Raw genomic sequence first — 57,671 nt, 5'->3', positions numbered from 1 at the left:
CAGCGGGTGTTGGTCGCACCGCCGCAGTCGCGAATCGGGCCGTTGACCGAAACCGAGCGCACGGTGCTGATCGCCGGGTCGCCGTTCAAGGGCCGTTATGACAAGCCGATTGATCGTGAATCCGCCTATGAAGTGTTGATGGGGCGCAAAGGCCTGGCGCCTGAGGCTGAAGCGGCACCGGGTAAACCGGCGCCTGAAGAGCCGAGCTTTACCGACAAGGCCGGGGAATTCCTTGGCACGGCGGCGGGGCAGGCGCTGAAATCGGCAATGCGACAGGCGGCAAATCAATTGGGCCGACAACTGGTGCGCGGGTTGATGGGCTCGCTACTCGGCGGCAGCAAACGCCGCTGAATCGCTGACTGCGCACAATCAATGTAGGAGCGAGGCTTGCCCGCGAAGCTTTTGGCGCCCTCAAGGGCCTCTTCGCGGGCAAGCCTCGCTCCTACAGGGTTCGCTCAGTCTTTGGGTTTGGCGTGCGCCGCCAGGCGTTCCAGCGCCGCCCGCAGATTCGGATCACTGATCCCATCAGCCGTCGCCTGAATCGTCGCGCCCGCATCGCTGGACAAACTGATGGTATGCCCCGCCGCGCCCTGTTGGACGGTCGGTGGTTGCACCTTGAACAGAATCCGGGTCAGGCTGGCGAACTCATCAAACAACTGCAATTGCCGTTGCAGACGCTTTTGTTGATAACGCAGGCGTGTCGCCCAGTGACCGTCGGTGACAATCAGCAACAAACTGCCCTCGCGCCACGAGGCCACATGGCAGTGTTCCCGCGCAGCAGGTTGCAACTGGCTTTCCACCAGACGTTGTAAATGACCCAGGCGTTGAGCATGGCCAAAGATGGCTTTCAGCGGTTTGGCTTCGCGAAGCAGAACGGCGGGTGCTCTGGCCGTGAGAGGGCGAAATGCCATGATCAGACACCTGAAGTAACAGAGCGGCCATGGTAGCAGAAAGCACCCGATGCACCTGACCCATTGCTTTGCGAGCGCTTTACCCATTAAATCAACAAGTAACTTCTGCCGTGAATGGCTTGAAGTTCAGCAAAAAGCCCTTATTTTAAGTGAGCCCCGTAACAGCGCAGTGCATGCATCGTGGAATAACGCCACTTTCCTCACCATCGTTTCCGGGTAGAATGCTCGTTCGCATGCGGCCATGAGGGCTGCACGGGCGACTCACGGGGCCGCCCTCCATCCCTTTAGTGTGGAAGATCCTGCCGATATGTTTGCGCCTTTGTTAAAGAAACTTTTTGGAAGCAAGAATGAGCGTGAAGTCAAACGCATGCTCAAGACGGTGCAACTCGTCAATGCCTTCGAAGAGCAAATGGTGGCCCTTTCGGACGATCAATTGCGTGCCAAGACAGACGAGTTCAAGGCCCGCATCGCCAAAGGGGAAACCCTCGACAAGCTCCTGCCAGAAGCCTTTGCGGTCGCACGCGAAGCCGGCAAGCGTGTCATGGGTATGCGTCACTTTGATGTCCAGCTGATCGGCGGCATGACCTTGCATGAAGGCATGATCGCGGAAATGCGTACCGGTGAAGGCAAGACCCTGGTGGCAACACTGGGTGTTTACCTGAACGCGCTGTCCGGTAAAGGCGTACACGTTGTAACAGTGAACGACTACCTGGCTCGTCGTGACGCCAACTGGATGCGTCCGCTCTACGAATTCCTCGGCATGACGGTCGGCGTGGTGACACCCTTCCAGCCGCCGGAAGAGAAACGCCTGGCTTACGCTGCCGATATCACCTACGGCACCAACAACGAATTCGGTTTCGACTACCTGCGCGACAACATGGCGTTCAGCATGGAAGAAAAATTCCAGCGCGAACTCAATTTTGCCGTGATCGACGAAGTCGACTCCATCCTCATCGACGAAGCCCGTACGCCGCTGATCATTTCCGGTCAGGCCGAAGACAGCTCCAAAATGTATGTCGAGATCAATAAACTGATCCCGCAGCTGGAACTGCACGTCGAAGAAGTCGAAGGCGAAGTCACCAAGGCTGGCCACTACACCGTTGACGAGAAGACCCGTCAGGTCGAGCTCAACGAAGCCGGTCACCAGTTCATCGAAGACATGCTGACCCGCGTCGGCCTGCTGGCTGAAGGCGAGAGCCTGTACTCCTCGCATAACCTGGGCCTGCTGACCCACGTTTATGCCGGTCTGCGTGCGCACAAGCTGTTCCATCGCAACATCGAATACATCGTGCAGGACGGTCAGGTTGTCCTGGTCGACGAACACACCGGTCGTACCATGCCGGGCCGTCGTCTGTCCGAAGGCCTGCACCAGGCCATCGAAGCCAAGGAAAACCTGAACATCCAGGCCGAAAGCCAGACCCTGGCCTCGACCACGTTCCAGAACTACTTCCGTCTGTACAACAAGTTGTCCGGCATGACCGGTACCGCAGATACCGAAGCGTTCGAATTCCACCAGATCTACGGTCTGTCGGTGATGGTTATCCCGCCGAACAAACCGCTGGCGCGTAAAGACTACAACGACCTGGTGTTCCTCACCGCGGACGAGAAATACGCGGCCATCGTGGCCGACATCAAGGAGTGCATGACCCAGGGCCGTCCGGTGCTGGTGGGTACTGCGACCATTGAAACGTCGGAACACATGTCCAGCCTGCTCGTGAAAGAAGGCATCGAACACAAGGTTCTGAACGCCAAGTTCCACGAAAAAGAAGCCGAGATCATTGCCCAGGCCGGTCGCCCAGGCGCACTGACCATCGCCACCAACATGGCCGGTCGTGGTACCGACATCCTGTTGGGCGGTAACTGGGAAGTGGAAGTGGCATCCCTGGAAGACCCGACCCCTGAGCAAATCGCGCAGATCAAGGCTGACTGGCAGAAACGCCACCAGCAAGTGCTGGAGTCCGGTGGTCTGCAGGTTATTGCCTCCGAGCGTCACGAATCGCGCCGTATCGACAACCAGTTGCGTGGTCGTGCCGGTCGTCAGGGTGACGCCGGTTCCAGCCGTTTCTACCTGTCGCTGGAAGACAGCCTGATGCGCATCTTCGCCTCTGACCGGGTGAAGAACTTCATGAAGGCCCTGGGCATGCAGTCCGGTGAAGCGATCGAGCACCGCATGGTGACCAACGCCATCGAAAAGGCTCAGCGCAAGGTTGAAGGCCGCAACTTCGACATTCGCAAGCAACTGCTCGAGTTCGATGACGTCAACAACGAACAGCGTAAAGTGATTTATCACATGCGTAACACGTTGCTGGCCGCCGACAACATTGGCGAAACCATCGCTGACTTCCGTCAGGACGTGCTCAACGCTACCGTCAGCGCACACATTCCACCGCAATCGCTGCCTGAACAGTGGGACGTGGCGGGTCTGGAAGCGGCGTTGCAGAGCGACTTCGGTGTGGCCCTGCCGATCCAGAAATGGCTCGACGAAGACGATCACCTGTACGAAGAAACCCTGCGCGAGAAGCTCATGACCGAGCTGCTGGCGGCGTACAACGAGAAAGAAGAGCAAGCAAGCGCCGAAGCGCTGCGTAGCTTCGAGAAGCAAATCGTTCTGCGCGTACTCGACGACCTGTGGAAAGACCACCTGTCGACCATGGATCACCTGCGTCACGGCATCCACTTGCGTGGTTATGCGCAGAAGAACCCGAAGCAAGAGTACAAGCGCGAGTCGTACACGCTGTTCTCCGAGCTGCTGGATTCGATCAAGCGCGACTCGATCCGTGTGCTGTCCCACGTTCAGGTTCGCCGCGAAGATCCGGAAGCGGAAGAGCAGCGCCTGCGTCAGGAAGCCGAGGCACTGGCCGCCCGCATGCAGTTCCAGCACGACGAAGCGCCGGGTCTTGAGCAACCGGAACTGCTGGGTGAAGAGGTCGATGTCGCCCTCGCCACCGCGCCAGTACGCAACGAACAGAAGCTGGGCCGTAACGAACTGTGCTACTGCGGTTCGGGCAAGAAATTCAAGCATTGCCACGGGCAGATCCAGTAAAACCCGTCTCAATCGCTGAAATACCCGCGCCGCGACCGGCATCAGCCGTCGCGGCGTTTTGCCATTTAAACCACCGTTCTTCCTGAAAGCGGTGCAGACATCATTTATTAAGGAGCGCATTCATGGCTGTTGGTCTTGGTCCTTTGCCAACGTTGCACCCGGTTGCCGGTTTTGAACTCGGTATCGCTTCGGCCGGCATCAAGCGCCCGGGGCGCAAGGATGTCGTGGTCATGCGCTGTGCCGAAGGTTCCACGGTCGCGGGCGTGTTCACCCTGAACGCGTTTTGCGCGGCTCCCGTGATCCTGGCCAAGCAACGCGTGCAAGGCCCGGTGCGTTACCTGCTGACCAACACCGGTAATGCCAACGCCGGCACCGGCGAACCGGGCCTGGCGGCTGCCGAGCGCACCTGCGCGAAACTGGCTGAACTGACCGGCGTCGACGCCAGCCTGGTGCTGCCGTACTCCACCGGTGTAATCGGCGAGCCGCTGCCGGTCGAGAAAATCGAAGGCGCGTTGCAAGCCGCCCTCGACGATCTGTCGGTGAATAACTGGGAAGCTGCCGCTACCGGCATCATGACCACCGACACCTTGCCTAAAGGTGCCAGTCGCCAGTTCCAGCATGACGGCGTGACCATCACTGTCACCGGCATCAGCAAAGGCGCGGGCATGATCCGCCCGAACATGGCGACCATGCTCGGCTACATCGCCACCGACGCCAAAGTTGCCCGGGATGTGCTGCAAAACCTGCTGCTGGACGGCGCCAACAAGTCGTTCAACCGCATCACCATCGACGGCGACACCTCGACCAACGACTGCTGCATGCTGATCGCTACCGGTCAGGCTGCGTTGCCGGAAATTACTACCGCCAGCGGTGAGTTGTTCGCCAAGCTGAAGCAGGCGGTGTTCGAAGTGTGCATGGACGTGGCCCAGGCCATCGTGCGTGACGGCGAAGGCGCGACCAAGTTCGTGACCGTTGAAGTCAACGGTGGCGGTAATCATCAGGAATGCCTGGACGTCGGTTACACCGTGGCCCACTCGCCACTGATCAAGACCGCGCTGTTCGCCTCCGACCCGAACTGGGGCCGCATCCTGGCCGCCGTCGGCCGTGCCGGCGTGCCGGATCTGGATGTGAGCAAAATCGACGTTTTCCTCGGCGAAGTGTGCATCGCCAGCCGTGGCGCGCGCGCTGAGACCTACACCGAAGCCCAGGGCTCGGCGGTGATGCAGCAGGAAGAAATTACCATTCGCATCGAACTGGGTCGCGGCGATTGCAGCGAAACCATCTGGACCACCGATTTGTCCCACGAGTACGTCAAGATCAACGCCGAATACCGGACTTAAGACCGCGTCGACCCCATCGCGAGCAAGCTCGCTCCCACAGGTTTTGTGAACGCCGCAAATCCAATGTGGGAGCGAGCTTGCTCGCGATGACGGACTATCAGACGCCAGAGATTCTGGTCTGACCCCCCTCACCAAAAGGTCCCGAACATGAGCCTCCACCTGATCATCGGCGACAAACTGCTTTCCTCCTGGTCCCTGCGCGGTGCCCTGGCCCTCGACCTGACCGGCGCTCCTTACACCGAAGAGCTGATCAAACTCGGCCAGCCGGACACCCGTGAACGCCTGCTCAAGCATTCGCCCACCGGCAAAGTCCCGCTGCTGAAAACCGAACACGGGGTCATCGCCGACTCGTTGGCGATTGCCGAATACCTGGCCGAGCAGTTCCCCGACGCCGGCCTCTGGCCCAAAGACACCGCCGCCCGCGCCCAGGCTCGTTCGGCTTGCGCGCAGATGCACAGCGGTTTCTTCGCCCTGCGCAGCAACATGTCGTTCGACCTGAGCCGCGACGAAGCGCTGCCCGCGACACCACCTGACGTTCAGGCGGAAATCGAGCGGATGCTGGCGTTGTGGGCTGAATGCCGTGCTGTCGCCAGCGAAACCGGTCCATTCCTGTTTGGCGCTGCAACCCTGGCGGATGCGTACTTCGCACCGATTGCCGTACGTCTGCGCACCTATCGGGTGAAGCTGCCGGCGGTGGCCGAAGCCTACGTCGAAACCATTTACCAATGGCCAGCCTTCAAGGCTTGGCAGAAGGCCGGTCTGGAGGAGGTAGGGCAGTGAAACGAGTACACGTCGCCGCCGCTGTGATCCGTGACAGCGCTGGCAAGATCCTCATCGCCCGCCGTGCCGATACCCAGCATCAGGGCGGTTTGTGGGAGTTTCCCGGTGGCAAGGTCGAAGCCGACGAATCCGTCGAAAGCGCCCTGGCCCGTGAACTTCAGGAAGAGTTGGGGATTGTCGTCGGCGCTGCGCGACCGCTGATCAAGGTTCAACACGACTACCCGGACAAGCAAGTGTTTCTGGATGTCTGGGAAGTCTCGGCATTTACCGGCGAGCCCCACGGCGCCGAAGGCCAGCCGCTGGAGTGGGTCGCGCCCCGGGATCTGCTGAACTATGAATTCCCGGCGGCCAACCAGCCGATCGTCGCGGCCGCGCGCCTGCCGGCAGAGTACCTGATTACCCCCGAAGACCTGGAAACCCCGGCCTTGCTGCGCGGTATCCAGAAAGCCATTGCCGGTGGTATCAAATTGATCGTGCTGCGGGCACCCAACGGCTACGACCCCAAATACCGCGATCTGGCGGTGGACGCGGCGGGGCTGTGTGCCGGCAAGGCGCAGTTGATGATCAAGGGGCCGTTCGAGTGGCTGGGCGACTTCCCGTCCGCCGGTTGGCACATCACCGCCGCACAATTGCGCAAGTACGCGGAGAAGGGCCGACCACTACCGGCATCGCGCTGGTTGGCGGCGTCCTGCCATAACGCTGAAGAACTGGCGTTGGCCGAGCAGATGGACGTGGACTTCGTGACCCTGTCTCCGGTGCAAGTGACCCAGACGCACCCGGATGGCCAGCCGTTGGGTTGGGAACAGGCGAAGGCCTTGATCGAAGGCTTCAGCAAACCGGTGTTCCTGTTGGGCGGCGTTGGCCCGGCGGATCGGCAGAAGGCTTGGGAAATAGGGGCGCAGGGTGTGGCGGGGATTCGGGCGTTTTGGCCTGAGGCGTAACACCTGATCGTTCCCATGCTCCGCGTGGGAACGCCTCCCCGGACGCTCTGCGTCCGCTTTGGGACGCGGAGCGTCCCTTGCTGCATTCCCACGCGGAGCGTGGGAACGATCAATTAACCCTGAGGCTTCGCCGCTGCCTGCCACAAAATCTCGGCAATCCCCTGGCGCTTGGCAATCAACCGCGCCACCACAAACAACAAATCCGACAACCGATTGATATACGCCAGGCCAACCCCGGCCAACGGCTCAACTGCATTCAAATGCTGACACCGCCGCTCCGCACTGCGCGCCAGGCTGCGGCAGACGTGCGCTTGGGCAATCAACACCGAGCCGCCCGGCAAGATGAAATTCTCCAGCGGCCCCAACTCCTCATTCCACACATCAATCGCCGCTTCCAGCCGTTCGATCTCTGCTGTGTTCAGCGCCTGATACACCGGCATCGCCAGTTCACCGCCCAGGTCAAACAACCGGTGCTGACAAGGCGCCAGCACCTCAATGACTTCATTCAGACCCGGATAGGCAGAGCTTTGCGCCTCCAACCCGGCCAGCAGCACACCGACCTGACTGTTCAGCGTATCGACCTCGCCAATCGCCTCGATCCGCGGGTGGTCCTTGGGCACGCGGCGGCCATCGCCCAGGCCGGTTTCGCCTTTGTCGCCGGTGCGGGTGTAAATCTTCGACAGGCGAAAGCCCATGGTTACCTCGATAACTGATTGAGTTCTTGGGAGACGAGCGGGGTGCCCGCCAACGGCAGGCGCAAGGTGAAGCACGTGCCTTGGCCGAGGGTCGATTGCACTTCCATCTGACCCTTGTGATTGTTGGTGATGATGAAATACGAAACCGACAACCCGAGGCCGGTGCCCTGGCCGATTTCCTTGGTGGTGAAGAACGGCTCGAACGTGCGTTTTCGCACGTTTTCGCTCATGCCAATGCCGTTGTCCTCGACCTGGATTTCCGCCCAGGGTGGATTGAGTTTGGTGCGCAGGATGATGCGCCCCGGTTCGCGATCGTCTTCCCGTTGATGAATGGCCTGGGCGGCGTTTTTCAACAGATTGAGCAGCACCTGTTCCAGTTCGTTGGCGGTGCCGGGTACCGGGCCCAGCGCTGGATCGAACTGACGAATGATCGCTTGGCCCTTGAAGTCGAAACCGATGGCCAGGTCAAAGTCGTTACCGGCGATTTCCACCGCTTGATCAATCAGCGCCGGCAGGTCGCACGGCGCCATCTGACGGGTGCTGCGCCGGCTGAAACTGAGCATGTGCGTGACGATCTTCGCCGCCCGCGCCCCGGCTTGCTGAATGCCATCGAGCAACTGCGGGACTTCCCGGGCTTGCAGGTACTGGTTGACTGTTTCCAGCTCGATGCCGACGTGCTCGGCCTGCTCCAGGTTTTTCGGCAGGTCCGGGGACAGCCGTCGGCGGATGTTTTGCACGTTGTGCAGGATCGCGCCCAGCGGGTTGTTGATTTCGTGGGCCATACCGGCGGCGAGGCCACCGACGGAGAGCATTTTTTCCGACTGCACCATCATCTCTTCCAGGGACAGGCGCTGGGTGATGTCGTCGATCCTGATCACCACGCCACGCCCGGCGCCGCCCATCAGCGGATAGAACGTCAAAGCGTAGTGCTTGGCTTCATCGTCCTTGAACCAGGTCACCCGCTCGATCTTGGCCACGGTGTGCTGCTCGACGGTTTGCTTGAGTTGCGGCAGGAATGGCTTGAGTGGTTCGAACGCCAGGAAGATCGGCTGGTTCAGCGCTTCATCCAGGCGCGTGCCGGACAGGGCGCTGGCCTCCTGATTCCACTGGGTCACGTAAAGCTGTTCGTCGAGGGCGATCAGGGCCGACGGCATGGAGTCGATGATGCTGTTGAGGTAATTCTGGAAACCGGTGAGTTTCTTCTCGATTTTGCTCCGTACCTGAACTTCCAGTTCCAGCTTGCGGTTGGTGTGGCGGGTTTCTTCCGCCAGACCCTGGGCCTGATCGTAAGCGGCCTGGGAGTCGTCCCGGGCGCGCTTGAGCTGCTGCTCCCGGGCTTCAATGCGCGAAAGCATGGTGTTGAACGCCTCGGCGAGGCTGCCGATTTCGTCGTGGTTGCCGCGAGAGGCACGCAGGGCGTAGTTCTCTTCCCGGGTGACTTGTCGGGACAGCTCTTCGAGTTCATGAATCGGCCGGGTGATCAGGCGTTTGATCTGCCGGGCGATCACCAGCCACAGCAGCACGCTGAAGATCAGGATGCCCAGGCTCGCGGTCAGGGTGCCGGTGTAGAACGCCACCGGCAGTTCGCTGCTCGCCACCAGCAGCAAGTGACCCGGCTCGGTGCCGGGGCGGGGCAGGGTAATGATTTGATTGCTGCGAAACTCCGTGGCCTGCCACGCTTCGATATGTCGGTAGCGCTCCGGCAGCTTGAGCTTTTCGCCGTGCTGCAACTGCGCCAGGCGCACGCCGTCACCGTCATACAGCGCGGCGGCCCGCAACGGTGAATAGCTGTTGAGTTCGTTGAGCAGGCGCTCGGCGCTTTGCGGCGACTTCAGCGCTTCGGACACCAGGCTCGGGTTGGAAACCAGCCGGCCAATGGTCTGCAGGGCCTGGGGCGCCATGCTTTCCTGGGAAATGTAGTATGCGGCGCTGATAAAGGTCAGGTTGGCGACCAGCAGGACGGTGATCAACAGCACCAGCAGGGCAGCCAGCAGTTTCTGGCCGACAGGGAGGTTTTCGAGGCGCTGGCGCAGTGGCATCAGGTTCATCGCTGCAAAGGAACAAGTGGCCAGCGTAGCCGCTGCTTAGTCGCTGGGCAATCCAAGGCTGTGCAGATGGGCGGTCAACCTGGCCTCAAGCTGATTGAGATGCGGCAGATTCAACTGGTGCCGCGCCGCGACTTTGCAGACATGGCCCAATAGATAGCTGATTTCGGTGCGGCGCTGATTGGCCACGTCCTGGTACATCGAGGAGTAATTGGCGGCGGTGGCCTGGATCACCCGTTCCACTTCCTGTTGCAGATCTTCGGCGGCAGCCGGTTGACCGCAACGCTCCAGCAGTTCCGTCAGTTCGGCGCAGAGGGTGGCCACTTCGCAATGGTGCTGCTGCAAACCACCATTGCGACAGTCGTGCAGTACGGTCAGCGGATTAATCGCACAATTGAGCGCGAGTTTTCGCCACAGACGGGTGAGGATGTCGGTACTCCATTCGTGGGGAATCCCGGCCGCCGCCAAGTCTTCAAGCCAGATGGGGGCTACCGGATGACCGGCATCCCCCAGCCAGGTGTAGCCATGGCCGGCGAACACCACGCGCCAGTCGCCATCGCGAAACGCGCCTTCGGTGCTCGAAGCGCTGATGCAGCGCGCCTGGGGCACCTGTGCGGCGACCGCATCCTGACTGCCGAGGCCGTTCTGCAACAGAATCAGCTCGGCGCCAGGCGCCAGACGCGCTGCCAGTCGGGCCACGGCTTGCACGGCGTCATAGGCTTTGCAGGCGACCAGCAGGCGGTTGATCGGCTCACTGCTGTCAGCGGTCTCGCCGGGAATGTCGTAGGTTTTTGCTTCGCCGTGCTCCACCAGCGTCAGACCACCGGCCGCCCGGTACGCCTGCAAGCGTTGCTCATCGCGCACAATCAAGCGCACTGGAACGCCGGCCCGGGCCAGGCGGGTGGCCCACAACGTGCCAAGGCTTCCGGCGCCCAGAACATGCCAGGTCGTGGACATCAGCTTTTTGCTCGGTTTGAGGCTGGCATGTGAGGCTCGCAGTATCGGTGGGGAAAGACCCGTTATAATGAGCCCGATTTTAACCGCAAGCCAAGCGCGCGCCGTCGTGATCGAGCGCGCCTTTTTATTGGAGAAACTACATGCCGTCGTTCGACGTGGTATCCGAACTGGACAAACACGAAGTCACCAACGCGGTCGAGAACGCCGTCAAGGAACTCGATCGTCGTTATGACCTGAAAGGCAAGGGCACCTTCGAGTTCAAGGAAAAGGACCTGACCGTCAACCTGACCGCTGAAGCCGATTTCCAGCTCGAAGCGATGATCGAGATCCTCAAGCTGTCCCTGGTCAAGCGCAAGATCGATGTGCAGTGCCTGGAAGTCAAAGATGCCTATGCGTCGGGCAAGCTGATGAAGCAGGAAGCCGTCCTCAAGGAAGGCATCGACAAAGAGCTGGCAAAGAAAATCGTCGCTCACGTCAAGGACGCCAAGCTCAAGGTCCAGGCCTCCATTCAGGGCGAGCAAGTGCGCATCACCGGCAAGAAGCGCGACGATTTGCAGGAAGCCATCGCGGCCCTGCGCGCCAAGACGTTCGACATGCCGCTGCAGTTCAACAACTTCCGCGATTGACCTTGCAACGCTGGAACTGTGGGAGCGAGCTTGCTCGCGATGAGGGCGTATCAGTCGACATCATTGTTGAATGACACACCGCAATCGCGAGCAAGCTCGCTCCCACAGGGATTGGGCTCAACTCGACAAACCCTTTATGCCGCTAATGTTTCGCGTGCCGGATGGCCGGAAATCAGGAGAAAGTAGATGGATTTGAATGCTGAAGTAGACAATCTGGTCAAGGCGTCTCAAGCCTGGATCCCGATGATCATGGAGTACGGCAGCCGTGTGCTGCTGGCGGTGATTACCCTGGGCATCGGCTGGTGGCTGATCAATAAGGTCACGCAAAAGCTCGGCGGCTTGCTGGCCTTGCGTAGCGCCGACCTGGCGCTGCAAAGCTTTATCAGTAACGTGGCCAACATCATTCTCAAGGTGTTGCTGATTGTCAGCGTCGCTTCGATGATCGGTATTGAAACCACCTCGTTCGTTGCTGCCATCGCTGCGGCGAGCTTTGCCATTGGTATGGCGTTGCAGGGCAGCCTGACAAACTTCGCCGGCGGTGTGCTGATTCTGCTGTTCCGCCCGTTCCGCATCGGTGACTGGATTGAAGCGCAAGGTGTAGCCGGTACGGTTGACGCCATTCAGATTTTCCACACCGTGCTGCGCACCGGGGACAACAAAACCATCATTGTCCCGAACGGCAGCCTGTCGAACGGCATCATTACCAACACCAACCGTCAGCCAACCCGTAAAGTTGTGTTCGATGTAGGCGTGGACTACGAAGCGGACTTGCAGAAGGCCCGCGAAGTGTTGCTGGAACTGGCCATAGATGAACGCATCCTGGCGGAACCTGCGCCACAAGCCGTGATTTCTACCCTGGGCGACAGTTCGATTACTGTGTCCCTGCGAGTGTGGGTGAAGACTGCAGATTACTGGGATGTGATGTTCATGTTCAATGAACAGTCCCGTGATCGTTTGAAAACTGCCGGTATCGATATTCCGTTCCCGCAGCGAGTTATTCGTGTGGTTCAGGAAGCATCGGTGAATTGAGATGAGTTCTACTAATGCCTGACTTAACGGTCAGGCTAATTGAGTAGCAAGCTAATCATTAAAGTGCTGTGCAATAGTAATAAAAAAAGGCCCATCCGAAGATGGGCCTTTTTTATGCTTACTAACTAACCAACTGCGATTACATGATCGACAGTGGGTAGTCAACGATCAGGCGGAACTCGTCAATGCTGCCTTCGCCTTCGTCAGCATTGGCGCGGTGCCATGCTTGACGGATGCGGAACGACAAGTCTTTGGCCGGGCCAGCTTGAACTACGTATTTGGCTTCCACGTTTGTTTCGTGGTGTTTGCCATCTGCGCCGTACAGGCCAGTGTAGGTGCTGTTCGACGGAGTGTTGGTACCGTCGATGTCCCAACCTTTCACGTAACGGGTCATGAAGCTCAGACCAGGAACGCCGTACTCAGCCATTTTCAGGTCATAACGAACCTGGGCAGACTTCTCGCCAGGGGCGTTGAAGTCAGAGTACTGGATGGAGTTGGCGAGGAAAATCGAGTCGCCGCCGCGGTTGTTTTTACCCACACCGATGTAGTCGAACGGGGTATCGCCGTTAACCTTCTGGAAGGCTACGGTCAGGGTGTGCGCTTTCAGGAACGAGAAAGCAGCAGCCAGGGAGTACGCAGTGTTGCTGATGTCGCCAGCTTTAGCGCTGCCGGTATCAGTAGTACGGTAGATGTTACCGTCCAGGTTAACCGACTGATCGCCACCCATTGGAATGGTGTAGTTCAGGTTGCCGTAGTACTGGTTCCAGACGTCTTCCAGCTTGGCACCGTACAGCGACGCGGACAGGTTTTCGTTGATGCCGTACTTGCCACCGAAGTAGTCGATGGAGTTGGCTTGCACGCCAGCGTAGGTAGCCCACAGGTCGCCGTCACGGGCGTTGCGGTCCTGGCTGGTCGCCGAGTAGAAGTGGCCGGCTTCGAGGTCAAGGTCTTTGACTTCGCTGCTCTGCAACTGAATACCGCTGGCGGTTTGATGAAGGATACGCGAGCCGCCAACAGCGAACACTGGAGAAGTGCTTGGCTGCATATCACCGAGTTTCAGCTCGGTTTTAGAGACGCGGAACTTGACGGCTGCGCCTGCTTTGCCTTGGCTGTCGTCGTTCTCGCCCCGAGAGTTGGTGCTCAGGTTGCCCGAACCGGAGTATTTGTCTTCACCGTCCAGTTTGATCGCCAGTTGACCCCAGGCTTCAACACCGACACCAACAGTACCTTGGGTGTAACCCGAGCTGAACATGCCCTGGATGCCCTGGGTCCAGTCTTTGTCATCGACTGCGCCGTCTTTCTTGTTCCGGTTGTAGTAGTAGTTACGAACCAGCAAGTCCAACTTGGCGTCTTCTACAAAGCCTTTGGCTTCCGACTGGTCGCTTACGAAAGGTGCGGCCGTAGCCAATTGAGTACTGGCTGCTGCTGCAACTGCCAGTGCGATCATGCTCCACTTCATCACGCGCATCGTGATTTGCTCCTTTGGTTTTAGAAGAGTACTGCCGTCCCACCTGTTTTATTATCTGGGCGGCTCTTTCTTTTTGTGTCGGCGCAAACTTATATCACGCCGACAATGTTGGCGATACTTGCGTATCTAACCTTTCAGCTTCTTTACGACCCTGTCGCAAATGGCTTGGTAGATGTCGCAAATTCACTGCCCCAATGCAAGCGGATTGACAACTTTAGCGTTGTTTTCCAAGCTTTGAGCACCGGTAAAAAGAGTCCCTGGTGAAACGTTTGAATCTCCATCGGGCAACCCTGCCGCTGTTTTTATTTGCCTAAAAGCTTCCACTTCCAGCGGACGCTTTGTAGGCGATATGGGTGTGAATGCAACAAGCGTGCTCAAATCAGAATTCTGTAGCTGTTTTTTTCTGAAGGCCCGTTCGCTGCTGTAAAAACCTCATAAAACCGGGGGTTTCAAGCGCGTTTTGTTTGCACTTGACGCCGTTCATTGCATGGTGTTGCGCCGTCATGACAATTGCGCGACCACAAAAAACGTTACCGGTTCACCCCGAAAGTGAGTAATCGGCGGATCCCCGACGATCTCAGCGTAGACGTGATGTGCGGTTTTGGTGCAAAAAATTTTAATCGCTGTGCTGAATTCATACAGCGCGGCGATCAGCAACCTGCGAACAGACGAGTATTTATCGGTCACTTCAGCGTTTTTTGTCATCGCCTCGGTTCTGTATTGGTGCGCTCGAGTGAAAAATGTCTTATGTCGGGGCGCGTTCCCGCTCGGCGGAATAAATCGGGTGGATGGAGACCAAGGTTCGTCGTGAAGCGCGGCGCATTCGCAGGTATGCTGCCGTCCTGTCGCTTGGCGCGCAGCCTCTATTGAGGGGCGCTAAGCTGAAAATGATGAAACCGGCGGGAGTGCGCACAGTGTTCGCTTTAGATTCACGACTTCAACAAGACACGTTACTGATCGGCGATTTCCCTCTCTGCCGGTTGCTCTTGTCCAATGATTCCAACTACCCCTGGTTCATCCTGGTACCGCGCCGCGAAGATATCAGCGAGTTGTTTCAGTTAGATGTCGCCGATCAGCAGCAGCTGTGGCAGGAAACCACCGCCCTGGCGGAAATGCTCAAGGACTCGTTCGACGCCGACAAGCTGAATGTCGCAGCCCTGGGCAACGTCGTCAGCCAGTTGCACATGCATGTGATTGTGCGCAAACGCGAGGACGCTGCCTGGCCGGCACCGGTCTGGGGCAAACACCCAGCCAAGCCCTACAGTGCCGAGCAGGTCGCGGTGATTCGTGAACGGCTGCGACTGGTGTTGACCGATCACTTCACGTTTCTGGAGGGCTGAGCCATGAGCCTGGAAGAACGCGTCAACGATCTGGAAAGCCAACTGGCGTTCCAGGACGACACCATTCAGTCATTGAACGATATTCTGGTGACGCAACAGCGGGTGGTCGAGCGCCTGCAACTGCAAATGGCCGCGCTGCTGCGGCGCCAGGAAGAAATGGTCGGCCAGTTCGAGTCTTCTGAAGAAGAGGCGCCACCGCCGCACTACTGAGTCAAAGGCATTGAGTTCGCCGGCTAAACGCCGGGCAATAAAAAACCGCGAACAGCCAGGCTGTTCGCGGTTTTTTTATCGCTCGGGATCAGCGACGGGGCAATGCGGCAATCACATCTTCGGCTTGCAGGCCTTTGTCGCGATTCATGACGGAGAATTCCACGCGCTGGCCTTCGACCAGGACGCGGTGTCCTTCGCCACGAATGGCCCGGAAGTGCACGAAAATATCATCGCCGGAATCCCGGGAGATAAAGCCGAAGCCTTTGGAAGTGTTGAACCACTTGACGGTGCCAGTATCGCGGTTGCTCATGTCATAGCTTGGCGAAGAGGCGGCCGGTGACGATTTGTAGAAGCTGATGGTCAGGTGCAGAAGGACTGCGACCACGGCAGTCAACAGGCTGAACAGAACGGAAGGTTGGCCGGCAATAAAAGGCATCTTCGCGATCAGTGTCAGGGTTTGCAGGACAACGGCCAGGATCAGCAGGGCGCTGACCAGGTTTTGCAGTTGGTGACGAGGACCTTTGTTCCAGTATGGGATAACCGGAGCGAGGGTCAGGTTGAGCAGGCCGAAAAAGGCCAGGTACAGCGCATCGGGTTGTTGCAGGTAAGGAACAGCTTCGGGTTGCAAGCTAGGGAAGAAGGACAGCAGCAAGGCTGCTGCGCCCATTAGCAGGTGGACGATTTTCAACATTTTGATTGACTCACGTTAAGACGGATCACAAGGAAGAGCTGATTGAGCACGGTCCGCTTCAGAACAATAAGAGGCGGTGGACACGTACCCGCTACCAGCCTATGCGCTGCGCCCGGAAAAATAGGGGCATAGCGACACGCTGCCTATTTAACAGCAAAGCCTGCGGCTACTCAAATCAGGCAGTCCGGCGGTGCCCCCATGGGCGATTTGTCGCAGGTCGACTGGCCATCCAGGGCGGCAGGGTGTGGATAGCCTTGCTACAGTGGTCCTGCACTTGTCGGATGAATTTCATCACCTTTAGGGGGTAAGCATGGCAATCGATATCGGTATCAGTGAAGAGGACCGCAAGTCCATCGTCGACGGGCTGTCGCGTCTGTTGTCGGACACTTATGTGCTGTATTTGAAAACCCATAACTTCCACTGGAACGTCACGGGCCCGATGTTTCGGACCCTGCACTTGATGTTCGAGGAGCAATATAACGAGTTGGCCCTGGCGGTCGATTCGATCGCCGAGCGCATTCGCGCACTGGGTTTTCCGGCGCCCGGCGCCTATTCGGTGTATGCCCGTCTTTCTTCTATTAAGGAGGAAGAGGGCGTACCCAGCGCCGAAGACATGATCAAGCAGCTGGTCGACGGGCAGGAAGCGGTGACCCGGACGGCGCGCGGGATCTTCCCGTTGCTGGACAAGGTCAGCGACGAACCCACGGCGGACTTGTTGACCCAGCGTATGCAGGTCCATGAAAAAACCGCGTGGATGTTGCGTTCGCTTTTGGATCAGTAACCACGCCAGTGTGCGAATAACGCCGGGGGTGTTGTTCGCACGCGGTTTTTCACGCAGAAAAATGCCGTTTCAGTTGAAGAAAATATCCCGGGTTTCGTAGGAAACGGTCCGGCGTAGGACCGGCTCCATGATCCTCACTCAGTTGTTGGCTTATCCTACGCAGATGGTCATAAAGTCATCTGGATATAACTTTGCGCCTGCGTTTTTATAAGGAAAGAGGAGATGGCTCTTATAAAAAATCAAGGCTGACAAAGGAGTGTCAACGCTATGGTTCATGGAGAAAGTCGGAGCGAGTGGAGGCTCGGCGCGCAACAGGCGGTAAAGATTGATCCGTTCGTCAGTGAATTCGATATGGGGCTGGCCAGGCCTTTATCCCGATCGGTGCGCTTGAACGGTTTTGCGACCTGCCTGCGGCTTGAGCAGGTCTACTGGGAAATCCTCAACGAAATGGCCACGCTTAATGGTTGCTCGGTCAGTGCGCTGTTGTCCCACGTGGATCGTGAAGTGCATTTGCGTCACGGCGGGGTGAAGAATTTCACCGGGCTGGTGCGCGTCGTCTGTGTCGTACACAGCCTGAAGTAATGCTTGGCTCGCCTGTTTCGGCCAGGAACGGGTGGTATGTCAGTCTGTGCAGTCTTACGGCTGCACAGGCTGCATTTAATGGATATAATCCCGCTCTTTGCCGCAAAACCCAGCGTAAGCGGTAGCAATCCTGATCGCCGAGACAACCCCATGCCGATGTACGACTATCAATGTGCTTCCTGTGGTCATCAGTTGGAAGCCATTCAAAAGATCAGCGCAGCACCGCTGGTCGACTGCCCTGCGTGCCAGGCACCAGAGCTCAAGAAGATGCTGTCCATGCCAGGTTTCCGCCTCAGCGGCACCGGCTGGTATGAAACCGACTTCAAGACCGGTTCCAAGAAGAATCTGGCCGGCGGCGACAAAGCTGACTAAGGTCTGGAACCTGAGTTGAACGACACGCGTGAGCTCTTGCATCTGCTGCAAGGCCTCCAACCGAATTTCGATTACGAGAAGTGAAACCACTACCATGATGCGCAGCCATTATTGCGGCCAGCTGAACGAAGCCCTGGAAGGCCAGGAAATTACTCTTTGCGGTTGGGTACACCGTCGCCGTGACCACGGCGGGGTGATTTTCCTCGATATCCGTGATCGTGACGGCCTGGCCCAAGTGGTATTCGATCCGGACCGCGCCGAGAGCTTCGCCGCCGCTGATCGCGTGCGCAGCGAATACGTCGTTAAGATCACCGGCAAGGTACGCCTGCGTCCGGCCGGTGCCACCAACGCCAACATGGCGTCAGGCATGATCGAAGTGCTGGGCTACGAGCTTGAAGTACTGAATGAATCGGAAACCCCGCCGTTCCCGCTCAACGAGTTCTCCGACGTCGGCGAAGAAACCCGCCTGCGCTATCGCTTCCTCGACCTGCGTCGCCCGGAAATGCTCGAGAAGCTGCGCCTGCGTTCGCGCATGACCACCAGCATCCGTCGCTTCCTCGACGAGAACGGCTTCCTCGATGTCGAGACGCCGATCCTGACCCGTGCCACGCCAGAAGGCGCTCGCGATTACCTGGTGCCGAGCCGTACTCACGCCGGTTCCTTCTTCGCCTTGCCGCAATCGCCACAGCTGTTCAAGCAACTGCTGATGGTTGCCGGCTTCGACCGTTACTACCAGATCGCCAAGTGCTTCCGTGACGAAGACCTGCGCGCCGACCGTCAGCCGGAATTCACCCAGATCGACATCGAGACCAGCTTCCTCGATGAAAAAGAGATCATGGCCATCACCGAACAAATGATCCGCAACCTGTTCAAGGAAGTGCTGGATCTGGAATTCGGCGATTTCCCGCACATGACCTTCGAAGAAGCCATGCGCCGTTACGGTTCCGACAAGCCGGACCTGCGTAACCCGCTGGAACTGGTTGACGTTGAAGACCAACTCAAAGACGTCGACTTCAAAGTGTTCAGCGGCCCGGCCAACGATCCGAAATGCCGCATTGCTGCCCTGCGTGTTCCGGGCGCGGCGAGCATGCCGCGCAAGCAGATCGACGACTACACCAAGTTCGTCGGCATCTACGGTGCCAAGGGCCTGGCGTACATCAAGGTCAACGAGCGCGCCAAAGGCGTCGAAGGCCTGCAGTCGCCTATCGTCAAGAACATCCCTGAAGCCAACCTCAATGTGATCCTCGATCGCGTTGGCGCGGTTGACGGCGACATCGTGTTCTTCGGTGCCGACAAAGCCAAGATCGTCAGCGAAGCCCTGGGCGCGTTGCGGATCAAGGTCGGCAACGACCTGGACCTGCTGACCTGCAAGTGGGCGCCAATGTGGGTCGTCGACTTCCCGATGTTCGAAGAGAACGACGACGGCAGCTTCACCGCATTGCACCACCCGTTCACCGCGCCGAAGTGCACCCCGGAAGAGCTGGAAGCCAACCCGGCGACCGCACTGTCCCGTGCCTACGACATGGTCCTGAACGGCACCGAACTGGGTGGCGGTTCGATCCGTATCCACCGCAAGGAAATGCAGCAGACCGTGTTCCGTCTGTTGGGTATCAATGAAGCGGAACAGGAAGAGAAATTCGGCTTCCTGCTCGACGCCCTGAAATACGGCGCGCCGCCCCACGGTGGTCTGGCCTTCGGTCTGGACCGTCTGGTGATGCTGATGACCGGCGCCCAGTCGATCCGTGAAGTGATCGCGTTCCCGAAAACCCAGAGCGCGGCTGACGTCATGACTCAGGCACCGGGTGCTGTCGATGCCAAGGCATTGCGCGAATTGCACATTCGTCTGCGCGAAACGCCAAAGGCTGAGTAAGACTGACCCTGAAGGCGCATCCTTATGGGATGCGCCTTTTTTACAGGTCGAGATTTTTTTGTTGCTGGCTGGCGCTCAATGCGCAGCGGGCAATGTTTCAAAGAGAATTCGGAGCGAGATATGGCGGGTCATTCCAAGTGGGCGAACATCAAGCACCGCAAAGAACGTCAGGATGCCAAGAAGGGCAAGATTTTCACCAAGTGGATTCGTGAGCTGACTGTTGCGGCCCGTCAAGGCGGCGGTGATCCAGGTTCCAACCCGCGACTGCGCCTGGCGCTGGACAAGGCCCTTGGTGCGAACATGAGCCGCGACATCATTGATCGCGCAGTCGCCCGCGGTGCTGGCGCTGCCGATACCGACGACATGGTCGAGCTCAGCTATGAAGGCTACGGCCCGGGCGGTGTGGCGGTGATGGTCGAGTGCATGACCGACAACCGTAACCGCACCGCAGCCGCGGTTCGCCATGCGTTCAGCAAGTGCGGCGGCAACCTGGGCACTGATGGTTCGGTGGCCTATCTGTTCGAACGCAAGGGGCAGATTTCCTTCGCGCCGGGCGTCGATGAAGATGCGCTGATGGAAGCGGCGATGGAAGCCGATGCCGATGACGTGGTCACCCACGAAGACGGCTCGATTGACGTGTTCACTTCGTTCGCCGGTTTTTACTCGGTGCGTAACGCCCTGGAAACCGCCGGTTTCAAAGGCGATGACGCCGAAATCGTGATGCTGCCGACGACCAGTGCCGAACTGGACCTGGACGGCGCCGAGAAGGTGCTCAAGCTGATCGACATGCTGGAAGACCTGGATGACGTGCAGAACGTCTACTCCAACGCGGACATTCCGGAGTCGGTTGCTGCACAGCTCAGCTAAGGGCGATCAGGATTCAATGTGGGAGCGAGCCTGCTCGCGAATGCGGATTTTCAGGCAACATCGTTGCTGAATATGAAACCGCTTTCGCGAGCAGGCTCGCTCCCACATTTTATTTGGTGTATTGGATATCTTGCTTTTACTTAACCCGCAGGCGTTATGACTTTAATCCTTGGTATCGACCCCGGTTCGCGCATCACCGGTTATGGCGTGGTACGCGATACCGGGCGTGGCTGCGTCTACGTGGCCTCGGGCTGCATCCGCACCGGCTCCGGCGAGTTGCATGAACGTCTGCAAATTGTCTATCGCGGCGTGCGTGAAGTGATCCAGACCTACGGCCCGACGACCATGGGCATCGAAAAAGTCTTCATGGCCCGCAACGCCGACTCTGCGCTGAAACTGGGCCAGGCACGCGGTGCAGCCATCGTCGCCGGCGCCGAAGAAAGCCTTGAAATCGCCGAATACACCGCGACCCAGGTCAAGCAGGCAGTGACCGGCACCGGCGCGGCGAATAAAGAGCAGGTACAAATGATGGTCATGCATATGCTCAAATTGACCAGCAAGCCGCAAATCGACGCCTCGGATGCCCTGGCCATTGCGATTTGTCATGCTCACACCCGTTCCAGCCTGTTGCCTCATGGCCTGGGGACGGCACGCAGTCGTGGCGGGCGCCTGCGTCTCTGATAGCATCAGCAATCATTTTTACGGGATGAGGGTTTTGCGCCTGTGTTGTCGGCGCAAAACCCTTGCTCTGTCAGTCGCTGGCCTCGGGCTGGCCAACGCTCAAGGATTCGAAACGTGATTGGACGCTTGCGCGGCACCCTGGCTGAGAAACAGCCGCCGCACCTGATTCTGGATGTAAACGGCCTGGGGTATGAGCTGGAAGTCCCCATGACCACGCTGTATCGCTTGCCGTCGGTCGGTGAACCGCTGACCTTGCACACCCATTTAGTCGTACGCGAAGACGCGCAGTTACTCTATGGCTTCTACAGCAAGCGTGAGCGAGACTTTTTTCGCGAGTTGATCCGTCTCAATGGTGTAGGGCCGAAATTGGCCCTGGCCTTGATGTCGAGCCTGGAAGTCGATGAGCTGGTGCGTTGCGTGCAGTCTCAGGACACCTCGGCGCTGACCAAGGTGCCGGGCGTGGGCAAGAAGACTGCCGAGCGCCTGCTGGTGGAACTCAAGGACCGCTTCAAGGCCTGGGAAACCGTGCCGGCGATGTTCGCTCTGGTGCCCAACCAGCCTGGTGGCCCGGAAGCGCCAGCCCCGGCGGTCACCGCCGAGAGTGATGCGATCAGCGCGCTGGTCTCCCTGGGCTACAAGCCGCAGGAAGCCAGCAAGGCGATTACCTCGATCAAGGAGAAAGGCTTGAGCAGTGAAGACCTGATTCGCCGTGCCCTGAAGGGAATGATTTAAGTGATTGAAGCTGATCGTCTGATTGCCGCCACGCCTGGCCCCCGCGACCGCGAGGAAGTCCAGGACCGGGCGATTCGTCCCCTCAGTTTGGCCGAGTACATTGGCCAGCCGACCGTTCGCGAGCAAATGGAGTTGTTCATCCAGGCCGCCCGTGGCCGCAGCGAATCCCTGGACCACACGCTGATCTTCGGTCCGCCGGGCCTGGGTAAAACCACGCTCGCCAATATCATCGCCCAGGAAATGGGCGTATCGATCAAAAGCACCTCGGGCCCGGTCCTTGAGCGTCCGGGTGATCTGGCGGCGCTGCTGACCAATCTTGAGCCCCATGACGTGCTGTTCATCGACGAAATCCATCGGCTGTCGCCGATTGTCGAAGAAGTGCTGTACCCGGCCATGGAAGATTTCCAGCTCGACATCATGATCGGCGAAGGGCCTGCCGCGCGTTCGATCAAGCTGGATCTGCCGCCGTTCACCCTGGTCGGCGCCACCACCCGGGCCGGTATGCTGACCAACCCGTTGCGCGACCGTTTCGGGATTGTCCAGCGCCTGGAGTTCTACAGCACCGCTGACCTGGCGACGATTGTCAGCCGTTCTGCGAGCATTCTCGGCTTGCCGCTGGACCCGGAGGGCGCCTTCGAAATCGCTCGCCGCGCCCGTGGCACCCCGCGGATCGCCAACCGTCTGCTGCGCCGGGTGCGGGATTTCGCCGAAGTGCGTGCCAAGGGCCACATCACCAAACCGATCGCCGACCTGGCCTTGAATCTGCTGGATGTCGACGAGCGTGGCTTCGATCACCAGGACCGGCGTCTGTTGTTGACCATGATCGAGAAGTTCGACGGTGGCCCGGTAGGCGTAGACAGCCTTGCGGCGGCCATCAGCGAAGAACGCCACACCATTGAGGACGTGCTGGAGCCCTACCTCATCCAGCAGGGCTACATCATGCGAACACCGCGGGGGAGGGTAGTGACCCGGCATGCGTACCTGCATTTCGGTTTAAACATTCCGTCACGATTGGGCGATATGCCTGTGGTAGACGAGTTTCTCGATGCAGTAGACGATTAATTAACGTTTGGGGGCTGATCGATTGAGCGTTTGTGTGGTCCTAGGGGCTCACATGACGAATCTTTCACTAGAAAGCCGCAGAACAATGAAAAACAGTTGCCTCGCCGGATTGGCAACCTGAGGAGTAAGCACTAGAGTATGCGCGCGCAAAACGGGCTTGAGCCTTTCGCACATCGTTGTCGCGTTTATTACGAGGACACCGATGCGGGCGGCATCGTGTATTACGTTAATTACCTCAAGTTTATGGAACGGGCTCGAACCGAGCGGCTCCGGGAACTGGGCTTTGCCCAATCCCAGCTGGCAGGGGAGGACCTGTTGTTCGTCGTGCATTCCAGCGAAGCGCGATACCACGCGCCGGCGCGACTGGACGACGAACTGCTGGTAAGCGCTGAAGTAATCGAATTGAACCGTGTCAGCCTGCGCTTTAAACAGCAGGTCAGGCGGGCTACGGATAATGCGCTGCTCTGTGAAGGGCAGTTTTTGGTGGCCTGTGTGCGCACTAACAGTTTGAAACCCCGGGCCATTCCCGAAGCTCTACGTGCGGCCTTTGCCGACGTGAGCGGCGCGGGTACACACTCAAAGCAGGAGATAAAGCGTGGAAGCTAACGTCGTCGACCATTCCTCCATGTGGAGCCTGGTCAGCAATGCCAGCGTCGTGGTGCAGTTGGTAATGCTGATTCTGGTAGCCGCATCGGTGACCTCATGGATCATGATCTTTCAGCGCAGCAACTTGCTGCGCGCCGGTCGACGTGCCCTGGAGAGCTTTGAAGAGCGCTTCTGGTCGGGTATCGACCTGTCCAAACTCTACCGTCAGGCCGGCAGCAACCCTGACCCGGATTCGGGCGTCGAGCAGATCTTCCGTGCCGGCTTCAAGGAATTCTCCCGTCTGCGCCAGCAGCCAGGCGTTGACCCGGAAGCGGTCATGGAAGGCGTGGCCCGTGCCATGCGCGTGGCCATTTCCCGCGAAGAAGAAAAGCTCGAGCAGAGCTTGCCGTTCCTCGCCACTGTCGGTTCCGTCAGCCCGTACATCGGTCTGTTTGGTACAGTCTGGGGCATCATGAACTCCTTCCGTGGCCTGGCAACTGCCCAGCAAGCGACCCTGGCCACCGTGGCCCCGGGCATCGCCGAAGCACTGGTGGCCACCGCCATCGGCCTGTTCGCAGCCATCCCGGCCGTTATCGCTTACAACCGTTTTGCTGCCCGCAGCGAAACCCTGCTGAGCCGTTACTACACCTTCGCCGACGAATTCCAGGCGATCCTGCACCGCAAAGTGCACACCAGCGAAGAATAAGCAGGTAATTTCCAATGGCTTTAATCGCTCGAGCTCGCAAAAAGCGCAAGCCGGTCGCCGAGATGAACGTAGTGCCTTACATCGACGTGATGCTGGTACTGCTGGTCATCTTCATGGTGACCGCGCCGATGCTCAATCAGGGCGTGAAAGTTGATCTGCCCAAGGTTTCCAGCGAAGCCTTGCCGCAGGACAACAACACCCAGGTCCTGACCATTTCGATCAAGTCTGACAAGACCTACTACTGGAACCTTGGCAGCGAAGTCGACACCGACAAGCAGCAAGACAAGGCCATGACCTTGCCGCAGATGACCAGCGCCGTGACCAAAATCATCAGCGCCGGTAACGAAAACGGCAAGCACACCCAAGTCTTCATTCGTGGCGACAAGACCGTCGACTATGGTTCGGTCATGGGCGCCATGGGCGGGTTGCAGAAGGCCGGAGTCGGTAATGTTGGCTTGATTACCGAGGCGCCCTGATGCAGCAACAACGAGAGCCAACAGCCTCGGAAAGCTACTTCTGGCCTAGTGTCTGGGCGATTGGCTTGCACGTGCTGGTTTTCGGCATGCTGTTCGTCAGTTTCGCCATGACGCCTGAGTTGCCGCCGGCCAAGCCGATTGTCCAGGCGACCTTGTACCAGCTGAAATCGAAAAGTCGGGCGACCACCCAGACCAATCAGAAGATTGCGGGTGAAGCGGTGAAGTCTGCTGCGCGCCAGACCGAAGTCGAACAGATGGAACAGAAAAAGGTCGAGCAGGAAGCGGTAAAGGCTGCGGAACAAAAGAAAGAAGAAGCGGCTCAAAAAGCCGAGGAAGCCAAGAAGGCCGACGAGTCCAAGAAGTCTGAGGAAGCGAAAAAGGCTGATGAAGCCAAGAAAGCCGACGAAGCCAAGAAGACCGCCGAAGCCAAAAAGGCCGAAGAGAAACAATTGGCTGATATAGCCAAGAAGAAATCTGAAGAAGAAGCCAAGAAGGCAGCTGAAGAAGAGGCCAAGAAAGCGGCCGCTGAAGAAGCGAAGAAAAAGATCGTCGAAGACGCGAAGAAGAAAGCCGCGGACGACGCCAAGAAGAAAGCTGAAGCTGAAGAGGCGAAGAAGAAAGTCGCCGACGAAGCGAAGAAGAAAGCTGCTGCCGATGCTGCGAAGAAGAAATCGCAGGATGCGGCACGTAAATCGACCGAAGACAAAAAGGCCCAGGCCTTGGCAGATTTGCTTTCCGATAAGCCGGAGCGTCAGCAGGCGTTGGCCGATGAGCAGGGCGATGAAGTCGCCGGCAGTTTCGATGACCTGATTCGTGCTCGTGCAGCGGAAGGCTGGGCTCGTCCACCTTCGGCACGCAAAGGCATGACGGTCGTGTTGCAAATCGGCATGTTGCCGGACGGTACGGTGACTTCGGTCAGCGTTTCCAAGTCCAGTGGCGATGGTCCGTTTGACTCGTCTGCCGTGGCTGCGGTCAAGAATATTGGACGTTTGACAGAAATGCAGGGAATGAAGCCGAGCGATTTCGCTCCGTATCGTTCATTCAAGATGACATTCACACCTGAGGATCTAGCCTTGTGAGAAACCTTCTTCGAGGAATGCTTGTCGTTATCTGCTGCCTGGCAGGGATGGCGGTAGCAGATGAAAAAAACATTCTGGTCACCAGCGGCAGTGATCGGGCTACTCCGATTGCGGTAGTGCCGTTCGGCTTCCAGGGCGGCACTGTCCTGCCGGACGACATGGCCGAAATCATTGGTAACGATTTGCGCAACTCGGGCTACTACTCGCCGATTCCAAAGCAGCAAATGATCAGCCAGCCGAGCCAGGCCAGCGAAATCATTTTCCGTGACTGGAAGGCGATCAGCGCCCAGTACATCATGGTCGGTAGCATTGTTCCGGCGGGCGGTCGCCTGCAGGTTCAGTACGCACTGTTCAACGTCGCCACCGAGCAGCAAGTGCTGACCGGCAGCGTGTCGGGCAGCGTCGATCAACTGCGTGACATGGCGCACTACATCGCTGATCAGTCATTCGAAAAGCTCACCGGTATTAAAGGTGCGTTCTCGACACGCCTGCTGTACGTGACGGCCGAGCGTTTCTCCGAGAAGAACACGCGCTACACGCTGCAACGTTCGGACTATGACGGTGCCCGTGCCGTGACCCTGTTGCAATCGCGCGAGCCAATCCTGTCGCCGCGTTTCGCACCGGATGGCAAGCGCATCGCTTATGTTTCGTTCGAGCAGAAACGCCCGCGCATCTTCATGCAGAACATCGACACCGGTCGCCGTGAGCAGATCACCAACTTCGAAGGCCTGAATGGCGCGCCAGCCTGGTCGCCGGATGGCAATCGCCTGGCGTTCGTGCTGTCGAAAGACGGCAACCCGGATATCTACGTGATGAACCTGGGTTCGCGTCAGATCTCCCGTGTCACCAACGGTCCCGGCATCAACACCGAACCGTTCTGGGGTAAAGATGGTTCGACCATTTACTTCACCTCCGACCGTGGCGGCAAGCCACAAATCTACAAGACCAGCGTCGGTGGTGGCGGTGCGGAACGCGTGACTTTCATCGGTAACTACAACGCCAACCCGAAACTTTCGGCCGATGAAAAGACCCTGGTGATGATTCACCGCCAGGATGGCTTCACTAATTTCAAGGTGGCGGCCCAGGATTTGCAGCGCGGAAGCGTAAAAATCCTCACTGATAGCACTCTGGACGAGTCGCCTACTGTTGCGCCCAACGGCACCATGGTAATCTACGCCACCCGCCAGCAGGGCCGGGGAGTCTTGATGCTCGTGTCCATTAATGGACGCGTAAGGCTCCCGCTTCCTACCGCACAAGGCGAAGTCAGAGAACCTTCCTGGTCCCCTTACCTGAACTGACGCGGCGCTACACGTTTTACTTAACACACTGGGGTTCATTAGGAGTTTCACGATGGAAATGCTGAAGTTTGGTAAATTTGCTGCGCTGGCTCTGGCCATGGCTGTAGCTGTAGGTTGCTCGTCCAAAGGCGGCGACAATGCCGGTGAAGGCGCTGTTGATCCAAACGCTGGTTACGGCGCTAACACTGGTGCAGTTGACGGCTCCCTGAGCGAAGAAGCTGCTCTGCGCGCAATCACCACTTTCTACTTCGAATACGATAGCTCGGACCTGAAGCCAGAAGCCATGCGCGCTCTGGATGTTCACGCTAAAGACCTGAAAGCAAACGGCGCTCGCGTTGTTCTGGAAGGCAACACCGACGAACGTGGTACTCGTGAGTACAACATGGCACTGGGCGAGCGTCGTGCGAAAGCCGTTCAGCGCTACCTGGTACTGCAAGGTGTTTCCCCAGCTCAGCTGGAACTGGTTTCCTACGGCGAAGAGCGTCCAGTTGCTACCGGCAACGACGAGCAGTCCTGGGCTCAAAACCGTCGCGTCGAACTGCGTAAGTAATTCGTCATGCGAACGTGCCGTCGTGCTGTAACTGTTCTGGCTCTCAGTCTCGCACCGCTTGCGGTGTGGGCTGCGGTTCCTGTGGTCGATGACAACTCCGGTTATAACAATAGCGGGAGCAGTTATCCGCCTGCGGGTTACGGTACGAACGGCGCCTATGCCGGGGGAGGGGTTTCGGCCCCTGTCTCGGCACAGGGCGAGCTGTTCAACCAACTGCAATCCATGCAGGAGCAGATCTCACGCCAACAAGGTGTGATCGAAGTTCTGCAAAATGATGTAGCGCGCATGAAGCAAGAAAACCTGGAGCGATACCAGGATCTTGATCGGCGCATAGGAACCGGCGTTGCACCAGCCGCGACTCCTGATAATTCTTCCACCGGTGGCACGTTGAATGCCCCCGGTGCAGCAGCCGCTGCAGGCGCCAGTGCAGGTGCAGGAGCGGCCGCCGCTCAAGCCCCGGCCGCCAGCAGTGAACCGGGTGATCCGGCGAAGGAAAAACTGTATTACGATGCAGCCTTCGACCTGATCAAAGCCAAGGATTTCGACAAGGCCAGCCAGGCTTTCGCCGCTTTCCTGCGCAAGTACCCGAACAGCCAATACGCGGGCAATGCCCAGTACTGGTTGGGCGAAGTCAACTTGGCCAAAGGTGATCTGCAAGGTGCAGGTCAGGCGTTTGCCAAGGTTTCGCAGCTGTACCCCAAGCACGCCAAAGTGCCTGACTCGCTGTACAAGCTGGCTGATGTAGAGCGCCGCCTGGGTCATACCGACAAGGTCAAAGGCATTCTGCAACAGGTCGTGTCCCAATATCCGGGCACTTCCGCTGCTCAGCTGGCCCAACGCGATCTGCAACGCATGTAAGGCTGCTTGATCCGAATTGAAGAAACCCGCGCTTGTCGCGGGTTTTTTCGTTAGAATTCACGCCCTTTTTCTGAAACACGCTTTTTGGGATTCGCGCGTTGGCGGGGTTCCTTGAAGAGCCTGACGGAGGCGGACAGCCTGTTTAGCTGTTACGCCCGTGGCGACTATGCAAGACACATTAAGAATCACCGAAGTTTTCTACTCGTTACAGGGTGAAACGCGGACTGCCGGGCTGCCCACAGTTTTTGTGCGCCTGACCGGTTGCCCATTGCGTTGCCAATACTGTGACAGCGCTTACGCGTTCACCGGCGGCACCATTCGCCCCCTCGACGACATCCTCGAGCAAGTGGCCGGTTTCCGTCCGCGCTATGTTTGTGTCACTGGCGGCGAGCCATTGGCGCAACCCAATGCCATCCCTTTGCTCAAACGGTTGTGTGATGCCGGTTACGAAGTGTCACTGGAAACCAGTGGTGCGCTCGACATCTCGGCGGTAGATTCCCGGGTCAGTCGCGTCGTCGACCTGAAGACTCCGGGGTCGAAAGAAGCGCACCGCAACCGCTATGAGAACATCGAACTGCTGACGCCCAACGACCAGGTGAAGTTTGTCATCTGCTCGCGGGAAGACTACGACTGGGCTGTGTCCAAGTTGATCCAGTACGGTCTCGATCGACGGGCCGGCGAAGTCCTGTTCTCGCCAAGTCACCATGACCTCAATGCACGGGATCTGGCTGACTGGGTGGTGGCAGACAATTTGCCAGTGCGCCTGCAATTGCAGCTGCATAAATATCTTTGGAATGACGAGCCGGGGCGCTGATATGACTGAACAACTGAACACCACCGAAAAACGTGCGGTGATCCTGCTGTCCGGCGGTCTGGACTCGGCAACGGTCGTGGCCATGGCCCGGGCTGAAGGCTACGCCTGCTACACCATGAGCTTCGATTACGGTCAGCGCTCTCACGCTGAATTGCACGCCGCTGCCCGTGTCGCTCGCGACTTGGGTGTAATCGAGCACAAGGTGATCGGTCTGAACCTGGACGGTATGGGCGGCTCGGCACTGACCGACAGCAGCATCGATATTCCGGAAGAGGCGGGTGAAGGTATCCCGGTGACCTATGTGCCAGCGCGCAATACGGTGTTTCTGTCACTGGCCCTGGGCTGGGCTGAAGTGCTCGGCGCACGTGACATCTTTATCGGTGTGAACGCGGTGGACTACTCCGGCTACCCGGATTGCCGTCCAGAGTTCATCGAGTCCTTCGAGCGCATGGCCAACCTGGCGACCAAGGCCGGTGTCGAGGGCAACGGCTTCCGTATCCAGGCGCCGCTGCAGAATCTGAGCAAAGCGCAGATCGTCCAGGCGGGCGTGAAGCTGGGTGTCGATTACGGGCTGACTGTTTCCTGCTATCAGGCCGACGATAAAGGCTATGCGTGCGGCAAATGCGATAGCTGCCGCTTGCGTGCAGAAGGCTTCGCAGCAGCCGGAATCAGCGACCCAACACCTTATTTTTGATTTATTTCAAATTAGGTGTTGAATAGTCCTTAAAAATCAGTATTATACGCGCCACCACACAGCGGGTCGTTAGCTCAGTTGGTAGAGCAGTTGGCTTTTAACCAATTGGTCGTAGGTTCGAATCCCACACGACCCACCATTTTTGTAGCAGTTTTAAAAGTCTGGAAGGCCCACGCAAGTGAGGATTTCCGGATTTTTTTTTGCCCGCGATTTGAGCTCGGCTCAACACGGGGCTACACCGCGTGACGCAGGTCAGAATCATCTTTTGCATCCACGGGATATTCTGTAGCCTTGCCCGGCTCCAACGTTGTGCCTGATGACTACTCACTCTCCCGGCGGTACCCATTAGCGGTCCGGAGCCGGGTGTATACTCGACTTTCGCGCGAAAGCGCCCGCAGGTCTTGCGAACATGACGCAAATTTCCGAACGCCTACTGGTTCAAGCTCACCTCGACGCCAAGCAGCCCAAGCCGCTGACCGCCGAGGAAGAGGCCTATTACCGTTCTGCCATCGCTGCCGAGCTCAAGGCTCAGGACGCGGTGCTGGTTGCTCACTTCTATTGCGATCCGGTGATTCAGGCCCTGGCCGAAGAAACCGGTGGCTGCGTCTCCGACTCCCTGGAAATGGCGCGCTTCGGCAATGCCCATCCGGCCAAGACCGTAGTGGTCGCGGGTGTGAAGTTCATGGGCGAGACTGCGAAGATTCTCAACCCCGAGAAACGCGTACTGATGCCAACCCTGGAAGCGACGTGTTCGCTGGACCTGGGTTGCCCGGTGGACGAGTTCTCGGCGTTCTGCGATCAGCATCCGGAACGCACGGTGGTGGTGTATGCCAACACCTCGGCAGCGGTTAAGGCCCGGGCCGACTGGGTAGTGACTTCAAGCTGCGCGCTGGAGATTGTCGAAAGCCTGATGGATAACGGCGAGACGATCATCTGGGGCCCGGATAAACATTTGGGCACTTACATCCAGCGCAAGACCGGTGCGGACATGTTGCTGTGGGACGGTGCCTGCATCGTTCACGAAGAGTTCAAGTCCAAGCAGCTCGAAGACATGAAGGCGCTGTACCCGGACGCGGCTATTCTGGTGCACCCGGAGTCGCCGACCTCGGTGATCGAACTGGCGGATGCCGTCGGTTCCACCAGTCAGTTGATCGCTGCAGCACAGAGCCTGCCGAACAAGACCCTGATTGTCGCCACCGATCGCGGTATCTTCTACAAGATGCAGCAGCTGTGCCCGGACAAGGTCTTCATCGAAGCCCCAACGGCTGGTAACGGCGCAGCGTGCCGCAGTTGCGCACATTGCCCGTGGATGGCGATGAATACCCTTGAGCGCACGCTCAAGAGCTTGAAGGAAGGGACGAACGAGATCTTTGTCGATCCGGCGTTGATTCCCCAAGCGATTCGGCCGTTGAAGCGGATGCTGGATTTCACCCAGGCGGCGCGGATGAAGTTGGCCGGTAACGCCTGAGTTCTGTCAGATAAGTCACAAAACCTGTGGGAGCGAGCCTGCTCGCGAAGACCGTGTATCAGTCGACATTGATGTTGTCTGACACACCGCTTTCGCGAGCAGGCTCGCTCCCACAGTGATTTTCGTATGACGAATTTATTTGGTCTTCTTCGGAATACGAACGAGCTGCGTATTGGAATACATGTCATGCCAGCTGCGTTTCTGCTTATCAAGCAGCGGCCAGAGAAACCCCAGGCCCACGCATAACCACGACCCGATCGACACCACAAAGCGCAACAACGCCTGCCACAGACTGATGGACGAACCATCGGCATTCTGCACGCGGATTCCCCACACCTGCATACCCAACGTCTGACCGGACCAGGTCCAGAACTTGGCGAAGAACCCGAACAACACGAACAGCAGCACCGTCGACAGCAGTGGATCGCCATCCAATGCCCCGGCTTCGGTCAATGCGCGCATCTTGTCTTCGCCGATGATCGCCATCTGGATCATCTTGTAGATGCCGCTGGTGACGATCAGCAGGGCGGTGCATAACAGGAAGTCATAGAACATCGCTGCCAGGCGACGACCCAAAGTGGCGGCGGGAAAGTCGCCCTGGGGTTTGAGCAGGTGTTTCGACATGGCAGCCTCTGGCGGAAAAAGAAGCCATTTTACGGATTTACGCGCACAAAAAAGCCCCTGATGTCAGCATCAGGGGCTTTTTCGTTACAGAAGGTTAGGCTTCTGCTTGGACTTCGTCAGCCTGCATGCCTTTCTGGCCTTGCACAGCGACGAAAGTCACTTTCTGGCCTTCTTTCAGGCTCTTGAAGCCGTTGCCCTGAATAGCGCGGAAATGCACGAACAGATCCGGACCGCTTTCTGGAGTGATAAAACCAAAACCTTTCTCGTCGTTAAACCACTTGACGGTACCGCTCTGACGTTGGGACATTTCTTATTTCCTTTGACGCAAAAATTAATGACAGTCTCTTTCTCATGAAAGAGTACTGGGGCTGGTTGCAGGAGAGTAAGAAGACGTCGAACGGGATGTAGCTAACTTGTAGGCTACTGCCCAGGTCACGATTCCAAGCGACCCATGCAAACACAGTGAACAAACTCTACGCCAACTAGCCGATAAAAAACAAGCCCCTGTGAGGGGCCCGGTTTTGCTCAGGTTGATGGCGGTTAGTCAGTTCACTAGTACGGCTTATTCGATAAGAGTGTTCAATCGTTTTCGATCGTTATAAGACAAGTTCATAATCGAAAGCTTGCACTGTTTTATGGCGGTTGCGTTACAGATTAGTGCACTGTTAACGCAACCGCGTTACTTATAGAAACAGTCAATCAACCACGATAGTAGCGTTGCGGAACAAATGGCATTTTGCTTACAAGCAAAGGCACCTTTTTCCCACGAACAATTGCCCAAACTGGCGTTTCCAGTGCGATGTAAGCGCTGTCGAGGTAACCCATGGCCAGAGGGCCACCGAGGGTCGGTCCGAAGCCGCCGCTGCACACGCTGCCAATGATGTCGCCAGCTTCGTTGACGATCTCTGCGCCTTCGCGCACCGGTGTGCGTTCTTGCGGCAGCAGGCCAACACGCTTGCGGCTGACACCGCCCTGGTGCTGGGCGAACACGGTTTCAGCGCCAGGGAAGCCGCCAGCCCGCGCACCATCGGCACGACGGGGTTTGGAGATGGCCCACAACAGGCTCGCCTCGATCGGGGTGGTCTCGGTGTTCATGTCGTGGCCGTAGAGGCACAGGCCGGCTTCCAGGCGCAGCGAGTCGCGCGCGCCGAGGCCAATGGCCGCGACTTCCGGTTCGGCCAGCAGGGCGCGAGCCAGGTCTTCGGCATTGGCCGCTGGTACGGAGATTTCAAAACCGTCTTCGCCGGTGTAGCCCGAACGGCTGACAAAGCAGTCCACACCCAGCAGCTTAACGCGAGCGAACTGCATGAACGTCATCTTCGCAACGGTAGGCGCCAGGCGTGCGAGTACAGTCACCGCCGCCGGGCCTTGCAGGGCCAGCAATGCGCGTTCTTCGAACAGCGGCTCGATGGTGCACTGCTCGCCAATGTGTTTACGCAGGTGCGCCAGGTCTTGATCCTTGCAGGCAGCGTTGACCACCAGGAACAGTTCGTCGTTACCGAGGTTGGCGACCATCAGGTCGTCAAGAATGCCGCCGGTCTCGTTGGTGAACATCGCGTAACGCTGCATGCCCACCGGCAAGTCGATGATGTCCACCGGCACCAGGGTTTCCAGGGCCTTGGCGGCATTGGCGCCGGTCAGACGGATTTGGCCCATGTGCGAGACATCGAACAGCCCGGCCTGCTCACGGGTGTGCTGGTGTTCTTTCATCACGCCCAGCGGGTATTGCACCGGCATGTCGTAGCCGGCGAACGGCACCATGCGCGCGCCGAGTTCGATGTGCAGGGCGTGCAACGGGGTTTTCAGCAATTGTTCGGTGGACATATTCAGCTCCTGAAAAAGTGTGCAGATGCCAATGCGCGCGCATCAGCACTCGATAATGTTGACCGCCAAACCGCCACGGGCGGTTTCCTTGTATTTGCTTTTCATGTCAGCGCCGGTCTGGCGCATGGTGCGGATGACCTTGTCGAGGGAGACGAAGTGTTGACCGTCGCCACGCAGGGCCATGCGCACCGCATTGATGGCTTTCACCGAGCCCATGGCGTTGCGCTCGATGCACGGCACTTGCACCAGGCCGCCAATCGGGTCGCAGGTCAGGCCGAGGTTGTGTTCCATGCCGATTTCCGCGGCGTTTTCCACCTGCGAAACGCTGCCACCGAGGACTTCGCACAAGGCGCCGGCCGCCATCGAACAGGCCACGCCGACTTCACCCTGACAACCGACTTCGGCGCCGGAGATCGAGGCGTTTTCTTTATAGAGAATGCCGATGGCCGCTGCAGTCAGCAGAAAACGCACGACGCCGTCTTCGTTGGCGCCGGGGATGAAGCGCATGTAGTAATGCAACACCGCCGGGACGATCCCCGCTGCACCGTTAGTGGGCGCCGTCACCACGCGTCCGCCATTGGCATTTTCTTCGTTGACCGCCAACGCGTAGAGGTTGACCCAGTCCAGCACCGACAGCGGATCGCGCAGCGCCGATTCCGGGTTCTTGCACAGTTGCCGATGCAATGCCGCCGCCCGGCGTTTGACCTTCAAGCCACCGGGCAGGATGCCTTCGTTGCGGCAACCGGCGGCGACGCAGTCCTGCATCACTTGCCAGATATTCAACAGCCCGGCGCGGGTTTCCGCTTCCGGGCGCCAGGCGCTTTCGTTGGTCAGCATCACCTGGCTGATCGACAAACCGTAGGTGGCGCAGTGAGCGAGCAGGTCCTTGGCGCTTTTGAACGGGAACGTCAGCGGCGTGGCGTCTTCGACGATACGGTCGGCGCCGGCAGCGTCTTCATCCACGACGAAACCGCCGCCAACCGAGTAGTACTCGCGGCTGCGGATCTGTATCCCCGCCGCATCGAAGGCGCGAAAGATCATGCCGTTGGGGTGATAGGCCAACGGTTTGCGAATCATCGCCAAATGTTCTTTCTCGTTGAACGCGATGCTGTGTTCGCCGAGCAGGTTCAAACGACCGTTGCCACGAATTTCTTGCAGGCGCGCGGCGACGGTTTCGGTGTTCACAGTGTCCGGGTGTTCGCCTTCCAGGCCGAGCAACACAGCCTTGTCGCTGCCGTGGCCCTTGCCGGTGGCACCGAGCGAGCCGTAGAGCTCGACTTTGACGCAGGCAGTGGCGGCCAGCAGCCCTTCACGGCGCAGACCTTCGGCGAAACGCGCAGCGGCACGCATCGGGCCGACGGTGTGAGAGCTGGAGGGGCCGATGCCAATCTTGAACAGGTCGAACACGCTTAATGACATGAGTTGTTCTCCGGTTTCTTGTTATAGGCGCAACGCAAGTCTGTAGGAGCGAGGCTTGCCCGCGATTGGCTTGATGCGGTGTATCAGTTACACCCCGTCATCGTTCATCGCGGGCAAGCCTTGCTCCTACAGGGGGCGAGCGAACTCGCCCCCATGGATCAAGCGTAGCTTTCGATCGACGGGCAGGCGCACACCAGGTTGCGATCGCCAAACACGTTGTCGACGCGACCGACCGGTGGCCAGTATTTGCCTTCGATCAGCGACGCGACCGGGTAAACCGCTTGCTCACGGCTGTACGGGTGGGTCCACTCGCCGACGATTTCCGCCGCGGTGTGCGGGGCGTTTTTCAGCGGGTTGTCTTCCTTGTCCAGCGTGCCGTTTTCCACTGCGCGGATTTCTTCGCGGATGCGGATCATGGCGTCGCAGAAACGGTCCAGCTCTTCCTTGGATTCGCTTTCGGTCGGCTCGATCATCAGCGTGCCAGCCACCGGGAACGACATGGTCGGGGCGTGGAAGCCGAAGTCGATCAGGCGCTTGGCCACGTCATCGACGCTGATGCCGCTGCTGTCTTTCAGCGGACGCAGGTCGAGGATGCATTCGTGCGCCACCAGGCCATTGCTGCCGGTGTAGAGCACTGGGTAATGCTCTTCGAGGCGACGGGAAATGTAGTTGGCATTGAGGATCGCCAGTTGCGAGGCACGCTTCAAACCGGCGCCGCCCATCATGCGGATGTACATCCAGGTGATCGGCAAAATGCTCGCGCTGCCGAACGGTGCCGCGCAGACCGCGCCTTCTTTACGTTCCATGGTGCCGTGACCCGGCAGGAACGGGGTCAGGTGCGATTTGACGCCAATCGGACCAACGCCCGGGCCGCCACCGCCGTGGGGGATGCAGAAGGTTTTGTGCAGGTTCAAGTGCGACACGTCGCCGCCGAACTTGCCCGGTGCGCAGAGGCCGACCATCGCGTTCATGTTCGCGCCGTCGATGTACACCTGGCCGCCGTGGTCATGAATGATGCCGCAGATTTCGCGGATGCCTTCTTCGAACACGCCGTGGGTCGACGGGTAAGTGATCATCAGCGCCGCGAGGTGTTCGCGGTGCTCGATGGCCTTGGCGCGCAGGTCTTCGATGTCGACGTTGCCACGGGCATCGCACGCGGTCACGACTACGCGCATGCCAGCCATGTTGGCGGTGGCCGGGTTGGTGCCGTGAGCCGAGGACGGGATCAGACAGATGTCGCGACGGTCTTCGCCACGGCTCTGGTGATAGGCACGAATCGCCAACAGACCAGCGTATTCACCTTGGGAGCCGGCGTTCGGTTGCAGGGAGATCGAGTCGTAACCGGTGGCGGCGCAGAGCATCGCTTCCAGTTCGTCGGTCAGCTGCTGGTAACCGGCGCTTTGCTCGGCCGGGGCGAACGGGTGCAGGGCACCGAACTCAGCCCAGGTCACCGGGATCATTTCGCTGGCGGCGTTGAGCTTCATGGTGCACGAACCCAGCGGGATCATGGTGCGATCCAGGGCCAGGTCCTTGTCGGCGAGCTTGCGCAGGTAGCGCATCAGCTCGGTTTCCGAGTGGTAACGGTTGAACACAGGGTGGCTGAGGATCGGCGATTGGCGAACCAGGGCTGCCGGCAGAGTGCTGACCACGGAGGCGGCGAGGGCGGCGAAATCTGGCAGCGCTTTGCCGTCGGCCAGCACGCTCCACAGGGTTTCAACGTCCGCTTGCGAGGTGGTTTCGTCGAGGGACAGACCCAGGCGCTCAGCATCGACCACACGCAGGTTGATCTGCTGGGCGCGTGCCTTGTCGTGCAGCTTGGCGGTGTTGGCGCCAGTCTTGATCGTCACGGTGTCGAAGAAGTTTTCTTGCTCGACGCTCAGGCCCAGCACATTCAAGCCTTTGGCCAGGATGGCGGTCAGGTGATGAATGCGGTTGGCGATCTGGGTCAGGCCTTTCGGACCGTGGTACACGGCGTACATGCTGGCGATGTTGGCCAACAGCACTTGGGCGGTGCAGATGTTCGACGTAGCCTTCTCGCGACGGATATGTTGCTCGCGGGTCTGCATGGCCAAGCGCAGGGCCGGCTTGCCGAAACGGTCCACGGAGACACCGACCAGACGGCCCGGCATGTCGCGCTTGAACGCATCTTTCGTCGAGAAGTAAGCCGCGTGCGGGCCACCAAAACCCAGCGGCACGCCAAAGCGTTGTGCGCTGCCGATGGCCACGTCGGCGCCGAATTCGCCCGGTGGGGTGAGCACAGTCAGGGCCAGCAGGTCAGCCGCGACGGCGACCAGGGCGTTGGCGGCGTGGAAGCGTTCGGTCAGTTCGCGGTAGTCGAACACGTCACCGTTGCTGGCCGGGTATTGCAGCAGCGCGCCGAAGAACGGCGTCACGTCGGTCAATTCGAGTTCATCGCCGACCACCACGTCGATGCCCAACGGCTCGGCACGGGTGCGCAGCACGTCGAGGGTTTGCGGGTGGCAATGCACGGAGGCGAAGAAGGCGTGGCTGCCCTTGTTCTTGCTCAGGCGTTTGCAGAAGGTCATCGCTTCGGCAGCGGCGGTGGCTTCGTCGAGCAGGGAGGCGTTGGCGATCGGCAGGCCGGTGAGGTCGCTGATCAGGGTCTGGAAGTTCAGCAGCGCTTCGAGACGGCCCTGGGAGATTTCCGGTTGGTACGGGGTATAAGCGGTGTACCAGGCCGGGTTTTCCAGCAGGTTGCGCAGGATCGGCGACGGCGTATGGGTACCGTAGTAGCCCTGGCCGATGTAAGTCTTGAACAGTTGGTTCTTGGCGGCGATGCCTTTGATCAACGCCAGGGCGTCGGCTTCGCTCAGGCCATCGTCCATGCCGAGGACGCTGGTGCCTTTGATGCTTTCCGGAATGACGCTGGCGCTCAGGGCTTCCAGGGAGTCGAAACCGAGGCTGTTGAGCATGGCTTGCTCATCGCCGGAACGCGGGCCGATGTGGCGGGCGATGAATTCGTTGGCGGTGCTGAGATTTACTTGAGTCATGTCGGTTTCCTCAGGCGTCGGCGTTGGCTTTGATCAGACGGTCGTAGGCGTCCTGATCCAGCAGTTTGGCAACGGCCGAGGCATCTTTTGGCTGGAAGCGAAAGAACCAGCCTTCGCCCAGTGGATCTTCGTTGACCAGCTCAGGGCTGCTGTCGAGCGCCGGGTTTACTTCCTGCACTTCACCGTCGAGGGGCATGTACACGCCGCTGGCAGCTTTGACCGATTCCACAGTGGCGGCTTCAGCGCCTTTGTCGTAGGACTGCAGCTCAGGCAGTTGTACGAAAACCACGTCGCCCAAGGCGTTCTGCGCGAATGCGGTGATGCCGACTGTAACGCTGCCGTCAGCTTCAGTGCGCAGCCATTCGTGATCTTCAGTAAAACGCAACTCGCTCATGGAAACTCCTAAGGGGGCCAGACTCGTCTGGTGGACGCGATTGAATGCTTGGGCTAAAGCCCTTCTTTATGAGCGGTTACTAAGCAAGATCGCGGCCAAGGTTATTAAATCGTTACGAATCAATACCTTGGGAATTTTTTGAGAGCGAGCAATTCGAATGCCTGTAGCGAAATCGCTACAGCACGAAGCAAAGAAAAAAGCCTAATGGGATCAAAGCCTTGCACAGCGGTGATCAAAGGAGGGTGTATCGATATCATTCCACTGTAGCGCTTTCAGTACAGATGAAGGTCGCTTTTAAACACGATTTTGAAGGCAGCACAAACCCGTAGGAGCAAAGCTTGCTCGCGATGAGGCCATGTCAGTCAACATTTGTTTTGAATGATCTACCGCTATCGCGAGCAAGCTTTGCTCCTACAGAGTTATGCGGTGTTCGGGGATTTGTGGTTCATCCACAAGCTTCACGGCTTGTTGGGGATGCCGTACTTACGCAATCGATGGGCAATCGCTGTATGGGAAGTTTGCAGCCGACTGGCCAGTTGCCGGGTGGAGGGATAGCTGACGTAGAGTTTTTCCAGCAGGGTTTTCTCGAACTCTTCCATGGCCTGTTCGAGGCTATCCACTTCGCTGTCACTCTGCCGCGCTACCGAGGTACCGGCGATGTCGAGGTCCCCAATATCCACCAAGCTGCTTTCGCAAATCGCGGCGGCGCGGAAGATCACGTTTTGCAGTTGCCGCACATTCCCCGGCCAGCGGTTGCCCAGCAGCGCGGGATAAGTGCCCGGCGCGAGGCGACATACGGGACGCTGGATTTGCGCGCAGGCCTGCTGCATGAAGTAGCGAGCCAGCAGCAGAATGTCCTGGCCGCGTTCGCGTAGTGGCGGGACTTCGACGTTGAGTACGTTGAGGCGATAGAACAGGTCTTCGCGGAAGGTGCCTTCGCTGACCATTTTTTCCAGGTCGCGGTGGGTCGCGCTGAGGATCCGCACGTTGACCTTCACCTCGCGATCACCGCCCACCCGGCGGAAGCTGCCGTCGTTCAAAAAGCGCAGCAACTTGGCCTGCAAATACGGCGACATCTCGCCGATTTCATCTAGGAATACCGTGCCTTGGTTGGCCAACTCCATCAGCCCCGGTTTGCCGCCCCGTTGCGCGCCGGTGAAGGCGCCGGGGGCGTAGCCGAACAGTTCGCTTTCGGCGAGGTTCTCCGGCAATGCCGCGCAGTTCAATGCCAGGAACGGCGCACTGTGTCGCGCACTGATGGCGTGGCAGGCCCGGGCCACCAGTTCTTTGCCGGTGCCGGTTTCACCCTGGATCAACAGCGGCGCATCAAGGGCGGCGACCCGTTGGGCTCGGGCCTTGAGGGTGCGAATCGCCGGGGACTCACCCAGCAGCGCGTCGAAACCTTCCGCGTGGTCGTGGTGCAGGGCCGACAGGCGTTCGCCGATGCGGCTCGGCTGATAGAGCGTCAGCAAGGCGCCGGCGTCGGTGATCGGCGTGGCGTCCAGCAGCAACGTCTGGCCGTTGACGGTGATTTCCCGCAGCGGCAGGCGGAAGCCGTTTTCCAGCAAGGTATCGAGCAGCGCCGGGTCGGCAAACAGTTCGGCGATGCTTTCGCCGGCGGGTTCACGACCGTACAGGGCAATCAACGCCGGGTTGGCCAGCAACACTTTGCCGGCGCTGTCCAACGCCAGAACCGGGTCGGTCATGGCGGCGAGCAAGGCGTCGAGCTGCAAGTGCCGGCGCTGGCCGGGGAGGATGTCGACCACCGTCATCGCCTGCACGCCGCGCACGCTGAGCAACGCGTCGCGCAACTCTTCAAGGACTTCCGGGCTCAGGGTCGGGGCGTCGATGTAGACGTTGGGCGGAACCATTTCCACCGCATCCAGATTGAGATTGCGCCCACCGAGCAAGGCCAGGACTTCCTGGGTAATGCCGACGCGGTCGATGAAGCTGACGTGGATACGCATGGGGCCGTTTTTGGTTCTGGAGTGCGGAGGGTGGCAAGTATGCCTTGGAGGAGGGGGTTAGGTGAAATGCTGGACCGATGATCGTTCCCACGCTCTGCGTGGGAATGCTGCCCGGGACGCTCTGCGTCCCTTCAGAGCCGAACGCGGAGCGTCCGTTGCGGCATTCCCACGCAGAGCGTGGGAACGATCAGGGGGAGAGGTGGCCCTCAAACTCACTCGAGGTGTTCAGGCTTCACCGGATCACCGGATTTCATATCCAGCTGCACCCGCACATCTTCAAACATCGCATCGTAATGCTTGTGCACCGAGCCAATGCCGCTATGGGTCTTGGGAACCCCGTATTGCTCGGCGATTTTCGTCACGTTGCTGGCGAAGTTATAGGCCTGATCCTTGGGCAGGAAAAATGACTCTTCCATGTCCTTGCCCATGATGTTGCCGTGCACGGTGAACTGCATGCCTTTTTCCGGATCCTGGGTGACTTCATAGTCAATGCACAGGTTGTAGCTGACATCGTCGTCATTCAGCGCGTGGCGCTCGATGTGCAAGTGACCGGGCTCGAACGTAGCCATATTCATCTCTCCTTCGAAGGCATTGGAGAACGGCAGACCCCGGGCCTGCCGCCGAGTTTCTTTTTAAAGGTAAGTAATGCCAGGTGTCGCCGTGCTGATACGGGTGCCGGCCTTGCCCTGGACGATCGCTTCGATGTCCGAGAGTGAACCGATGACTGCGACTTTGCCAGTCTTGCGCGCGAACTCGCAGGCAGCCTGAACCTTCGGCCCCATGGAGCCGGCGGCGAAGCCGAGTTTTTCCATGTCGTCGGGGTGGGCCTGGGCGATGGCTTTTTGGGTGGGTTTGCCGAAGTCGATAAACGCGGCGCTGACGTCGGTGGCGATCACCAGCAGATCGCTTTCCAGCTGTTCGGCCAGTAGCGCCGAGCACAGGTCTTTGTCGATCACCGCTTCCACGCCTTCGAGTTTGCCGCTGGCACCGTACATCGTCGGGATACCGCCACCGCCCGCGCAGATCACGATGCTGCCCTTGTCCAGCAGCCACTTGATCGGGCGGATTTCGAAGATGCGTTTTGGCCGTGGGCTGGCGACCACGCGTCGATATTTGTCACCGTCCGGGGCAATCGCCCAGCCTTTTTCGGCGGCGAGTTTTTCGGCTTCTGCTTTGGAGTAGACCGGGCCGATGGGTTTGCTCGGGTTTTGGAACGCCGGGTCTTTTGCATCGACTTCAACTTGCGTCAGCAGCGTGGCGAACGGCACTTCGAAGTCCAGCAGGTTGCCCAGTTCCTGTTCGATGATGTAGCCGATCATGCCTTCGGTTTCGGCACCGAGCACGTCCAGCGGGTAAGGCGACACCGAGGTGTAGGCCGCCGCTTGCAGCGACAGCAGGCCGACTTGCGGGCCATTGCCGTGGGCGATGACCAGTTGGTTGCCGGGGTAGATCCTGGCGATCTGTTCGGTGGCGACGCGGATGTTGGCGCGTTGATTGTCCGCGGTCATGGGTTCACCACGGCGGAGCAGGGCGTTACCGCCCAGGGCAACGACGATACGCATAGTGCAGTCCTTTCAAAGAGGGAGCGGTCAACACGATGATCGTTGCGCCGATCGTTCCCACGCTCTGCGTGGGAATGCATCCGGTGACGCTCTGCGTCACATGGGACGCGGAGCGTCCCGGGCGGCATTCCCACGGGGACCGTGGGAACGATCAGCGCGTCGGTCCTTAGATATCCGCCAACGCCGAGACCAAGATCGCCTTGATCGTGTGCATGCGGTTTTCCGCTTGCTCGAAGGCGATGTTGGCCGGGGATTCGAAGACTTCTTCGGTCACTTCGACGCCATTGGCCAGGTGCGGATAGCGCGCGGCGATGTCCTTGCCAACTTTGGTTTCGCTGTTATGGAACGCCGGCAGGCAGTGCATGAATTTCACTCGCGGGTTGCCCGAGGCTTTCATCATGGCGGTGTTGACCTGGTACGGCAGCAGTTGCTCGATGCGCTCGTCCCACGCTTCCACCGGCTCACCCATCGACACCCAGATGTCGGTGTGGATGAAGTCCACTCCTTTGACCGCTTCTTTCGGGTCTTCGGTGATGGTGATGCGTGCACCACTCTCGATGGCGAAGGCTTGGCACTGGTCGATGAAATCCTGATGCGGCCACAGTGCTTTCGGCGCGCCGATGCGCACGTCCATGCCCAGTTTGGCGCCGATCATCAGCAGCGAATTACCCATGTTGTAGCGGGCGTCGCCCAGGTAGGCGTAGCTGATTTCATGCATCGGCTTGTCGCTGTGCTCACGCATGGTCAGCACGTCGGCGATCATTTGCGTCGGGTGGAATTCAGCGGTCAAGCCGTTGAACACCGGCACGCCGGCAAACTTGGCCAGCTCTTCGACGATTTCCTGTTCGAAACCACGGTACTCGATGGCGTCGAACATCCGGCCCAACACGCGGGCGGTGTCTTTCATGCTTTCTTTGTGGCCGATCTGCGACGACACCGGATCGATGTAGGTGACGTGGGCGCCCTGGTCGTGGGCCGCGACTTCGAAGGCGCAACGGGTGCGGGTCGAGGTTTTTTCGAAGATCAGCGCGATGTTCTTGCCTTGCAGGTGCGCACGCTCGGTGCCGGTGTACTTGGCGCGTTTGAGGTCGCGGGACAGGTCGATCAGGTAGTTGAGCTCGCGAGTGGTGTGGTGCATCAAGCTCAGCAGGCTGCGGTTGCGCATGTTAAAAGCCATGATTTGGATCTCCTTGGGTTTCGGTTATCCCCCGGCCTCACGCTTTATAAGGGCGAGGCCGGGCGCAAAAATTAATAGTCGATAGGGTCGCGAATGATCGGGCAAGTCATGCAGTGGCCGCCGCCGCGACCCCGGCCAAGTTCGCCGGCACTGATGGTGATGACTTCCACGCCAGCCTTGCGCAGCAAGGTGTTGGTGTAGGTGTTGCGGTCGTAGCCGATCACCACGCCCGGTTCCAGGGCCACCACGTTGTTGCCGTCGTCCCATTGCTCGCGTTCGGCGGCGAAGCTGTTGCCGCCGGTTTCCACCACGCGCAGCGCTTTGAGATTGAGTGCGGCGGCCACGGTGTCGAGGAAATTGGTTTCTTCGCGGCGCACGTCAATGCCACCCGGTTTGCTGTCGTCCGGACGCAGGGTGAAGGCGACGATCTGGTTGACCACTTCCGGGAAAATCGTCACCAGGTCGCGGTCGCAGAAGCTGAACACGGTGTCCAGGTGCATCGCTGCCCGGGACTTCGGCAGGCCGGCGACGATCACCCGCTCAACGGCGTTGTGCTTGAACAGGTTCAGCGCCAGTTGGCCGATGGCCTGGCGGGACGAGCGTTCGCCCATGCCGATCAACACCACACCGTTGCCGAGCGGCATCACGTCGCCGCCTTCAAGTGTCGAGTTGCCGTGTTCCTGATCCGGGTCGCCGTACCAGACCTGGAAGTCGGCGTTGGTGAATTCCGGGTGGAATTTGTAGATGGCGCTGGCCAGCAAGGTTTCCTGACGGCGCGCCGGCCAGTACATCGGGTTCAGGGTCACGCCACCGAAGATCCAGCACGTGGTGTCGCGGGTGAACTGGGTGTTGGGCAACGGCGGCAGAATGAAGCTGGAGTGGCCGAGGAAGTCGCGGAACATCTCGATAGTTTTGCCACCGAAGCTGTTCGGCAGGTCATCCGCCGAGACGCCGCCAATCAGGAACTCGGCGATCTTGCGTGGCTCCAGGCTGCGCAGCCATGAACCGACTTCGTTGACCAGGCCCAGGCCCACCGTGTTAGCGGTGATCTTGCGTTCGAGAATCCAGTCCAGGGCTTCGGGAATCGCGACGATGTCGGTCAGCAGGTTGTGCATTTCCAGCACATCGACATTGCGTTCGCGCATCTTGGTGACGAAATCGAAATGGTCACGCTTGGCCTGGGCGACCCACAGCACGTCGTCGAACAGCAGTTCGTCGCAGTTGTTCGGGGTCAGCCGCTGGTGGGCCAGGCCTGGGGAGCAAACCAAGACTTTGCGCAGTTTGCCGGCTTCGGAATGTACGCCGTACTTCACTTTTTCCGTGGTCATTACAGTGATCCTCCAGATTGAAACGGTTACAGAGTCAGGAAGCCGGCATACAGCCCGTAGGCCGCGATCAGGGCGCCGACAACGACGGCGGCGAAAATCAGCTTCTCGACGGTGGTAAAAACCGGTTTGCCCACTTCGATCTTGGCCTTGGCGAACAGGATCGCGCCGGGGGCATAGAGCAGGGCGGACAGCAGCAGGTATTTGATGCCGCCGGCATACAGCAGCCAGACCGCGTAGATCACCGCAATGCCACCGATGATCAGGTCTTTTTTGCGTTCGGCCAGGGCGTTCTCATAGGTTTCGCCGCGCACCGCCAGCAGCAGCGCATAGGCCGCCGACCACAGGTACGGCACCAGAATCATCGAGGTGGCGAGGTAGATCAGCGACAGGTAAGTGCTGGCCGAGAACAGCGTGATGATCAGGAACACCTGGACCATGGCGTTGGTCAGCCACAGGGCGTTGACCGGCACGTGGTTGGTGTTTTCGCGGCGCAAAAACGCCGGCATGGTGTGGTCCTTGGCGGCGGCGAACATGATCTCAGCACACAGCAATACCCACGACAGCAAGGCACCGAGCAAGGAGATGATCAGGCCGACGCTGATCAGCACCGCGCCCCAATGGCCGACCACATGCTCCAGCACCGCCGCCATCGACGGGTTCTGCAATTTGGCGAGTTCCGGTTGGGTCATGATCCCCAGCGACAACACATTCACCAGCACCAGGAACAACAGCACGGTGATGAAACCGATCACGGTGGCTTTACCGACGTCGCTGCGTTTTTCCGCACGGGCCGAGAAGATGCTCGCGCCTTCAATGCCGATGAACACCCACACGGTGACCAGCATCATGTTGCGTACCTGGTTCATCACACTGCCCAGGGTGGTGTTTTGCGTGCCCCAGATGTCGGCAGTGAAGATGTCCAGTTTGAACGCGAACACCGCGATCAACACAAACAGCAGCAGCGGCACGACCTTGGTGACGGTGGTCACGAGGTTGATGAACGCCGCTTCCTTGATCCCGCGCAGTACCAGAAAGTGCACGGCCCACAGCAATACCGACGCGCCAATCACCGCCGCAGGCGTATTTCCCTCTCCAAAAACCGGAAAAAAGTAGCCGAGGGTGCTGAACAGCAATACGAAGTAGCCGACGTTACCCAGCCAGGCACTGATCCAGTAACCCCAGGCGGACGAGAAACCCATGTAGTCGCCAAAACCGGCCTTGGCGAAGGCGTAGACACCGCCGTCCAGATCAGGCTTGCGGTTGGCCAGGGTTTGAAAAACGAAGGCGAGGGTCAGCATGCCGACCGCGGTAATGGCCCAACCGATCAACACGGCGCCGACGTCCGCACTGGCGGCCATGTTTTGCGGCAAAGAGAAAATCCCGCCACCAATCATTGAGCCAACGACCAATGCAACGAGCGCACCGAGTTTCAGTTTTCCGGGGGATTCAGACATTGCATGACTCCAGTGCAGGAGAAGAGAGGCAACAGATTAAATCTGTTAACTGTTCAATCAGCTGACATAGATCAGTGCATGGGCACATTCCATTGTTAATGAAAGACTTATGAACTTTTAGCGCTCATAACTGTATTGCTGGGAAAGCCCGGTCCAGAGGCGTTGGCGGGTGGTGAGGAAATAAAGCTGAATGCGGTGAGGTTTTTAAGTTAGTTCGCTTTTGTGTTTTCGCAAGTTTTGCCGATTGTTTGCAGTACAGAATGATTGATCAGAACTTACATATATAACTGCCATAGATGGATCGGCTATAAATAACAGGCCCTTGTGGAAGCAAGCTCGCTCCCACAGGTTTTGCGCTAACCGTTGGAGGGTTGTTGCGATGAGGTTGCTGCTGGCGTATCGGCCGCCTTATGACTGGGTGGCGATGCTGGGTTTCTTGTCGGCGCGGGCGATTATCGGGATGGAGACGGTAGTCGATGGGGTGTATTCGCGCAGCATTGGGTTGAACGGTGTGCACGGCACGTTTTCGATTGCTCCGGTCAGTGTTGATGCGCTGGAAGTGACGCTGGAGTTTCCGGACCCGAACGCCGTGCCCGAGATCGTGGCGCGGTTGCGGCGGATGTTTGATCTGGATGCTGACTTGCCCGAGGTCCATCGACATTTGGCGGCTGATCCTTTGATGGCCCGCTTGATTGCCGAGCGCCCAGGATTGCGTGTGCCGGGGGCGTGGGATGGGCTGGAACTGGCGATTCGTGCGGTGTTGGGGCAGCAGATTACCGTGGCGGCGGCGATCAAACTGGCCGGCAAATTAGTCGCGCAGTATGGCGATCCGCTGGATTCGACACGGCCGGGGCTGACCCATGTGTTTCCTGAAGCAGCGGTGTTGGCGGCGGCGGACCTGGCAACATTGGGCATGCCGAAAAGCCGTGGGCGAACGCTGTCGGGCGTGGCCCAGGCGTTGCTCGATGATCCGCTGTTGTTTGAACCGGGCCGGGAGGGTGGCATGGCGCGGTTGTTGGCGTTGCACGGGATTGGTGATTGGACGGCGCAGTACATTGCGTTGCGGCAGTTGCGGGAGAGGGATGCGTTTGCGTCGGGGGATGTGGGGTTGATCAATGCGCTGGCGGCGCTGGAGGGCGGGGCGGTGACCGCGCGGGAGTTGTTGCAGCGGGCGCAGGTGTGGCGACCGTTTCGGGGGTATGCGGCGCAGGTGCTTTGGAGTTCTTTGAGTCGAGTGGATTGATACGGGTGTGCTCGGCTTGAGATCCACCCCTCACCCTAGCCCTCTCCCCAAAGGGGCGAGGGGACTGACCGAGTTGTTTATTCGAGCTCCATCGACCTGAAATATCGAGTCAAACTCAGGATTGAACTCGCGATTGCGAGTCGAGCTTGGGAGTGGATTTTCGATCGCGAGTCGAGCTTGGGAGTGGATTTTCGATCGCGAGTCGAGCTTGGGAGTGGATTTTCGATCGCGAGTCGAGCTTGGGAGTGGATTTTTGATCGCGAGTCGAGCTTGGGAATGGATTTGCGATTGCGAGTCAAGCTTGGGAATGGATTTGCGATTGCGAGTCAGCTTGGGAATGGATTTGCGATTGCGAGTCGAACTCGGGATTTGAAAACCATGGAGATCGGCTCCCTTTCCCCCTCTCCCCTTTGGGGAGAGGGCTGGGGTGAGGGGTGGATCTAAAGTAGTACCCAACCTCAAATCCACTGCGCTCGATGGGAACCCAATTCAGAAGCCGGCAGTGTCCATTGCAACGGCGTCCCCGTGATCTTCAGCGGAACATGCAGCCGATGCGCCGGCCCCCAAGGTGTCTGTTCAACCAACAGCCCCTGATCATTCTCATCCTCGGCCCGCAACGCCTCATCCGTCCCGCGTCCATGCTCAATCAACAACTTCGCCGTGCGCGCCAACGACAGCCGCGCCGATCCTCCCTGTCCCAACAATTTGATCGCCGCCGCCGCCATTAAATACCCGGTCGCGTGATCCAGCGCCTGCACCGGCAGCGGCGTTGGTTTGTCGGCCTTTTTCCACTGCTGGCCGGCCTCGGCAATCCCGCTGCTCATCTGCACCAGACTGTCGAAACCCCGACGGTTCTGCCACGGGCCGCTCCAACCGTAGGCGTTGAGGCAGACATCGATCAAACCGGGGGCCAACTTCTGGCGCTCGATCACGCCGTAACCCAAGCGCTCCAAAGCATCGGCGCGGTAGCCGTGGAGCAGAATGTCGGCGTCCTTGAGCAGGCTTTCGAACACCGCGCGATCAGCCTTGTCATGCAAATCCAGACGCGCGCAACGTTTGCCGAGGGTGACTTCCGGCACCACACCGGGCTCGTTCCAGGTCGGCGGGTCGATGCGCAAGACATCGGCGCCGAGCCCGGCGAGAAAGCGGCTGGCGGTGGGGCCGGCGAGCACTCGGGTCAAATCCAGCACTTTGATTCCGGCCAACGGTCGCGCCACCGAGCCTTGCCACGGTTTGGCGATGCTGTTGGCGCTGAACTGAATCAACGGCTCAGCATTCACCGCGATGCCTTGAGGGTGAGCCTGCCATTGCGCCCAGGAGCGCATTTCGGCGGCGCAGCCACCGGCCTCGACCACGGCGTGTTCCAGATCGGTTTTCGCCCATGTCGCCACTTGTTTCGCCATGGCGGCACGGTCGGCACAGGCACCGAGCACGCTTTCGGCGGCGGCGCGGTGATGCGGGGCGTTGGTGTGCAGGCGGATCCAGCCGTCCTTCGTCGCATAGTCACCGGCGACCGGGTCCCACAGCGGCGGCACGTTCCAGCCCACCGGGCGCAGCGAGGTGGCGAACCAGAACGAGGCCAGGCGGCGATCGACTTCAAGGCTGGGCAAGCGGCCGGTCTGCTGGTGCAGTAACTCGCTGACAGCTTGGCCGGCGGCGGCGATGCTGGCGCAGGCCAGGTCAGTGACGGCAAACGCCGAGGGCAGGGCGCCGCTCGACGTGAATGGGATCGGGGTGTGCGGCAAGCCGAGTGCGGCTTGAATGGACGTGAGTAAATCAGTCATCGAAGGCCCTCCGGAACGAGGGATCGATCATAGATCAAAACAGATGACAGGCCGGATGAAATGATCGTTCCCACGCTCTGCGTGGGAATGCATCTATGGACGCTCTGCGTCCGCTTCTGGGACGCGGAGCGTCCCTGGCTGCATTCCCACGCGGAGCGTGGGAACGATCAGTGGCTAGACGCGGAACTGATCCATCAATTTCATTTGGTGTGTAGCCAGGGCATTGAGTTGGCTGCTGATCTGCGCCGACTCAGTGGCTTGTCCGGTCAGGGTTTCGGTGACGGTGCGGATCGCCGAGACGTTGCGGTTGACCTCTTCGGCCACGGCGCTTTGCTGTTCGGCGGCGCTGGCGATTTGCAGGTTCATGTCGCTGATCACCGTGACCGCATCGCTGATCTTGCCCAAGGCCTGGACCGCTTGCTGGATTTGCCCGGCGTTGCTGTGGGCCTGGGTCTGGCTCGAATGCATGGTGGCGACCACGCCACGGGTGGCGGTCTGGATGCGTTCGATCACGATGCGGATTTCTTCCACCGAATCCTGGGTGCGTTTGGCCAGGTTACGTACTTCATCGGCGACCACCGCAAAACCACGACCGCTTTCCCCGGCACGGGCCGCTTCAATCGCCGCGTTGAGGGCCAGCAGGTTGGTTTGTTCGGCGATGCTGCGGATCACCTCCAGCACCGAACCGATCTGCTCGCTGTTGACCGCCAGGGCTTCGACTTCGGTCACGGCTTTGCTGACTTCATCGGCCAGCAAGTTAATGTCCCGAGTACTGCGCTCGATGATCTGCATGCCATCCCGGGCCGACTGGTCGGCACCCTTGGCCGCGTTCGCGGCGTTCGATGCGCTATTGGCCACATCGTGGGCGGTGGCGCTCATTTCGTTGGACGCCGTGGCGACCTGGTCGATTTCGCGGAATTGCACCTGCATGCCTTCGCTGGTCTGGCGGGCGATTTCCGAAGACTGGTCGGCGGTGCCACGGGCGTCGGTGATGCTTTGTTTGATCTGGGCAATGGTCGGTTGCAGCTTGTCGAGGAAACGGTTGAACCAGCTCACCAGTTCGCCGAGTTCGTCTTTCTTGCTGTAGTGCAAACGTTGGGTCAGGTCGCCGTCGCCGCTGGCAATCGCCTTGAGCATTTCAGCCACGCTGTTGATCGGCCGGGTCACGCCCGACGCCGTGAGCCAGATCAGCAACAGACCAACCAGGCCCGCCGCGATCGCCACCAGCAAGGCTTTGATGGTGCCGCTTTGTTGCGCGTCATCGAGCACCGCTTGCAGCTTCACCGAGTCGGCCAGCAGCACTTGTTTCGGCAGATCGATCACCACGCCCCACGCCTTGGAATCGGGGATCGGGCTGACCGGGTACACCGCGCGGATCAGGTCGCCTTGTTCGAGAATCTTCGGCGCGCCGCCGCTCAGCAATTGCAGGGCTTCCTTGCCGTCTGCACCGAGGGTTTCGCCGATGCTCTTGCCGACTTTGCTGGCATCGACGCTATAGCCGGCGAGCACACCGCTGCCGGAGACAATCAACATATGGCCAGCGCCGTTAAACAGGTCACGCTGGGAATCCACCGCTGCCGCTTGCAGGGAGTCGAGGGCGATGTCCACGCCGACCACGCCGATGGCTTTGCCGTCCACCAGCAACGGCACGGAAATGGTGGTCATCAGCACCTCCTTGCCCCCCACGGTGTCGGAATACGGGTCGAGCAGGCAGGTGCGTTTGTTGTCCCGAGGGCAGGTGTACCAACTGTTGTAGGGCGTGCCGCTGAGGCTCAGGGTGGTTTTGGTCATGTCGTCTTCGACCATGATCGTGTTGAGCCCGACCCCGCCCGCGCGACTCCAATAACTGGCAAAACGCCCGGATTCGTTGGACTGGCGCGCCGCATCATTGGCGAACTCGCTGTCCTTGCCGTCCAGGCCATTGGGCTCGAACGCCAGCCAGATCCCCAATACTTTGCTGTTGCGCTCGAAAGCGGTTTTCAGGCTCTGGTTCAACTCTTCACGCAACGCACCGGCGTCCAGCGAACGCTTGGCGGCCATGTTGCGCATGTCCTTGATCTGATCGGCCAGGGCCGTCACCACCAACAGGCTTTCACCGAAGGTCTTCTGCACCCGCACGGCTTGCTCGGCGGCTTTGGCCTGCAGCAGGTTTTGCACACTGCCGGTGAGCATTTTGCTGCTGGAGGCGTTGACCAGTTCGTCATTCTGATTGGTCTGGTAGAAGTTCATGCCGACGATCAAAGCGACGACGCCGAGCAGGCACAGGCCAGACAGCAGGACGATTTTCAGGCGGATGGACAGAGAGTCGAACATAGGGCGAACTCGCAAATGGATGAGGTGTTGGCCAAGAGACGGGAGTGCTCCCGCTTGCCAAGTCCATTCAGCGCCATTCCTGAACCATCGGCGTGGAGGAGGGTTGCATGAGGAAAAGCCGATGAGTGGTCTGCGTAAACGTTTGCGCCGGACTTTGTGGTGTTTGGGCTGGCCCTTTCGCGAGCAGGCTCGCTCCCACATTTGGAATGCATTCCCCTGTGGGAGCGAGCCTGCTCGCGAATGCAGACGACTCGGTAATCAGGAAGGTTGTGGCAAGGATTCCGGCCGCGACCAAATCCACAAGTTACCCAAACTCATCCCCGCAATCGCCAGGTAAATCGGCCAGCCATGTTCCAGCATCACCAGCATCAACCCCGCGCACAGCAACATGCTGACGGTGGCGCTGACTTTGGCCCGGCGGGCGATGATTTTGCCGTTGCGCCAGTTGCACAGGATCAGTCCGAACAACCGGTGGTTTTCCAGCCAGGCACTCAGGCGCGGCGAACTCTTGGTCGCGGCCCACGCGGCGAGGAGGATGAACTCGGTGGTCGGCAGGCCCGGCACGACAATCGCGATCAGGCCGATGCCCAGGCTGACGTAGGCCAGCAGGGCGAACAGGACGCGGGCGAGTTTGGAGGAGGCGGGGTGTTTGCGGGTCATAAGGTCGACATTTATACCCTGTAGGAGCATGGCTTGCCCGCGATAGCGATCATTCAGTCGACATCGATGGAGAATGTCAGTCCGTCATCGCGGGCAAGCCTTGCTCCTACAAAAGCGAGTGTCAGGCGATATCAATGTTGCCTGACACGCCGCCTTCGCGAGCAAGCCCGCTCCCACAGGAAGATTGTGTTGTGTCAGGCGAGTTCCGGGGTGTAGGCCTGTTCCAGCAGCACGGTGAAGCGGTTGAACGCGTCGACGGCGGCTTGTTCGATTTGCGCTTCTTCCTCGGCGCTGAATTCCAGCGAGTCGAGGGTTTTGACGAAGCTTTTCCAGCCTTCCGCGCGACCACCGGCCGGCTCACCCAGATGACGGGCGCCGAAGGTTTCGCTCAAACCCAACCCTACGGCACGCTTGATCAAAAACGCAGCGCCGAGTTTCGAGCCTTCAGAAACGAACAACCAACCCAGGGCCGCCGCTTTGGTTGGATTCTTTACCGCGCCAGCCACCGGTGCTGGAACCTCGGTGTCCAGATCCGCCAAATCAGCCTTGGCCGCTTCGGCCCGGCAGCGCGCCGGCAGGTCCGGGACGATGGCGGTCAGTTCGGCGTCGTTGTACAGCGACACCAATTCCGACTGGAACAAATACTGCGCGACCACGAAGCGGGCGAAGTTGGCCTGGGTTTCGAACGGTGCGTGGGCTTTGACCAGAGCATCGAGCCTGGTGTGCGGCTCGTTGGTGATTTGGTTCAAACGTTGCGAACGCAGGGCCGGGCGTTGAGCAGTGTCCTGGGAGGTCATGGGAAATCCTTGAGAAAATGGAAGCGCTTGGTAACGAGACGAACAAGAAGACGCCCGAGCGTAAAAAAACCTCACTGCGACCCATTAACACATGTGCCGCCGTGAGGTGTTCAGGGTCAGATATCCCAGACCAGGTTGATCGCGAAGTTGCGACCCGGTTGGGTCAGGCGATCGAGGTTGGCCGGTTGCGTGACCGAGGCTTCGCCGACGCTGTCGTAGCCGCGCACGTCATCCCACTGCCAGTATTTCTTGTCGGTCAGGTTGTAGAGGCCGGCGTTGACGGTCACATCGTCCGTGACCTTGTAGAAACCGGCGAGGTCGAGCACGCCATAACCCGGGGTCTTGAACTGGGTGCTGGTGCCGTCCGGGGTCTTGAAGCTGGTGCTGTCGACGCGGTCCTTGCGCTTGACCAGGGTCCAGCTCAACAGCGCGCCGTAATTGTCCTGGTCGTAACCGAGGCCAAACACGCCGGTCAGCGGGTTGATGCTGTTCAGCGGCTGGCCGCTGTCATCGTTGCGGCCATACAGGTACGACGCCGAGCCTTGGGTGTAGAGGCCGGTCGGCGCGCCGAAGGTGTCGAGGTTCAGGCGACCTTTCAGCTCCACACCCTTGATGGTGGCGTGCTGGATGTTGTTGCTCTGGAACGTGGTCTCGGTGTAACCGGGAGTGATCGCATTCTCGTCGATGAAGTCGCGGTACTTGTTGTAGAACACCGCCACATCGAAGCTGCCCGCCTCGAATTGGCCGCGCAGGCCGGTTTCATAGCTTTTGCTCTTTTCCGGTTCCAGGTCCGGATTCGGCGCAACCTGATAGCCGCCCGCGAGGTTTTCGAAGCGACCGTACAAGGCTTTGGCGGTCGGTGTGCGGAAGCCTTCGGCGTACTGGCCGTACCAGGTGTAGTTATCGTTGAAGCTGTACGTGGTGCCGAACTTCGGCGACAGACGATGCCAGGTTTTGGTCTTGTCGCTGACCACGCCGTTGCCGCTCTGGTCGGCGGTGGCCAGGAACTCGTCAGTGATGTGCGGCTTGAGTTGCGTGTAGTCGTAACGCGCGCCGGGCAGGAAGGTCCAGTTGCCCCAACTGATCTGATCCTGGGCGAACAGGCTGTAGCTGTTGATGGTCGGGTCGGGGAAATCGCTGGCCGGTTTCAACGTGTCGGCGGCGCTTGGCGCACCGATCACCCGGCAGGCGCCGGCCACGGTCAGGCAGGTGCCGGTGCCGGTACGCAGGCCGGTGACTTTGTCCTGCTTAATGGTGGTGCCATAGGTGACGGTGTGATCGGTGTCAGCAATCGCGAAGGACTTGTCAGCCTGGGCGTCGAACACCCATTGGCGATCCTTGTAGTTGGTGTTGCGCTCACGCAGCACGGTGCGCGACGGCGCGTAGATTTCTTCGGTGCTTTGGTCAGTCTTGGCGATCTGGTAGTTCAGCGACCACTTGATGTTGTCAGCCAAAGCGCTGTCCAGGCCAAAGCTGTGTTCCAGGCCGAAGCGTTCGCGGCTGACGGTGTCGTTGCCGGTGCGGGATTTGTAGAAACCAAAACCGCGTCCAGCGTTGAACGGACCACCGACGGCGCTCAGTTGATTGGTGTCGCGGTCGTCTTTGTATTTCTCGTAGGTCAGGCCCAGGCGCGCGTCGTCGGCGTAGTTCCAGCCGAGTTTGGCCAGCACGTTGGTGGTGCGTACGTCCTCGGGATTCGCCTCGGTGCGGTTCAGGCCGGTGCCGCCGGTTTCGCCGTAGGAGTCGGTTTCATGGCCATTGCGTTGGCTCAGGTGCAGCAAGCCGTCGAAATCGCCAGTGCGGCCGGCAATGGTGCCGGAGGTCAGCCAACTGTCATCCGCCGAGCTGTAGCCGGTTTTCAAACGGGCGCCAACGTCTTTGCCGGGCTTGATGATGTCGTCCGGGTCGAGGGTGTAGTAGCTGACGGCGCCGCCGATGGCGTTGCTGCCGTAGAGCACCGACGCCGGGCCACGGAGGATTTCGACGCGTTTGACGATTTCCGGGTCGACGTAGTTGCGGTTGGTCTGGGCGTACGGACCATTAAAGAAGCTGTCAGGCACTTGCACGCCGTCGACTTGAGTCAGCACGCGGTCGCCATCAATCCCGCGAATGTTGTAGCCGGTCAGCCCGGCACGCTGGCCAGCGCCACCTACCGAAACACCCGGTTCGTAGCGCACCAGATCCTTGATGTTGTTGACGTTGTTGCGGTCCAGCTCTTCGCGAGTCTGCACGGTGACGGTGGCCGGCACGCTGTCGATGCTTTGTTCCTGGCGGGTGGCGCTGATCGTCATCTGTTGCAGATTGAGAGCGCCGCTGCTGCTGCGTTTCTCCAGCACGATGTTGTTATTGCCCAGTTTGCGATAGCCGAGGTTGGTCCCCACCAACAGGCGATCCAGGGCTTTTTCCGGTGGCAACGAACCGCGCACACCCGGCGAGGCGACGCCTTGCGCCAGTTCGGCGGGCAAGCCGACCTGCCAACCGGTCACGGCGGTGAAGGCATTCAGTGCCGACACCAGCGACTGCTGTGGAATGGCGAACGAATAATCGCCCATGTTGCGGCTCGGCTGCTCGGCGGCGGTGGCCGCCATCAGCGGCGCGGCACCGGCCATCAGGATGGCGGCGGTCAGCAGTGACAACACGCGGGAAGGGGTAGAGGACTGGCGGGTATGGCGAGAGGACATCGATAGCGCTCCGTGTCGCACGAATCTTTATAGGTGCAGATTGGCATCGATAGATGCGAATCAATTGCATTGGCTATAACGAGACGAACGAGCTTCGGCTATCGAGTAAAAATAATTCTCATTTAGTTCAAGATCACCAGGGCGGGGAATTCTTGCAGGCGCGCCGAGGTGATGTGCGCGAGGGAGCGCACCACGTCCAGCGGCTGGTCGAGGCGATAATTACCGGTGACGGCAACGTCGGCCAACTGTTCGTTGTTGTTGATGATCCAGCCCGGATAGTAGCGCCGTAGTTCCGCCAGCACCTGGCTCAGCGGGCAATTCTCGAATACCAGACGACCCTGGACCCACGCCAGGTCGGTGGCGGCATCGAGCTTGGCCGGGCGGTCGAAACCGTTGGGGCCGATGCGGATGCTTTCGCCGGCCGAGAGCCGAACCCGCGCATCGTCACGGGTGGCGCGCAAATCCACATCGCCACGTTGCACCCGAACCTGCGCCACGCCGTCGAGGTAACGCACGGCAAACGCGGTATCGCGCACGCTGGCCCTGACCGGTCCGGCGTCAATTTCCAGTGCCTGGCCACGGTTGGCCGGCACCTCGAAAAACGCCTCGCCCTGATACAAGCGGGCCACGCGTTGCTGATCGTTGATGGTGCTGGAGAAGGCCGAGTTGGTATTGAGCAGGACTTTCGAGCCGTCCTCCAGTTGCAGGCGCTGGCGTTCACCGACCACGGTCAGGTGATCGGCCTGCAAGCGCATCGGCAGATTGCTGAAACTGAACAAACCGAGGATCAACACCGCTGCCGTAGCCAAGGGTTTCCAATGCGGGCGCAGGCGCGACAGCACGCTGATTTTCGGTGGTTGGGCGGCGAGACTTTGCGCGCATTGGATGACCAGCGGACCGTCCCAGATCGCCTGGGCCTTGGCGAACGCTTCGGCATGCAATGGATCGGCGGCGAGCCAGTCGTGGAACTGGCGGGTTTGTTCCGCGCTCGGACTGCCCAGCACGATCAGCCAGTCCAGGGCCTGGTCCATCGCGCTGGCAGGGTCCCGCGCCGGGGAGGGCGCTGAGGAGCGGTGGGTGTCCGTCACGGGGTTTCCTCGGAAACAGCGGGTGGAGAAGTTTCAAGCTTCAAGCCGCAAGCTGCAAGCTCGGTTTTGAGTTTCGCTTGCGGCTTGCGGCTTGCAGCTTATAGCTCGCTGCTGTCGTTATGCCTTTCTGCAACACCGATGCAGATCGCCATGATCAGCTTCAGTTCCTTCTGCACCGTGCTCAACGACACGCCAAGCTTCTCGGAAATCTCCAGGTAACTGTGCCCATGCAAGCGACTGAGGATGAAGATTTGTTGCTGACGGTTGCTGAGTTCACTGAGGCTCACGTTCAAACGCTCCAGCAATTGTTCGGCATGGGCGGCGTCTTCGGCGCTGCTGGCGGGGGCGGCGACGCTTTCCACCACGTCCAGCGGGACGTCGTCGAGCAGGGTCCGCGACTGGATACGTCGCGCACGCAAATGGTCCAGCGCCAGGTTGCGGGCGGTCTGGAAGACGAAGGGTTCGAGGTGATCGATGGCCCGCTCACTGAGCGCCCGGGTCACGCGCAGGTAGGTTTCCTGCAGCAGGTCTTCGGCGGTGCTGTGATTGTTGACCATCCGCTCCAGCGTGCGCAGCAGCGAAACCCGCTGGGCGATGAAGACGTGATTGAAGCGCGATTGACTCACGGGAGGACCTGATCCATTTCGAGCGAATGATAATGCTTATCATCCGCCTGAGTGGTCAAGTGTTGATTTGTAGGCGAAGAGAAACTGTAGGAGCGAGGCTTGCCCGCGAAAGCGGTGTGTCAGGCACGTTGATGTCACTGACACACCGCTTTCGCGGGCAAGCCTCGC

The 57,671-nt window shown here is 59.3% G+C and carries 52 protein-coding genes, 1 tRNA gene and 2 pseudogenes (1 of these 55 running past the window's edge); 29 read left to right on the top strand and 26 right to left on the bottom strand.

The window, feature by feature from the left end:
- On the top strand, nt 1-351 hold the 3' portion of the coding sequence (locus BK667_RS15650) for a helicase HerA-like domain-containing protein (RefSeq protein WP_123598156.1). Its footprint begins 1,137 nt before the window's first position; only the last 351 of its 1,488 coding nucleotides appear in the window; its start codon lies off the left edge, out of view; the stop codon is at nt 349-351.
- 104 nt (nt 352-455) lie between these two features.
- On the opposite strand, the gene BK667_RS15645 is transcribed toward BK667_RS15650, so the two are convergent.
- Complete coding sequence (locus tag BK667_RS15645) at nt 456-911, bottom strand: DUF721 domain-containing protein (RefSeq protein WP_092278773.1); 456 nt, start codon at nt 909-911, stop codon at nt 456-458.
- A 307-nt stretch (nt 912-1,218) separates the two neighbouring features.
- On the opposite strand from BK667_RS15645, the gene secA reads away from it, so the two are divergent.
- The 4 genes from secA (at nt 1,219) to BK667_RS15625 (ending at nt 7,015) form a co-directional block, all read left to right on the top strand.
- Nucleotides 1,219-3,954 (top strand): preprotein translocase subunit SecA, encoded by a 2,736-nt coding sequence (gene secA, locus BK667_RS15640; RefSeq protein WP_123508545.1) that lies wholly within the window; start codon nt 1,219-1,221, stop codon nt 3,952-3,954.
- 122 nt (nt 3,955-4,076) lie between these two features.
- Nucleotides 4,077-5,294, top strand: coding sequence for a bifunctional glutamate N-acetyltransferase/amino-acid acetyltransferase ArgJ (gene argJ, locus BK667_RS15635; protein ID WP_123598153.1), 1,218 nt, complete (start codon nt 4,077-4,079; stop codon nt 5,292-5,294).
- A 147-nt stretch (nt 5,295-5,441) separates the two neighbouring features.
- Complete coding sequence (locus BK667_RS15630) at nt 5,442-6,074, top strand: glutathione S-transferase family protein (RefSeq protein ID WP_123598152.1); 633 nt, start codon at nt 5,442-5,444, stop codon at nt 6,072-6,074.
- Nucleotides 6,071-7,015 carry a Nudix family hydrolase gene (locus tag BK667_RS15625; protein ID WP_123598151.1) on the top strand — a complete coding sequence of 315 codons (945 nt, stop codon included), beginning with the start codon at nt 6,071-6,073 and terminating at the stop codon, nt 7,013-7,015. The genes BK667_RS15630 and BK667_RS15625 overlap by 4 nt, the downstream gene beginning before the upstream one ends.
- Nucleotides 7,016-7,128: 113 nt before the next feature.
- Here the strand turns inward: BK667_RS15625 and BK667_RS15620 are convergent, their stop codons facing one another.
- The 3 genes from BK667_RS15620 to BK667_RS15610 are packed head-to-tail and all read right to left on the bottom strand — an operon-like array spanning nt 7,129 to nt 10,712.
- Entirely contained in the window at nt 7,129-7,710 is a 582-nt protein-coding gene (locus BK667_RS15620) for a cob(I)yrinic acid a,c-diamide adenosyltransferase (RefSeq protein WP_123598150.1), read from the bottom strand.
- A 2-nt stretch (nt 7,711-7,712) separates the two neighbouring features.
- Complete coding sequence (locus BK667_RS15615; protein WP_123508581.1) at nt 7,713-9,749, bottom strand: sensor histidine kinase; 2,037 nt, start codon at nt 9,747-9,749, stop codon at nt 7,713-7,715.
- Nucleotides 9,750-9,794: 45 nt separating this feature from the next.
- Nucleotides 9,795-10,712, bottom strand: coding sequence for a putative 2-dehydropantoate 2-reductase (locus BK667_RS15610; protein ID WP_123598149.1), 918 nt, complete (start codon nt 10,710-10,712; stop codon nt 9,795-9,797).
- 140 nt (nt 10,713-10,852) lie between these two features.
- On the opposite strand from BK667_RS15610, the gene BK667_RS15605 reads away from it, so the two are divergent.
- Together BK667_RS15605 and BK667_RS15595 are read left to right on the top strand one after the other, a co-directional pair.
- Complete coding sequence (locus tag BK667_RS15605; RefSeq protein WP_054045015.1) at nt 10,853-11,338, top strand: YajQ family cyclic di-GMP-binding protein; 486 nt, start codon at nt 10,853-10,855, stop codon at nt 11,336-11,338.
- A gap of 186 nt (nt 11,339-11,524) precedes the next feature.
- A complete protein-coding gene (locus tag BK667_RS15595; protein ID WP_123598148.1) occupies nt 11,525-12,367 on the top strand; it encodes a mechanosensitive ion channel family protein in 843 nt (280 codons plus the stop codon).
- Between the two features lie 139 nt (nt 12,368-12,506).
- Here the strand turns inward: BK667_RS15595 and BK667_RS15590 are convergent, their stop codons facing one another.
- On the bottom strand, nt 12,507-13,835 hold the full coding sequence (locus BK667_RS15590) for an OprD family porin (RefSeq protein WP_123598147.1): 1,329 nt from the start codon (nt 13,833-13,835) through the stop codon (nt 12,507-12,509).
- Between the two features lie 914 nt (nt 13,836-14,749).
- On the opposite strand from BK667_RS15590, the gene BK667_RS15580 reads away from it, so the two are divergent.
- Together BK667_RS15580 and BK667_RS15575 are read left to right on the top strand one after the other, a co-directional pair.
- The gene (locus BK667_RS15580; RefSeq protein WP_123598155.1) at nt 14,750-15,175 is read left to right on the top strand and encodes an HIT family protein; all 426 of its coding nucleotides are present in this window, start codon (nt 14,750-14,752) and stop codon (nt 15,173-15,175) included.
- A 3-nt stretch (nt 15,176-15,178) separates the two neighbouring features.
- Nucleotides 15,179-15,385: a SlyX family protein gene (locus BK667_RS15575; protein WP_123598145.1), complete on the top strand. Its 207-nt coding sequence runs from the start codon at nt 15,179-15,181 to the stop codon at nt 15,383-15,385.
- Between the two features lie 88 nt (nt 15,386-15,473).
- Here the strand turns inward: BK667_RS15575 and BK667_RS33845 are convergent, their stop codons facing one another.
- Nucleotides 15,474-16,076 carry a cold-shock protein gene (locus tag BK667_RS33845; protein ID WP_123508536.1) on the bottom strand — a complete coding sequence of 201 codons (603 nt, stop codon included), beginning with the start codon at nt 16,074-16,076 and terminating at the stop codon, nt 15,474-15,476.
- Nucleotides 16,077-16,386: 310 nt separating this feature from the next.
- Between BK667_RS33845 and BK667_RS15565 the strand changes: the two genes are divergently transcribed.
- The 19 genes from BK667_RS15565 (at nt 16,387) to nadA (ending at nt 31,551) form a co-directional block, all read left to right on the top strand.
- Complete coding sequence (locus BK667_RS15565) at nt 16,387-16,857, top strand: Dps family protein (RefSeq protein WP_054045005.1); 471 nt, start codon at nt 16,387-16,389, stop codon at nt 16,855-16,857.
- A gap of 267 nt (nt 16,858-17,124) precedes the next feature.
- Complete coding sequence (locus tag BK667_RS15560; RefSeq protein WP_123598144.1) at nt 17,125-17,439, top strand: ribbon-helix-helix domain-containing protein; 315 nt, start codon at nt 17,125-17,127, stop codon at nt 17,437-17,439.
- A gap of 150 nt (nt 17,440-17,589) precedes the next feature.
- On the top strand, nt 17,590-17,811 hold the full coding sequence (locus tag BK667_RS15555) for an FmdB family zinc ribbon protein (protein WP_010457489.1): 222 nt from the start codon (nt 17,590-17,592) through the stop codon (nt 17,809-17,811).
- Nucleotides 17,812-17,905: 94 nt separating this feature from the next.
- Entirely contained in the window at nt 17,906-19,681 is a 1,776-nt protein-coding gene (gene aspS, locus BK667_RS15550; RefSeq protein ID WP_123409285.1) for an aspartate--tRNA ligase, read from the top strand.
- A gap of 120 nt (nt 19,682-19,801) precedes the next feature.
- A complete protein-coding gene (locus tag BK667_RS15545) occupies nt 19,802-20,548 on the top strand; it encodes a YebC/PmpR family DNA-binding transcriptional regulator (RefSeq protein ID WP_123508534.1) in 747 nt (248 codons plus the stop codon).
- Nucleotides 20,549-20,704: 156 nt separating this feature from the next.
- The gene (ruvC, locus tag BK667_RS15540) at nt 20,705-21,229 is read left to right on the top strand and encodes a crossover junction endodeoxyribonuclease RuvC (protein WP_054044997.1); all 525 of its coding nucleotides are present in this window, start codon (nt 20,705-20,707) and stop codon (nt 21,227-21,229) included.
- 114 nt (nt 21,230-21,343) lie between these two features.
- Entirely contained in the window at nt 21,344-21,961 is a 618-nt protein-coding gene (gene ruvA, locus BK667_RS15535) for a Holliday junction branch migration protein RuvA (protein WP_123508533.1), read from the top strand.
- Nucleotides 21,962-23,023 (top strand): Holliday junction branch migration DNA helicase RuvB, encoded by a 1,062-nt coding sequence (gene ruvB, locus BK667_RS15530; RefSeq protein ID WP_123508532.1) that lies wholly within the window; start codon nt 21,962-21,964, stop codon nt 23,021-23,023.
- Between the two features lie 138 nt (nt 23,024-23,161).
- The gene (gene ybgC, locus BK667_RS15525; protein ID WP_054044992.1) at nt 23,162-23,629 is read left to right on the top strand and encodes a tol-pal system-associated acyl-CoA thioesterase; all 468 of its coding nucleotides are present in this window, start codon (nt 23,162-23,164) and stop codon (nt 23,627-23,629) included.
- Nucleotides 23,619-24,314, top strand: coding sequence for a protein TolQ (gene tolQ / locus BK667_RS15520; RefSeq protein WP_054044990.1), 696 nt, complete (start codon nt 23,619-23,621; stop codon nt 24,312-24,314). Before ybgC ends, tolQ begins: the two co-directional genes overlap by 11 nt.
- A gap of 23 nt (nt 24,315-24,337) precedes the next feature.
- Entirely contained in the window at nt 24,338-24,790 is a 453-nt protein-coding gene (gene tolR, locus BK667_RS15515; RefSeq protein ID WP_161807657.1) for a protein TolR, read from the top strand.
- Nucleotides 24,790-25,869, top strand: coding sequence for a cell envelope integrity protein TolA (gene tolA / locus BK667_RS15510; RefSeq protein WP_123508531.1), 1,080 nt, complete (start codon nt 24,790-24,792; stop codon nt 25,867-25,869). Before tolR ends, tolA begins: the two co-directional genes overlap by 1 nt.
- Nucleotides 25,870-25,916: 47 nt before the next feature.
- Nucleotides 25,917-27,167: a Tol-Pal system beta propeller repeat protein TolB gene (gene tolB, locus BK667_RS15505; RefSeq protein ID WP_054044985.1), complete on the top strand. Its 1,251-nt coding sequence runs from the start codon at nt 25,917-25,919 to the stop codon at nt 27,165-27,167.
- A gap of 52 nt (nt 27,168-27,219) precedes the next feature.
- Nucleotides 27,220-27,717 (top strand): peptidoglycan-associated lipoprotein Pal, encoded by a 498-nt coding sequence (gene pal / locus BK667_RS15500; protein WP_003178634.1) that lies wholly within the window; start codon nt 27,220-27,222, stop codon nt 27,715-27,717.
- A 6-nt stretch (nt 27,718-27,723) separates the two neighbouring features.
- Complete coding sequence (ybgF, locus tag BK667_RS15495; protein ID WP_123508530.1) at nt 27,724-28,575, top strand: tol-pal system protein YbgF; 852 nt, start codon at nt 27,724-27,726, stop codon at nt 28,573-28,575.
- Nucleotides 28,576-28,741: 166 nt separating this feature from the next.
- Entirely contained in the window at nt 28,742-29,389 is a 648-nt protein-coding gene (queE, locus tag BK667_RS15490; RefSeq protein WP_059406078.1) for a 7-carboxy-7-deazaguanine synthase QueE, read from the top strand.
- A gap of 1 nt (nt 29,390) precedes the next feature.
- Nucleotides 29,391-30,083, top strand: a complete 693-nt coding sequence (gene queC / locus BK667_RS15485) for a 7-cyano-7-deazaguanine synthase QueC (protein WP_123409280.1) — start codon at nt 29,391-29,393, stop codon at nt 30,081-30,083.
- Nucleotides 30,084-30,146: 63 nt separating this feature from the next.
- Nucleotides 30,147-30,222 (top strand) — tRNA-Lys (locus BK667_RS15480).
- 270 nt (nt 30,223-30,492) lie between these two features.
- Nucleotides 30,493-31,551 carry a quinolinate synthase NadA gene (gene nadA / locus BK667_RS15475; RefSeq protein ID WP_016773509.1) on the top strand — a complete coding sequence of 353 codons (1,059 nt, stop codon included), beginning with the start codon at nt 30,493-30,495 and terminating at the stop codon, nt 31,549-31,551.
- Between the two features lie 135 nt (nt 31,552-31,686).
- Here the strand turns inward: nadA and BK667_RS15470 are convergent, their stop codons facing one another.
- From BK667_RS15470 to arcD, 12 genes are all read right to left on the bottom strand, one after another.
- Nucleotides 31,687-32,175 (bottom strand): RDD family protein, encoded by a 489-nt coding sequence (locus BK667_RS15470; protein ID WP_123598143.1) that lies wholly within the window; start codon nt 32,173-32,175, stop codon nt 31,687-31,689.
- Between the two features lie 94 nt (nt 32,176-32,269).
- The gene (locus BK667_RS15465) at nt 32,270-32,482 is read right to left on the bottom strand and encodes a cold-shock protein (protein ID WP_003175786.1); all 213 of its coding nucleotides are present in this window, start codon (nt 32,480-32,482) and stop codon (nt 32,270-32,272) included.
- A 392-nt stretch (nt 32,483-32,874) separates the two neighbouring features.
- The gene (gene gcvT / locus BK667_RS15460; RefSeq protein WP_123598142.1) at nt 32,875-33,999 is read right to left on the bottom strand and encodes a glycine cleavage system aminomethyltransferase GcvT; all 1,125 of its coding nucleotides are present in this window, start codon (nt 33,997-33,999) and stop codon (nt 32,875-32,877) included.
- A 42-nt stretch (nt 34,000-34,041) separates the two neighbouring features.
- Complete coding sequence (locus BK667_RS15455) at nt 34,042-35,418, bottom strand: L-serine ammonia-lyase (RefSeq protein WP_123508527.1); 1,377 nt, start codon at nt 35,416-35,418, stop codon at nt 34,042-34,044.
- A gap of 158 nt (nt 35,419-35,576) precedes the next feature.
- Nucleotides 35,577-38,429 carry an aminomethyl-transferring glycine dehydrogenase gene (gene gcvP / locus BK667_RS15450; protein ID WP_123598141.1) on the bottom strand — a complete coding sequence of 951 codons (2,853 nt, stop codon included), beginning with the start codon at nt 38,427-38,429 and terminating at the stop codon, nt 35,577-35,579.
- Nucleotides 38,430-38,439: 10 nt separating this feature from the next.
- The gene (gene gcvH / locus BK667_RS15445) at nt 38,440-38,823 is read right to left on the bottom strand and encodes a glycine cleavage system protein GcvH (protein ID WP_123598140.1); all 384 of its coding nucleotides are present in this window, start codon (nt 38,821-38,823) and stop codon (nt 38,440-38,442) included.
- A gap of 458 nt (nt 38,824-39,281) precedes the next feature.
- Entirely contained in the window at nt 39,282-40,790 is a 1,509-nt protein-coding gene (gcsR, locus tag BK667_RS15440) for a transcriptional regulator GcsR (RefSeq protein WP_123598139.1), read from the bottom strand.
- A gap of 212 nt (nt 40,791-41,002) precedes the next feature.
- A complete protein-coding gene (locus BK667_RS15435; RefSeq protein ID WP_123508523.1) occupies nt 41,003-41,359 on the bottom strand; it encodes a DUF5064 family protein in 357 nt (118 codons plus the stop codon).
- A gap of 63 nt (nt 41,360-41,422) precedes the next feature.
- Entirely contained in the window at nt 41,423-42,352 is a 930-nt protein-coding gene (gene arcC / locus BK667_RS15430; protein ID WP_123598138.1) for a carbamate kinase, read from the bottom strand.
- Nucleotides 42,353-42,518: 166 nt separating this feature from the next.
- The gene (locus BK667_RS15425; protein WP_123508521.1) at nt 42,519-43,529 is read right to left on the bottom strand and encodes an ornithine carbamoyltransferase; all 1,011 of its coding nucleotides are present in this window, start codon (nt 43,527-43,529) and stop codon (nt 42,519-42,521) included.
- Between the two features lie 71 nt (nt 43,530-43,600).
- Nucleotides 43,601-44,857 carry an arginine deiminase gene (arcA, locus tag BK667_RS15420; RefSeq protein WP_123598137.1) on the bottom strand — a complete coding sequence of 419 codons (1,257 nt, stop codon included), beginning with the start codon at nt 44,855-44,857 and terminating at the stop codon, nt 43,601-43,603.
- A gap of 26 nt (nt 44,858-44,883) precedes the next feature.
- Nucleotides 44,884-46,311 (bottom strand): arginine-ornithine antiporter, encoded by a 1,428-nt coding sequence (arcD, locus tag BK667_RS15415; protein WP_123598136.1) that lies wholly within the window; start codon nt 46,309-46,311, stop codon nt 44,884-44,886.
- A gap of 379 nt (nt 46,312-46,690) precedes the next feature.
- On the opposite strand from arcD, the gene BK667_RS15410 reads away from it, so the two are divergent.
- Nucleotides 46,691-47,554: a DNA-3-methyladenine glycosylase family protein gene (locus BK667_RS15410; RefSeq protein WP_123598135.1), complete on the top strand. Its 864-nt coding sequence runs from the start codon at nt 46,691-46,693 to the stop codon at nt 47,552-47,554.
- A gap of 458 nt (nt 47,555-48,012) precedes the next feature.
- On the opposite strand, the gene BK667_RS15405 is transcribed toward BK667_RS15410, so the two are convergent.
- From BK667_RS15405 to BK667_RS15370, 8 genes and pseudogenes are all read right to left on the bottom strand, one after another.
- Entirely contained in the window at nt 48,013-49,338 is a 1,326-nt protein-coding gene (locus BK667_RS15405) for a CoA transferase (RefSeq protein ID WP_123598134.1), read from the bottom strand.
- Between the two features lie 174 nt (nt 49,339-49,512).
- A pseudogene (locus BK667_RS33975) lies at nt 49,513-50,037 on the bottom strand (methyl-accepting chemotaxis protein); the annotation flags it as partial.
- Between the two features lie 333 nt (nt 50,038-50,370).
- A pseudogene (locus BK667_RS33970) lies at nt 50,371-51,378 on the bottom strand (methyl-accepting chemotaxis protein); the annotation flags it as partial.
- A gap of 531 nt (nt 51,379-51,909) precedes the next feature.
- Entirely contained in the window at nt 51,910-52,311 is a 402-nt protein-coding gene (locus BK667_RS15390) for a YbaN family protein (protein ID WP_123598131.1), read from the bottom strand.
- 194 nt (nt 52,312-52,505) lie between these two features.
- A complete protein-coding gene (locus tag BK667_RS15385; protein ID WP_123598130.1) occupies nt 52,506-53,108 on the bottom strand; it encodes a biliverdin-producing heme oxygenase in 603 nt (200 codons plus the stop codon).
- A gap of 116 nt (nt 53,109-53,224) precedes the next feature.
- A complete protein-coding gene (locus tag BK667_RS15380) occupies nt 53,225-55,789 on the bottom strand; it encodes a TonB-dependent receptor (RefSeq protein WP_123598129.1) in 2,565 nt (854 codons plus the stop codon).
- Between the two features lie 122 nt (nt 55,790-55,911).
- Nucleotides 55,912-56,877: a FecR family protein gene (locus BK667_RS15375; protein ID WP_123598128.1), complete on the bottom strand. Its 966-nt coding sequence runs from the start codon at nt 56,875-56,877 to the stop codon at nt 55,912-55,914.
- Between the two features lie 98 nt (nt 56,878-56,975).
- Complete coding sequence (locus tag BK667_RS15370; RefSeq protein ID WP_123508509.1) at nt 56,976-57,503, bottom strand: RNA polymerase sigma factor; 528 nt, start codon at nt 57,501-57,503, stop codon at nt 56,976-56,978.
- Between the last annotated feature and the right edge of the window lie 168 nt (nt 57,504-57,671).

Source organism: Pseudomonas frederiksbergensis (genome assembly GCF_003732705.1).
GTDB classification, from domain to species: Bacteria; Pseudomonadota; Gammaproteobacteria; order Pseudomonadales; family Pseudomonadaceae; genus Aquipseudomonas; species Aquipseudomonas frederiksbergensis_F.
This window is presented reverse-complemented; position numbering and strand designations above follow the sequence as displayed.

Coding starts and splice junctions, on each gene's coding strand:
- ruvC (WP_054044997.1), top strand. CDS start 20,705: ATGACTTTAATCCTTGGTATCGACCCCGGTTCGCGCATCACCGGTTAT.
- BK667_RS15610 (WP_123598149.1), bottom strand. CDS start 10,712: ATGTCCACGACCTGGCATGTTCTGGGCGCCGGAAGCCTTGGCACGTTG.
- BK667_RS15385 (WP_123598130.1), bottom strand. CDS start 53,108: ATGACCTCCCAGGACACTGCTCAACGCCCGGCCCTGCGTTCGCAACGT.
- nadA (WP_016773509.1), top strand. CDS start 30,493: ATGACGCAAATTTCCGAACGCCTACTGGTTCAAGCTCACCTCGACGCC.
- BK667_RS15645 (WP_092278773.1), bottom strand. CDS start 911: ATGGCATTTCGCCCTCTCACGGCCAGAGCACCCGCCGTTCTGCTTCGC.
- gcvP (WP_123598141.1), bottom strand. CDS start 38,429: ATGACTCAAGTAAATCTCAGCACCGCCAACGAATTCATCGCCCGCCAC.
- BK667_RS15405 (WP_123598134.1), bottom strand. CDS start 49,338: ATGACTGATTTACTCACGTCCATTCAAGCCGCACTCGGCTTGCCGCAC.
- BK667_RS15620 (WP_123598150.1), bottom strand. CDS start 7,710: ATGGGCTTTCGCCTGTCGAAGATTTACACCCGCACCGGCGACAAAGGC.
- ybgC (WP_054044992.1), top strand. CDS start 23,162: ATGCGCGCGCAAAACGGGCTTGAGCCTTTCGCACATCGTTGTCGCGTT.
- BK667_RS15390 (WP_123598131.1), bottom strand. CDS start 52,311: ATGACCCGCAAACACCCCGCCTCCTCCAAACTCGCCCGCGTCCTGTTC.
- tolB (WP_054044985.1), top strand. CDS start 25,917: ATGGCGGTAGCAGATGAAAAAAACATTCTGGTCACCAGCGGCAGTGAT.
- gcsR (WP_123598139.1), bottom strand. CDS start 40,790: ATGCGTATCCACGTCAGCTTCATCGACCGCGTCGGCATTACCCAGGAA.
- BK667_RS15555 (WP_010457489.1), top strand. CDS start 17,590: ATGCCGATGTACGACTATCAATGTGCTTCCTGTGGTCATCAGTTGGAA.
- queE (WP_059406078.1), top strand. CDS start 28,742: ATGCAAGACACATTAAGAATCACCGAAGTTTTCTACTCGTTACAGGGT.
- aspS (WP_123409285.1), top strand. CDS start 17,906: ATGATGCGCAGCCATTATTGCGGCCAGCTGAACGAAGCCCTGGAAGGC.
- arcA (WP_123598137.1), bottom strand. CDS start 44,857: ATGACCACGGAAAAAGTGAAGTACGGCGTACATTCCGAAGCCGGCAAA.
- BK667_RS15545 (WP_123508534.1), top strand. CDS start 19,802: ATGGCGGGTCATTCCAAGTGGGCGAACATCAAGCACCGCAAAGAACGT.
- BK667_RS15380 (WP_123598129.1), bottom strand. CDS start 55,789: ATGTCCTCTCGCCATACCCGCCAGTCCTCTACCCCTTCCCGCGTGTTG.
- BK667_RS33845 (WP_123508536.1), bottom strand. CDS start 16,076: ATGTTGAAAATCGTCCACCTGCTAATGGGCGCAGCAGCCTTGCTGCTG.
- BK667_RS15465 (WP_003175786.1), bottom strand. CDS start 32,482: ATGTCCCAACGTCAGAGCGGTACCGTCAAGTGGTTTAACGACGAGAAA.
- BK667_RS15435 (WP_123508523.1), bottom strand. CDS start 41,359: ATGGCTACGTTCGAGCCCGGTCACTTGCACATCGAGCGCCACGCGCTG.
- ybgF (WP_123508530.1), top strand. CDS start 27,724: ATGCGAACGTGCCGTCGTGCTGTAACTGTTCTGGCTCTCAGTCTCGCA.
- queC (WP_123409280.1), top strand. CDS start 29,391: ATGACTGAACAACTGAACACCACCGAAAAACGTGCGGTGATCCTGCTG.
- BK667_RS15595 (WP_123598148.1), top strand. CDS start 11,525: ATGGATTTGAATGCTGAAGTAGACAATCTGGTCAAGGCGTCTCAAGCC.
- arcD (WP_123598136.1), bottom strand. CDS start 46,311: ATGTCTGAATCCCCCGGAAAACTGAAACTCGGTGCGCTCGTTGCATTG.
- arcC (WP_123598138.1), bottom strand. CDS start 42,352: ATGCGTATCGTCGTTGCCCTGGGCGGTAACGCCCTGCTCCGCCGTGGT.
- BK667_RS15630 (WP_123598152.1), top strand. CDS start 5,442: ATGAGCCTCCACCTGATCATCGGCGACAAACTGCTTTCCTCCTGGTCC.
- BK667_RS15455 (WP_123508527.1), bottom strand. CDS start 35,418: ATGTCATTAAGCGTGTTCGACCTGTTCAAGATTGGCATCGGCCCCTCC.
- secA (WP_123508545.1), top strand. CDS start 1,219: ATGTTTGCGCCTTTGTTAAAGAAACTTTTTGGAAGCAAGAATGAGCGT.
- BK667_RS15590 (WP_123598147.1), bottom strand. CDS start 13,835: ATGCGCGTGATGAAGTGGAGCATGATCGCACTGGCAGTTGCAGCAGCA.
- gcvT (WP_123598142.1), bottom strand. CDS start 33,999: ATGTCCACCGAACAATTGCTGAAAACCCCGTTGCACGCCCTGCACATC.
- BK667_RS15410 (WP_123598135.1), top strand. CDS start 46,691: ATGAGGTTGCTGCTGGCGTATCGGCCGCCTTATGACTGGGTGGCGATG.
- BK667_RS15425 (WP_123508521.1), bottom strand. CDS start 43,529: ATGGCTTTTAACATGCGCAACCGCAGCCTGCTGAGCTTGATGCACCAC.
- argJ (WP_123598153.1), top strand. CDS start 4,077: ATGGCTGTTGGTCTTGGTCCTTTGCCAACGTTGCACCCGGTTGCCGGT.
- BK667_RS15575 (WP_123598145.1), top strand. CDS start 15,179: ATGAGCCTGGAAGAACGCGTCAACGATCTGGAAAGCCAACTGGCGTTC.
- BK667_RS15605 (WP_054045015.1), top strand. CDS start 10,853: ATGCCGTCGTTCGACGTGGTATCCGAACTGGACAAACACGAAGTCACC.
- gcvH (WP_123598140.1), bottom strand. CDS start 38,823: ATGAGCGAGTTGCGTTTTACTGAAGATCACGAATGGCTGCGCACTGAA.
- tolA (WP_123508531.1), top strand. CDS start 24,790: ATGCAGCAACAACGAGAGCCAACAGCCTCGGAAAGCTACTTCTGGCCT.
- BK667_RS15470 (WP_123598143.1), bottom strand. CDS start 32,175: ATGTCGAAACACCTGCTCAAACCCCAGGGCGACTTTCCCGCCGCCACT.
- pal (WP_003178634.1), top strand. CDS start 27,220: ATGGAAATGCTGAAGTTTGGTAAATTTGCTGCGCTGGCTCTGGCCATG.
- BK667_RS15565 (WP_054045005.1), top strand. CDS start 16,387: ATGGCAATCGATATCGGTATCAGTGAAGAGGACCGCAAGTCCATCGTC.
- BK667_RS15560 (WP_123598144.1), top strand. CDS start 17,125: ATGGTTCATGGAGAAAGTCGGAGCGAGTGGAGGCTCGGCGCGCAACAG.
- BK667_RS15615 (WP_123508581.1), bottom strand. CDS start 9,749: ATGCCACTGCGCCAGCGCCTCGAAAACCTCCCTGTCGGCCAGAAACTG.